Annotated in this window: 57 protein-coding genes; 6 read left to right on the forward strand and 51 right to left on the reverse strand. The window is 39.8% G+C overall.

Annotated features, from left to right (window positions below; translation table 11 throughout):
• Positions 1-134: 134 nt before the first annotated feature.
• Entirely contained in the window at positions 135-551 is a 417-nt protein-coding gene (locus L3V42_RS07270; RefSeq protein ID WP_235761473.1) for a CoA-binding protein, read from the reverse strand.
• A 222-nt stretch (positions 552-773) separates the two neighbouring features.
• Between L3V42_RS07270 and plsY the strand changes: the two genes are divergently transcribed.
• The 3 genes from plsY to yidD all read left to right on the forward strand — a co-directional run bounded on the left by plsY (position 774) and on the right by yidD (position 2,751).
• A complete protein-coding gene (gene plsY / locus L3V42_RS07275) occupies positions 774-1,355 on the forward strand; it encodes a glycerol-3-phosphate 1-O-acyltransferase PlsY (RefSeq protein ID WP_238471683.1) in 582 nt (193 codons plus the stop codon).
• Between the two features lie 218 nt (positions 1,356-1,573).
• Positions 1,574-2,503 carry a GTP cyclohydrolase FolE2 gene (gene folE2 / locus L3V42_RS07280; RefSeq protein ID WP_235761475.1) on the forward strand — a complete coding sequence of 310 codons (930 nt, stop codon included), beginning with the start codon at positions 1,574-1,576 and terminating at the stop codon, positions 2,501-2,503.
• Positions 2,504-2,511: 8 nt separating this feature from the next.
• Entirely contained in the window at positions 2,512-2,751 is a 240-nt protein-coding gene (gene yidD / locus L3V42_RS07285; protein WP_235761476.1) for a membrane protein insertion efficiency factor YidD, read from the forward strand.
• Between the two features lie 72 nt (positions 2,752-2,823).
• Here yidD and L3V42_RS07290 read toward each other — a convergent pair whose 3' ends face one another.
• From L3V42_RS07290 to L3V42_RS07315, 6 genes are all read right to left on the reverse strand, one after another.
• Complete coding sequence (locus tag L3V42_RS07290) at positions 2,824-3,123, reverse strand: hypothetical protein (protein WP_238471684.1); 300 nt, start codon at positions 3,121-3,123, stop codon at positions 2,824-2,826.
• Positions 3,124-3,125: 2 nt separating this feature from the next.
• Entirely contained in the window at positions 3,126-3,548 is a 423-nt protein-coding gene (locus tag L3V42_RS07295) for an acyl-CoA thioesterase (protein ID WP_238471685.1), read from the reverse strand.
• Between the two features lie 124 nt (positions 3,549-3,672).
• Positions 3,673-3,903, reverse strand: a complete 231-nt coding sequence (tlp, locus tag L3V42_RS07300) for a small acid-soluble spore protein Tlp (RefSeq protein ID WP_235761479.1) — start codon at positions 3,901-3,903, stop codon at positions 3,673-3,675.
• A gap of 61 nt (positions 3,904-3,964) precedes the next feature.
• Complete coding sequence (locus tag L3V42_RS07305; RefSeq protein WP_235761480.1) at positions 3,965-4,546, reverse strand: TlpA family protein disulfide reductase; 582 nt, start codon at positions 4,544-4,546, stop codon at positions 3,965-3,967.
• A gap of 144 nt (positions 4,547-4,690) precedes the next feature.
• Positions 4,691-7,396 carry an aconitate hydratase AcnA gene (gene acnA, locus L3V42_RS07310; RefSeq protein WP_238471686.1) on the reverse strand — a complete coding sequence of 902 codons (2,706 nt, stop codon included), beginning with the start codon at positions 7,394-7,396 and terminating at the stop codon, positions 4,691-4,693.
• Positions 7,397-7,629: 233 nt separating this feature from the next.
• The gene (locus tag L3V42_RS07315) at positions 7,630-8,724 is read right to left on the reverse strand and encodes an ATP-binding protein (protein WP_238471687.1); all 1,095 of its coding nucleotides are present in this window, start codon (positions 8,722-8,724) and stop codon (positions 7,630-7,632) included.
• 434 nt (positions 8,725-9,158) lie between these two features.
• Between L3V42_RS07315 and L3V42_RS07320 the strand changes: the two genes are divergently transcribed.
• Complete coding sequence (locus L3V42_RS07320) at positions 9,159-9,620, forward strand: DUF2621 family protein (RefSeq protein ID WP_255783439.1); 462 nt, start codon at positions 9,159-9,161, stop codon at positions 9,618-9,620.
• Between the two features lie 20 nt (positions 9,621-9,640).
• Here L3V42_RS07320 and L3V42_RS07325 read toward each other — a convergent pair whose 3' ends face one another.
• From L3V42_RS07325 to L3V42_RS07360, 8 genes are all read right to left on the reverse strand, one after another.
• On the reverse strand, positions 9,641-10,123 hold the full coding sequence (locus L3V42_RS07325; RefSeq protein WP_235761483.1) for a CcdC family protein: 483 nt from the start codon (positions 10,121-10,123) through the stop codon (positions 9,641-9,643).
• 55 nt (positions 10,124-10,178) lie between these two features.
• Complete coding sequence (locus L3V42_RS07330) at positions 10,179-10,883, reverse strand: cytochrome c biogenesis CcdA family protein (RefSeq protein WP_238471688.1); 705 nt, start codon at positions 10,881-10,883, stop codon at positions 10,179-10,181.
• Positions 10,884-11,053: 170 nt separating this feature from the next.
• The gene (locus L3V42_RS07335; RefSeq protein ID WP_238471689.1) at positions 11,054-11,653 is read right to left on the reverse strand and encodes a DNA-3-methyladenine glycosylase; all 600 of its coding nucleotides are present in this window, start codon (positions 11,651-11,653) and stop codon (positions 11,054-11,056) included.
• 99 nt (positions 11,654-11,752) lie between these two features.
• Positions 11,753-11,974 (reverse strand): YneF family protein, encoded by a 222-nt coding sequence (locus tag L3V42_RS07340; protein WP_235761486.1) that lies wholly within the window; start codon positions 11,972-11,974, stop codon positions 11,753-11,755.
• A gap of 44 nt (positions 11,975-12,018) precedes the next feature.
• Positions 12,019-12,468 carry a sporulation inhibitor of replication protein SirA gene (sirA, locus tag L3V42_RS07345; protein ID WP_238471690.1) on the reverse strand — a complete coding sequence of 150 codons (450 nt, stop codon included), beginning with the start codon at positions 12,466-12,468 and terminating at the stop codon, positions 12,019-12,021.
• Between the two features lie 155 nt (positions 12,469-12,623).
• On the reverse strand, positions 12,624-14,624 hold the full coding sequence (tkt, locus tag L3V42_RS07350; protein WP_255770526.1) for a transketolase: 2,001 nt from the start codon (positions 14,622-14,624) through the stop codon (positions 12,624-12,626).
• Positions 14,625-14,725: 101 nt separating this feature from the next.
• On the reverse strand, positions 14,726-14,959 hold the full coding sequence (locus L3V42_RS07355; protein ID WP_235761488.1) for a DUF896 domain-containing protein: 234 nt from the start codon (positions 14,957-14,959) through the stop codon (positions 14,726-14,728).
• Positions 14,960-15,136: 177 nt separating this feature from the next.
• Positions 15,137-15,793 (reverse strand): YneB family resolvase-like protein, encoded by a 657-nt coding sequence (locus L3V42_RS07360; RefSeq protein ID WP_235761489.1) that lies wholly within the window; start codon positions 15,791-15,793, stop codon positions 15,137-15,139.
• Between the two features lie 290 nt (positions 15,794-16,083).
• Between L3V42_RS07360 and lexA the strand changes: the two genes are divergently transcribed.
• The gene (gene lexA / locus L3V42_RS07365; protein WP_238471691.1) at positions 16,084-16,707 is read left to right on the forward strand and encodes a transcriptional repressor LexA; all 624 of its coding nucleotides are present in this window, start codon (positions 16,084-16,086) and stop codon (positions 16,705-16,707) included.
• A gap of 171 nt (positions 16,708-16,878) precedes the next feature.
• Here lexA and glnA read toward each other — a convergent pair whose 3' ends face one another.
• The 10 genes from glnA to mutS all read right to left on the reverse strand — a co-directional run bounded on the left by glnA (position 16,879) and on the right by mutS (position 28,421).
• Complete coding sequence (gene glnA / locus L3V42_RS07370; RefSeq protein WP_235761491.1) at positions 16,879-18,216, reverse strand: type I glutamate--ammonia ligase; 1,338 nt, start codon at positions 18,214-18,216, stop codon at positions 16,879-16,881.
• Between the two features lie 57 nt (positions 18,217-18,273).
• A complete protein-coding gene (locus L3V42_RS07375; RefSeq protein WP_238471692.1) occupies positions 18,274-19,518 on the reverse strand; it encodes a methionine gamma-lyase family protein in 1,245 nt (414 codons plus the stop codon).
• Positions 19,519-19,527: 9 nt separating this feature from the next.
• The gene (gene hflX / locus L3V42_RS07380) at positions 19,528-20,760 is read right to left on the reverse strand and encodes a GTPase HflX (RefSeq protein ID WP_235761493.1); all 1,233 of its coding nucleotides are present in this window, start codon (positions 20,758-20,760) and stop codon (positions 19,528-19,530) included.
• A gap of 14 nt (positions 20,761-20,774) precedes the next feature.
• On the reverse strand, positions 20,775-21,689 hold the full coding sequence (locus tag L3V42_RS07385; protein WP_238471693.1) for an AAA family ATPase: 915 nt from the start codon (positions 21,687-21,689) through the stop codon (positions 20,775-20,777).
• Between the two features lie 4 nt (positions 21,690-21,693).
• Complete coding sequence (locus tag L3V42_RS07390; protein ID WP_238471694.1) at positions 21,694-21,843, reverse strand: hypothetical protein; 150 nt, start codon at positions 21,841-21,843, stop codon at positions 21,694-21,696.
• A gap of 316 nt (positions 21,844-22,159) precedes the next feature.
• Positions 22,160-22,384 carry an RNA chaperone Hfq gene (gene hfq, locus L3V42_RS07395; RefSeq protein ID WP_235761495.1) on the reverse strand — a complete coding sequence of 75 codons (225 nt, stop codon included), beginning with the start codon at positions 22,382-22,384 and terminating at the stop codon, positions 22,160-22,162.
• A gap of 38 nt (positions 22,385-22,422) precedes the next feature.
• Complete coding sequence (gene miaA, locus L3V42_RS07400; RefSeq protein WP_238471695.1) at positions 22,423-23,358, reverse strand: tRNA (adenosine(37)-N6)-dimethylallyltransferase MiaA; 936 nt, start codon at positions 23,356-23,358, stop codon at positions 22,423-22,425.
• A gap of 18 nt (positions 23,359-23,376) precedes the next feature.
• A complete protein-coding gene (locus L3V42_RS07405; protein ID WP_238471696.1) occupies positions 23,377-23,826 on the reverse strand; it encodes a Dps family protein in 450 nt (149 codons plus the stop codon).
• A gap of 61 nt (positions 23,827-23,887) precedes the next feature.
• Entirely contained in the window at positions 23,888-25,714 is a 1,827-nt protein-coding gene (mutL, locus tag L3V42_RS07410) for a DNA mismatch repair endonuclease MutL (RefSeq protein WP_238471697.1), read from the reverse strand.
• A gap of 124 nt (positions 25,715-25,838) precedes the next feature.
• Positions 25,839-28,421 carry a DNA mismatch repair protein MutS gene (gene mutS, locus L3V42_RS07415; RefSeq protein WP_238471766.1) on the reverse strand — a complete coding sequence of 861 codons (2,583 nt, stop codon included), beginning with the start codon at positions 28,419-28,421 and terminating at the stop codon, positions 25,839-25,841.
• Between the two features lie 301 nt (positions 28,422-28,722).
• Between mutS and cotE the strand changes: the two genes are divergently transcribed.
• Positions 28,723-29,298, forward strand: a complete 576-nt coding sequence (gene cotE / locus L3V42_RS07420; protein ID WP_235761499.1) for an outer spore coat protein CotE — start codon at positions 28,723-28,725, stop codon at positions 29,296-29,298.
• Positions 29,299-29,359: 61 nt separating this feature from the next.
• Here cotE and L3V42_RS07425 read toward each other — a convergent pair whose 3' ends face one another.
• From L3V42_RS07425 to rpsO, 26 genes are all read right to left on the reverse strand, one after another.
• Positions 29,360-29,770, reverse strand: coding sequence for a YlbF/YmcA family competence regulator (locus L3V42_RS07425; protein ID WP_235761500.1), 411 nt, complete (start codon positions 29,768-29,770; stop codon positions 29,360-29,362).
• Position 29,771: 1 nt separating this feature from the next.
• The gene (gene miaB, locus L3V42_RS07430; protein ID WP_235761501.1) at positions 29,772-31,328 is read right to left on the reverse strand and encodes a tRNA (N6-isopentenyl adenosine(37)-C2)-methylthiotransferase MiaB; all 1,557 of its coding nucleotides are present in this window, start codon (positions 31,326-31,328) and stop codon (positions 29,772-29,774) included.
• Between the two features lie 147 nt (positions 31,329-31,475).
• Positions 31,476-31,736 carry a stage V sporulation protein S gene (locus L3V42_RS07435; RefSeq protein ID WP_156856452.1) on the reverse strand — a complete coding sequence of 87 codons (261 nt, stop codon included), beginning with the start codon at positions 31,734-31,736 and terminating at the stop codon, positions 31,476-31,478.
• 143 nt (positions 31,737-31,879) lie between these two features.
• Positions 31,880-32,677 carry a TIGR00282 family metallophosphoesterase gene (locus tag L3V42_RS07440; protein ID WP_235761502.1) on the reverse strand — a complete coding sequence of 266 codons (798 nt, stop codon included), beginning with the start codon at positions 32,675-32,677 and terminating at the stop codon, positions 31,880-31,882.
• Positions 32,678-33,322: 645 nt separating this feature from the next.
• The gene (gene rny, locus L3V42_RS07445; protein WP_235761503.1) at positions 33,323-34,888 is read right to left on the reverse strand and encodes a ribonuclease Y; all 1,566 of its coding nucleotides are present in this window, start codon (positions 34,886-34,888) and stop codon (positions 33,323-33,325) included.
• A gap of 298 nt (positions 34,889-35,186) precedes the next feature.
• The gene (gene recA, locus L3V42_RS07450; RefSeq protein ID WP_255770536.1) at positions 35,187-36,242 is read right to left on the reverse strand and encodes a recombinase RecA; all 1,056 of its coding nucleotides are present in this window, start codon (positions 36,240-36,242) and stop codon (positions 35,187-35,189) included.
• Between the two features lie 173 nt (positions 36,243-36,415).
• Positions 36,416-37,666 carry a competence/damage-inducible protein A gene (locus tag L3V42_RS07455; RefSeq protein ID WP_235761504.1) on the reverse strand — a complete coding sequence of 417 codons (1,251 nt, stop codon included), beginning with the start codon at positions 37,664-37,666 and terminating at the stop codon, positions 36,416-36,418.
• Positions 37,663-38,241 carry a CDP-diacylglycerol--glycerol-3-phosphate 3-phosphatidyltransferase gene (gene pgsA, locus L3V42_RS07460; RefSeq protein WP_235761505.1) on the reverse strand — a complete coding sequence of 193 codons (579 nt, stop codon included), beginning with the start codon at positions 38,239-38,241 and terminating at the stop codon, positions 37,663-37,665. Before pgsA ends, L3V42_RS07455 begins: the two co-directional genes overlap by 4 nt.
• A gap of 680 nt (positions 38,242-38,921) precedes the next feature.
• Entirely contained in the window at positions 38,922-39,812 is an 891-nt protein-coding gene (locus tag L3V42_RS07465) for a helix-turn-helix domain-containing protein (protein WP_235761506.1), read from the reverse strand.
• Between the two features lie 17 nt (positions 39,813-39,829).
• Positions 39,830-40,618, reverse strand: a complete 789-nt coding sequence (locus L3V42_RS07470; RefSeq protein WP_238471698.1) for a DUF3388 domain-containing protein — start codon at positions 40,616-40,618, stop codon at positions 39,830-39,832.
• A gap of 155 nt (positions 40,619-40,773) precedes the next feature.
• A complete protein-coding gene (locus L3V42_RS07475) occupies positions 40,774-41,037 on the reverse strand; it encodes a DUF3243 domain-containing protein (protein ID WP_235761508.1) in 264 nt (87 codons plus the stop codon).
• Between the two features lie 87 nt (positions 41,038-41,124).
• Positions 41,125-41,847: an elongation factor P 5-aminopentanone reductase gene (ymfI, locus tag L3V42_RS07480; protein WP_238471699.1), complete on the reverse strand. Its 723-nt coding sequence runs from the start codon at positions 41,845-41,847 to the stop codon at positions 41,125-41,127.
• Position 41,848: 1 nt separating this feature from the next.
• Complete coding sequence (gene yfmH / locus L3V42_RS07485; RefSeq protein WP_235761510.1) at positions 41,849-43,132, reverse strand: EF-P 5-aminopentanol modification-associated protein YfmH; 1,284 nt, start codon at positions 43,130-43,132, stop codon at positions 41,849-41,851.
• Positions 43,125-44,414, reverse strand: a complete 1,290-nt coding sequence (gene yfmF / locus L3V42_RS07490) for an EF-P 5-aminopentanol modification-associated protein YfmF (protein ID WP_235761511.1) — start codon at positions 44,412-44,414, stop codon at positions 43,125-43,127. The genes yfmH and yfmF overlap by 8 nt, the downstream gene beginning before the upstream one ends.
• A gap of 195 nt (positions 44,415-44,609) precedes the next feature.
• Positions 44,610-46,886: a DNA translocase FtsK gene (locus L3V42_RS07495; RefSeq protein ID WP_238471700.1), complete on the reverse strand. Its 2,277-nt coding sequence runs from the start codon at positions 46,884-46,886 to the stop codon at positions 44,610-44,612.
• A 266-nt stretch (positions 46,887-47,152) separates the two neighbouring features.
• The gene (locus L3V42_RS07500) at positions 47,153-47,359 is read right to left on the reverse strand and encodes a YlzJ-like family protein (RefSeq protein WP_235761513.1); all 207 of its coding nucleotides are present in this window, start codon (positions 47,357-47,359) and stop codon (positions 47,153-47,155) included.
• Positions 47,356-48,075: a ClpP family protease gene (locus L3V42_RS07505; RefSeq protein ID WP_238471701.1), complete on the reverse strand. Its 720-nt coding sequence runs from the start codon at positions 48,073-48,075 to the stop codon at positions 47,356-47,358. Before L3V42_RS07505 ends, L3V42_RS07500 begins: the two co-directional genes overlap by 4 nt.
• Before the next feature lie 119 nt (positions 48,076-48,194).
• A complete protein-coding gene (gene dapG / locus L3V42_RS07510) occupies positions 48,195-49,427 on the reverse strand; it encodes an aspartate kinase (RefSeq protein WP_235761515.1) in 1,233 nt (410 codons plus the stop codon).
• Positions 49,428-49,529: 102 nt separating this feature from the next.
• Positions 49,530-50,576 carry an aspartate-semialdehyde dehydrogenase gene (locus tag L3V42_RS07515; protein ID WP_235761516.1) on the reverse strand — a complete coding sequence of 349 codons (1,047 nt, stop codon included), beginning with the start codon at positions 50,574-50,576 and terminating at the stop codon, positions 49,530-49,532.
• Between the two features lie 66 nt (positions 50,577-50,642).
• On the reverse strand, positions 50,643-51,230 hold the full coding sequence (gene dpaB, locus L3V42_RS07520) for a dipicolinate synthase subunit B (RefSeq protein ID WP_235761517.1): 588 nt from the start codon (positions 51,228-51,230) through the stop codon (positions 50,643-50,645).
• Positions 51,231-51,232: 2 nt separating this feature from the next.
• The gene (gene dpaA, locus L3V42_RS07525) at positions 51,233-52,108 is read right to left on the reverse strand and encodes a dipicolinic acid synthetase subunit A (protein ID WP_235761518.1); all 876 of its coding nucleotides are present in this window, start codon (positions 52,106-52,108) and stop codon (positions 51,233-51,235) included.
• Between the two features lie 119 nt (positions 52,109-52,227).
• Positions 52,228-52,473, reverse strand: a complete 246-nt coding sequence (locus L3V42_RS07530; RefSeq protein WP_235761519.1) for a YlmC/YmxH family sporulation protein — start codon at positions 52,471-52,473, stop codon at positions 52,228-52,230.
• Positions 52,474-52,549: 76 nt separating this feature from the next.
• Complete coding sequence (locus L3V42_RS07535) at positions 52,550-53,767, reverse strand: M16 family metallopeptidase (RefSeq protein ID WP_235761520.1); 1,218 nt, start codon at positions 53,765-53,767, stop codon at positions 52,550-52,552.
• Between the two features lie 27 nt (positions 53,768-53,794).
• Positions 53,795-54,736 (reverse strand): polysaccharide deacetylase family protein, encoded by a 942-nt coding sequence (locus L3V42_RS07540; protein WP_235761521.1) that lies wholly within the window; start codon positions 54,734-54,736, stop codon positions 53,795-53,797.
• A 138-nt stretch (positions 54,737-54,874) separates the two neighbouring features.
• Positions 54,875-56,992, reverse strand: coding sequence for a polyribonucleotide nucleotidyltransferase (pnp, locus tag L3V42_RS07545; protein ID WP_238471702.1), 2,118 nt, complete (start codon positions 56,990-56,992; stop codon positions 54,875-54,877).
• Positions 56,993-57,200: 208 nt separating this feature from the next.
• A complete protein-coding gene (gene rpsO / locus L3V42_RS07550) occupies positions 57,201-57,470 on the reverse strand; it encodes a 30S ribosomal protein S15 (protein ID WP_235761523.1) in 270 nt (89 codons plus the stop codon).
• Positions 57,471-57,671 lie beyond the last annotated feature (201 nt).

Here is a 57,671-nt window from a genome sequence, read left to right on the forward strand (position 1 = left end):
TGTTGTGGTAACTTTAATTTTATCAAAAGGTGTCCTTTTTGTTGAGTAAAATAAGAGTAAATAGAAAATCGCTTCACGCTTTTTGCGCGAAGCGATTTTCTATTTACTGGGGTTTTGTCCCAGCCTCGATCTGTCTATTTAACTAATACAGCATGGACTACTTTAATGCAAAGATCCATAATGACGGTAAAGTCTCTTTCTTTCAAGTAGTGATAAGCTTCTTCATTGATAATTCCTTGCTGTGCCCAAAATATTTTGCAATCTGTTTCAGCTGCATCCTTTGCAACATCTGGCAAATGTTCAGGACGTCGGAAAACGTTGATAATATCAATTTTATCTGGTACATCTTTGAGCGTTGGATATGCCTTTTCCCCAAGAACTTCATCTACGGTCGGATTGACAGGAATGATACGGTAACCTTCTTCCTGCATAATTTTCGATATTTGATAGGCGGTCTTCTCTTCATTTTTTGATAATCCCACGACTGCTATTGTCTTGGCATCTTCTAAAGTCTCTTTCAATTTTTCTTTCGATGGATTTTCCCAGCTCATGTTTTTCATCCCTTCTTCAGAGTTTCATACATCAAGTCATTCTAGTCACATCATAAGTAGAATAAGCTGAATAGTCAACCGTATCACTTTCTTGCATGCTTTTTTACTTGGAATTTATTCTTACTGCAGAATAAATTCCAAGTAACGGTACTTTTTAATCGAAATTCATGCTAGAATAAGCATAGTACAGCTTCAAAAAGTTGATGGAAAGTAGGATGAATGATGGAATTTGTATTATTTGCAATTATCGCTTATTTATTAGGTTCGATTCCTTCTGCTTTATTAGTAGGTAAAATCGCTTTCAATAAAGATATCCGCGAGCACGGAAGCGGAAACCTTGGAGCTACAAATGCTTTCCGAGTACTCGGAATGAAAGCTGGAATTATCGTTACGTTATCTGATATCTTAAAAGGAACAGCAGCAACGGTAATCCCGATTCTATTCGATGCTTCTGTCCATCCGCTCATTATCGGCCTATTCGCGGTTATCGGGCACACTTATCCGATATTCGCTAAGTTTAAGGGTGGTAAAGCAGTCGCAACATCGGCGGGGATTATATTGGGGAGTTTCCCACTATTATTTGTCATTATGATTACGACCTTTCTACTCTCCCTATACTTATCCAAGTATGTTTCACTATCTTCTATCATAACTGGAGCAGTCACGATTCTTATCTCGTTGTTTTATAAGGACATTGTCTTAATTATCATTATTTCACTCCTTACTTTGTTTGTTATCTACCGTCATAAGGAGAACTTGAAACGAATTAAAAATGGTACCGAACCGAAAATTACTTGGATGTAAAAAAGAAGTGCTCTTATCAAGGAGTACTTCTTTTTAGTAGAGGAAACCTGCGACTTCCATCTAAGCACAGAAGCCCCCCACCGATAGCAAGAAGCATCGGTGGGGGGCTTCCAGTAGGATTTTTCGAATTCTATTCTCAGCGAAAAACGTTTAAATTGAATAAGATTAGGTGTTTCGTTATACTGAAATCTAGTCAATGATAGAAAGTAGGAACGATTATGACTCAAACAAAAATAAATGCATTCAAACAACTTCCTCAAAAGAAGGAAAGACATAAATTATTCGGCTCTGTGGAACCGATCGAAAAAACAAAACCAATAGAAAAAGATAAGATGCATGATATTCAGAATGAAAAGAAAGACTTTCTTTTTGAATTGGATGCGGTTGGGATTGCAAACGTCAAACATCCAATAATAATTGAAAGCAATATGAATCCTAAAACACAAACAACTATTGGAACGTTCAGTTTCAGCTCTTCCCTGCCCCAAACGAGCAAAGGAACGAATATGAGCCGCTTTACTGAACAACTAAATAACTATTATAAAGATGGCCTCATTATAAGTTTTTCTTCTCTAAAGACATTTGCAAAAGGGTTAAGTGAGCGCTTGGAGCAACAGGATGCTACAATTGAGATAAGCTTTCCATGGTTTTTTGAAAGAAAGGCTCCACACACAGAACTTAGCGGATTAAATCATGCGGACATTACAATGACAGTTACGTATGATAAGTTATCTGGTTACACCATGCGTGCAAGTCTTGGCGGTAAGGTGGCTACGCTTTGTCCGTGCTCGAAGGAAATTAGTGAATATAGTGCTCATAATCAAAGAGGCAATATTACAATGGAAATCGAGTTTACAGAAGATTTCACGGAGAATGATGCCGATTGGAAATTCCATCTATTAGAAGCAGCGGAAAGCAATGCTTCAAGCAGATTATATCCTGTTCTAAAACGTCCAGATGAAAAAGTTGTCACCGAAACTGCTTATGAAAATCCGCGTTTTGTAGAAGATATGGTGCGGCTTGTTGCAGCTGATCTTTATGAACTGGACTTTGTGTCTAAATTTAAAGTAAGCTGCAGAAATGAAGAATCCATTCATCTGCATGATGCCATTGCTTCTGTTAGTTTCGACAAATCTGCGAAAAAGTAGTGAGTAACATGAAATATATTTTTATTGGACTCGTAAGGTTCTACCAACTTGCAATAAGTCCGTATACGCCTGCGTCTTGCAGGTTTTATCCGACTTGTTCCAGTTACAGTCTGGAAGCATTCAAACGATTTGGTGCCATCAAAGGACTATATCTCAGCGTTAAACGGATAAGCAAATGCCATCCATTCCATCCAGGTGGTGTTGACTATGTACCTGAAAGGAAAGAAAAACAGAAGAAGACCCGATAATTGGATGCATCATCCAATCACCGGATCTTCTTTTATTACGATGCGATTATATGGAAAAAATCCTGCTTTCATTTACAGATTAAACCTTTTAATCTGTTCCCAAATTGCTTCTTTGCGGAGAATTTCTCGTTGATATTCCCCAAATAAATCGTAATGAGGATATTTGTCTTTATAATCAATCCAATATTCATCAAGCTCATGACTTCTTCCCCAAGTTTTCAGCTTTTCAATATCACTACATCCTACCTTTGTTACGGTATCACAGCCTGGGAACCGTTCATCAATCCAGTAATGCGTCAGAAACGCGATTTGACCGCTACTGACTTCTAGCTTCCAACGATGTAATTCTTGCCGATTAATTCCAAAAGCCATTTTTATTCACCTTTAATCTCCTTACTATAAATATCATGCCATTCTGGAAATTTCCTTCTCAGTGATAAAGGGCGAAACGTATCTTTATTGACGATGACATGTCTAGTCAAGCCTCTAACAGCAACTTCACCATCTTCTCCAACCACTTCATAACCATAAGCAGAACGAATTCCGTCATATTCTGCCAACCATGTATCAATATATACGGTTTCTCCGTAACGGGTCGGCTTAATAAAGGAAAGCTCTGCATCTATAACCGGCGAAACGACACCTTGTTTTTCCATTTCCACATAAGACAGTCCTAAAGCTTCAATGAATTTCGTTCTGCCAATTTCAAACCAGATCAAATAATTGCCATGATAAACAATACCCATTTGATCTGTTTCCTGGTAGCGTACTTCTATTGGTGTTCTTACTTTATTCAAAATAAATACCTCCATTATCCTGCTGTTTCATCAATAATATGTATAGTAATATCGTATCACGAATCCATCTGCCTGCAAAAAAACAAGACCTCAAAATTAGATGATTTTGAGGTCTTGTTTTTAATTATTTATCTTGATGATGTGATTCATCTTTAATTTCTTCACGAAAGCCTTCAATAGCTTCTTTGCGACGTTTATTTTTAGCTAAAATCTGCTCTTTCCCTATTTCATCAGAGAACTCCAGCGTACCTTCCGCTTCTTCGATATTTTCTAACGTATCATGGATCATATGCTGCAGTTTTTCCACGTTATCACTGCGATCATCCGGCTTTGGTTTGTTTTTATCTGGCGACATATAACTACTCCTTTCAACTGTAGTAGTTGTATGTTTTACAGGAACAAGTGAAAATATGCAATTAATTTAATGTGTTAAGCATTTCTTCCATAAATTCGTAATCCATTGGTCCGACATGGCGTTGTTCTTGGATAATACCCTCTGAGTTGATGAAATAGGTTGTCGGCAATGTGATTACACCATAATCCGTGCCAGTCGCCCCATCGCTGTCCAGTGGGCTTGGAAATGTATATCCAAATTCCTCGAGGTAGTCCTTTACCTTTTCATCTTTTTCATTAAAATTAACAGCAATTACCTTAACATCATCTTGATGAGCGTCATAAAACTTCTGCATTTCTGGCATCTCTTCGCGGCATGGCGGACACCAGGTTGCCCAAAAGTTGAGGATCACTTTTTCGCCTTTTAATTCGGACAGGCTGACTACTTCACCGTCTAATGTTTCCAGCGAGAAGTCAGGAGCAGCTTCTCCAGGTTGGATACCAACGCTTTCAACAGGTGCAATCATCCCGCCTGAAACCGATGTATCTCCTGTCACATCATATCGATTTGGCCCCGCTTCTTCATTTTTATCGGCAGCTATATCTCCAATCATGATTCCGACTAAAATAACAAGAAAACTGATTCCAAATATTATTTTTTTCACAATATCTCCCCCGACTTTCTTAACCTTACTTTAATAGTAATTTGCATAAGGAAAGAAGTAAAGATATTAGCGTCATTGTTCGGAAATTAGTCAAGAAAGAGCCGCTAAGCATTTGCTTAGCGGCTCTTATCTTTATAGTGATGTTTAAGCTAATTTTTCACGTAGAACCATTTGCAAAATTCCGCCGTGACGGTAGTAGTCGATTTCAACCGGGCTATCAAAACGAGCGATAGCTGTAAACTCGGTAACTTTATCGTCTTTTGCTACTGCAGTAACTTTTACCGGGCTATTTGGTTGTACATTTTCGTCGATATCAACATGGAATGTTTCTTTACCTGTCAAGCCAAGTTTCTCAGCACTATCGCCTTTTACAAATTGAAGTGGTAATACACCCATCATGACAAGGTTCGAACGGTGGATACGTTCATAACTTTCCACAATAACCGTCTTAATACCTAAAAGGTTCGTTCCTTTTGCAGCCCAGTCACGGGAAGACCCCATTCCGTAGTCTTTACCACCGATAACAACTAATCCGGTGTTATCTTCTTTATATTTCATTGCAGCGTCATAAATTGGCATTACTTCTTCCGTTGGCCAGTAGGTTGTGTAGCCGCCTTCTGTACCCGGAGCAAGTTTATTACGAATACGGATGTTCGCAAATGTACCACGCATCATAATCTCGTGGTTACCACGACGGGAACCATAAGAGTTGAAGTTTCTAGGTGATACACCTTTTTCTTGCAGATATTGACCAGCAGGCATATCTTTCGCAATTGCTCCTGCAGGTGAAATATGGTCTGTTGTAACAGAGTCACCGAAGTAACCAATTGCACGTAAATTACTTAATTTCTCAACCGTTCCTGCCTCTTTTCCTAAACCTTCAAAGAATGGCGGATTTTGAATATATGTCGAGTCCTCATCCCATTCGAATAATGGTTCGTCTGTTGTATCAATAGCGTTCCATTTTTCATTGGAATTAAAGACGTTCTCATACTCTTTACGGAAGATTTCCGGCGTTACAACTTTCGCAACTTCTTCTTTAATTTCTTGTGCTGTCGGCCAGATATCATTCATGTATACTGGTTTTCCATCTCTATCCGTTCCAAGTGGGTCTTCATTCAGATTAATATCCACTGTACCTGCTAGTGCGTATGCCACAACAAGTGGTGGGGATGCTAGGTAGTTCGCTTTAACAAGCGGGTGAATTCTCCCTTCAAAGTTCCGGTTACCGGATAATACGGAAGAAGCGATTAAATCGGAATCAACAATTGCTTTTTCGATTTCTTCCAGTAAAGGACCGGAGTTACCGATACATGTTGTACAGCCATAACCAACAAGGTTAAAGCCAAGTACATCCAAGAATTTTTGTAATCCGGCATCTTCCAGATAACGGGTTACAACTTTAGATCCTGGTGCCAACGAAGTCTTAACATAATCAGGTACTTTCAGTCCTTTTTCGACTGCATTTTTCGCAACTAAACCTGCACCTAACATTACATATGGGTTAGACGTGTTTGTACAAGAAGTGATTGCAGCGATTGCTAGGGAGCCTGTCTTCAGGACAGATTCCTTACCATTTTTATGGGTAACGGTCACTTCTTTATCGAATTCAGACTTATCTTTTCCAAATCCTTGGTTGCCCTCAGGAGCTGTAATGGCTTTATTGAATTCCTTTTGCATATTAGATAAAGAAATCAAGTCTTGCGGACGTTTTGGTCCGGATAAATTCGGCTCTAATTCAGACAGGTCGATAATGACAACGTCTGTATATTCTGGATCGCCGTCTTCCGGGTCGTACCATAGACTGTTTTCTTTACTGTATTTCTCAACAAGGTCAATTAGTTCTTGACTTCGCCCTGTCAAATGTAAGTAGCTTAATGTTTCTTCGTCTACAGGGAAGAAACCACAAGTTGCACCATACTCAGGAGCCATGTTAGAGATCGTTGCACGGTCAGCTAGCGGCATGTCTTTCAGGCCTGGACCGAAGTATTCTACAAATTTACCTACTACATTTTTCTCACGCAGCACTTGCGTAACTTTTAGGGCAAGGTCTGTTGCTGTAGTTCCATTCGGGAAACTTCCAACAAACTTAACCCCAATCACCTCTGGTGCCGGGAAATAGGACGGCTGACCGAGCATTCCAGCCTCAGCTTCAATACCACCAACACCCCAACCGAGGACACCAAGTCCGTTAATCATCGTCGTATGAGAGTCTGTTCCTACAAGTGTATCTGGAAATGCTTCGAACTCTTTCGCTTCATTTTCAAGGGCGTGCACAACATTCGCAATATATTCCAAGTTAACCTGGTGAACAATACCTGTTGCTGGAGGAACAGCACGATAGTTGTCAAACGCTTTTTGAGCCCAATTTAAGAATTCATAACGTTCAGCGTTTCTTTCAAATTCAATGTCCATGTTCGCTTGTAGGGCATTTGGTGTACCATATTGGTCTACTTGTACGGAGTGGTCGATAACTAAATCAACCGGTACTTCAGGATTAATCTTGTCTGGTTCGCCCCCCATATCCACCATTGCTTTTCTTAAAGAAGCTAGGTCAACAACGGCCGGAACCCCAGTGAAGTCTTGCAAGATAACACGCGAAGGTTTGAATGGTACATCGACACCTTTCGCATCTTTCTTACCCCATTTCGCAAGTGCTTTGACATGTTCATCTTTAATTTGATGGTCATCATGTTGACGAAGTACGGATTCTAAAAGAACTCGTACAGAGAATGGCAAGCGGCTAATTTTGCCGAGACCTTGTTCCTCTAAAGTTTTCAGATCATAGTAATTGTAGGTCTTGTCGTTTAATTCAAATTGCTTTCTCGCTTTAAATGCATCATTTGACATTCCATACTACCCCTTTCTAAGTTGCTACCAGTCTATGTTGTTTGTAAACTGGTACTTTATCATCCCATCACTCTTTAAAAAAGAAAGAATAATAAACCTTTACTTATATACTATCGGATTGTAAGCGATAAAACAAATCATTCGTCAATTAAGCTGTATATTAAATTATTATTCTAGTTGATAAGTTATACTTATACAAAAAAGAATGGACAGTTTGCCTGTATTGTCCATTCTTAATGATTAAACGTTTTTGGGAAAATTATTTGAAATGTGCTGCCTTTCGATTCATTTCTGAAGAATTTAAGAAGTCCGCCATGTTGTTCCATTATTTCTCTTGTAATATTCAATCCAAGACCTGTACCATTTTCCTTCGTAGTGAAAAATGCTTTCCCCAACTGATCCATTAGTTCCTGTGGTATACCGATCCCTTCATCCACTACGTTGATAATCGTTTGTTCTTTCATGAAATCGACGAAAATGCTAATGTCTCCTGGTTCTTCCATTGCCTCAATCGCATTCTTTACTAAATTGATCAATACTTGTTTGATCTGAGATGGATCACAGTAGATAACTCCGGAAATTGACTCATCATATTTGATTGTAACGTTTTTAAATTTTGCCTGGGATTGCAATAACACCACTACATCACTGATTAGTTTACCTATATGTTCTTTTTTCTTTTTATTTGAAGATGGTTTTGACATAAATAGAAGTTCTGATGTTATGGATTCAATCTTTTCAATCTCATCTTCCATAATCCTGTAGTATTCTTCTTTATGATTCACTCCTGCTTTAAGCAACTGCAGAAATCCTTTAATTGATGTTAATGGGTTTCTAATTTCATGGGCAATACTTGCAGCAAGCTGACCTACGACAGACATTCTTTTTGCTTGTACAATCATTTCCTTTGCTTCTTTATAAGCCGTCAAATCCTTCAACAACCCAGCAACATATTTGCGATTACTTGACTGATCTTCAATTCGAGCTAAGCAAACCTCCACGTAAACGGTGTGATTATTCTTATGGATAAGTTCAACATGTATGCCTTCTTTTCTTTCTGCGGCTAAATATTGTTCTACACACTTCGGCTCGAGGGGTTGAATTCGTTCATACCACGGGTTGCCAATAAGCTCTTCTTGCTTATAACCTAATAAATTTTTAATCGATTGACTGACAAAGCAAATCCGATCCTTTTCATCCCAGACAATAAAGGCATCATTTAAATGGCTTCCCATCCATTCCAATATATTCGTCGGCAATTTGAGAAAATTGGAAAATAATAGCTGTTGTTGATCAAACTTTAGTGAATAAACTTCCCCTATCTTCATTCAATTGTCCCCCTTTATAATTAGTTAAAAGCTAAGAACTTCCCCCTTTAAAGTAAAAACGATAAAACGCTATGTAATATTATGTTTATGATCTGTTACAGTTTTTATTCTAATAGAATCAATTGTCATGATTCTATCGATTATAATACTTGTTACTTAGACCGTTTATTCATATAATAATGTTACGTATATTTTCTATCTTACTATAAAATATTCTAAAAATAAATTATTCAATTGTCTATCATCCCATTATTAGTAATTTTGTCATAAAGTGAAACTTCATTCAGTGAGAATCACTGAATGTTAGTTGAACAGAATCAGGGATTTACGGACTGTTCATCCCCCACTTCACATTTTGGGCTTCCCTCATGTTTAGAGGTGGGGGGATTACAGACCGTTAATGCGTGATAAAGTAAAGAAATAGGTGAATATTATTGAGTATAATACTTGTGTTGTGGGGATTTCTTCTAATTTCGCTCATGGGAATTGGCGGTTTCTTCATGTTCCGTAAATTCTTAAAGAGTTTGCCGAAAGAAGATGGGAAATCTGTCTTGGATTGGCAAGAGCATTATGTCGATTTGACCAAAGATATGTGGGCGGATGAGGAAAAAGCATTATTGGAGGAACTTGTTTCCCCTGTTCCTGAATTATTCCGTGATGTCGCTCGTCAAACAATTGCCAGTAAGATTGGGGAAATTGCTCTGGATAAGAAGGAAGAAATGATAACGCAGGATACATTGATTGAAGGTTACATCGTCGCCACACCGAAACGTGACCATAAATTTCTGCGTAAAAAACTAAAAGAAAAAGGAATTCCTGTGGAACCTTATGAACATTTATTCCAGCTTTCTAAAAGCGACTATCGTGACAACTGGCAGGAGAGTTATAAAAAATAAAGACAAACAAGCACCTGGCTCTATGCAAGGTGCTTTTGTTCTGTCATTGACTTTCTAAGTTGCAAGAATTGATAGAGCATGGCAATCCGCCATGTAAGGATCATCCCGAACGCAAGCATAAAGAAGATTCCACCCGTCTCTCCAAGTGAAATATAGCCACTGATTAATACCTTTAGTGCTAAACGAACGACAAGAAGTCCAAATAGGATAAGTGGAAATGCTTTTGATGGATTTAAATAAATTTCACCGTCATGAATTTTAAATTTTGATGATTTAATCAGGATAATAGAGAAAACCATCCCAAGTGCAAAGGATTCAATGACTTGGAACCAGCTGATTTGAAATATCGGGAAGATATACATCAGAGCTCCGGTACTCATAAATAGAGGCGGTAAGATGATTTTTTTTAGAGATGCAGGTCTCTTCCCCATTTTCAATCGAACAAAAATCATAATGACAGCCATCATTGTGGCTCCGATTGTACTAGCAATACCCCAAAACATGTTTTAATCACTCTTTCAAAATTACTTACTCCCTATTATATCATTAATATCTTTATTAAAAACCGGAGAATCCAAACCAGTCAGCGAGATATGCTGTGACAACGGTCATCCAGTCAAAGAAAAGGGCCGCACCGAAGAAAATCATTACATAGCCACCAACTTTAACAATCTTCATGCTATGGTTTCTAATCCAGTTCATTCTGCCGATAAAGAATGCCATAACGAGGAATGGAATCGCAAACCCTAAAATATAGGCAATCATCATAATCATTCCTAGCTCTGGATTAGAGACTGCAAGTGAGAACACCACCGCTAGGATTGGCCCGGTACATGGTGTCCAGCCAAGAGAGAATGCAATACCAATCAATAATGTACCAAGATAACCACTTGGACGATTTTTAAACTGAATTTGTCTGTTTTTCATCAGGAATTTAAAGTTTAAAATACCAACAATGACCAATCCAAAGAATATAATTAAGATGGCCCCGACTTGTCTAATGATATCTTGATAAGTCAAGAGAAATTCAGAGATAACCGAAGTTGAAAAACCGATTGCAATAAAAATACTCGAAAAACCGATTAGGAAAAAAATCGTATGAAGTAATGCTTGCCGATTCATTTTTTTATTATCTTCTTTCATTTCATTAATGCTCATGCCAGTAATATAGGATAAAAATACCGGGTACACAGGTAAGACACAGGGTGAAACAAAAGAAAGAAATCCAGCACCAAAGGCTAGAAATATATTGATTTCTGACATATAATCTCCCCTACATTTTTATTATGTGCATCTATTTTATCAGAAAGGACATGTGGTAACACCCTTGTTTTTGACAATTAGACAACACTTACATCGTTTTGCGATGTTCTCGAAATAAGTATATAAGAAACGTAAATCCGTGCCGACGGATTTACCCTGTAAACGTATACTTATCTCGAAACATAGGAGTTACCGGCCATCCAAAAACGGTAAGGATAGTCACGGGCTTCTTCTGTATTTGATATTCCAATACGCAGTCCTGTCATGATTTCATCAATCCGGGCACCTTCTGTGATATATAATGGTTGTTTATATATTGGTTTGCCATACATTTGCATCGTTATCCCTAGCGCTTTCGTCAGTTTCCCCGGTCCGCTCGTCAAATTTTGTATATTTTTGACTGGACGTTTTTGCATCATTAAGTCTACTCCACTATACGGTTCAATCGCGCGGATAAGGACTGCTTCCGGCTCACCAACTTCTCCGCTCACGATATTCAGGAGGCAATGGGTATGCATTTGATACGTATAAATAAGGCCAGCTTGATGATACATAATTTCCGTTCGCTTCGTTCGCCTGTATCCATAACTATGAGCTGCGCGGTCCAGAGCACCGAGATAAGCTTCTGTTTCAACAATCACCCCAGAACTTAATCCTTCTTCTGTTTCATGGACAAGTATTTTACCGATAAGTTGTTTGGCAAGCGTGAGCGTCGGCTGCTTATAGAAACTTTCGGGTAGTAATTGAAAACTATTTTCATTGGTTATCATTCGGCATTTCCTTTCTGGTGATTATACGATATATAAAAACCACTCTGTTCTGTTCCATTTTAACAGAAAAAGTGGTTTTGGATTTGTATGATGATATTTTTACTTATCTACCTGGTTATTCATTGCGCGCATCATTTGATTAATCTTCTTTTGTGATGGCTTTTGGCCCATTTGCATCATTAATGTACGAAGCATTTGCTCATTGATTGGCGGATTCTTTTTCAAGTAGTTCATCATATATTTTCTTGCGATAAAAAACCCAAGAGCAACACCTGCTACTAAAGCTGCAATAGCAATTAATACTACCCAAATTGTGCTCATGTCTGTCTTCCTCCTTCGTTACTCTCTTCATCAAGTATATATAATCATGGGTAAGAATACAATATTTGATTATTGATCAATTTATGATTTTTAACAGATAACCAACCATAATCATTCAAACGATTATTTATGACAAAATAAAATCCTGGTGATTGACGAAGGATTGGAAAAAAGAATTCTTCTGCCTCTTGAATGGATGAACAAGTTAGTTCAATATGGTGACCATCCTCATAGATCGTCAAACTTTTACCTTCCCAAAAAAGCTGTATGTATTGATCTTTCTTTTCTACGTTCACGTCATCGGTTAAGGTTCGCAGATAAGCTGCAATGAGCGATAACTGGAGTGGTTCAATGACATAATTATATTGTAACTGCAAATAAGTTAGCTTCGGACAATCCTTAAACTCTTTAAAGAACCGGAACAGTACCCCCGTCTTATAGAAATAATGTACGGCTATCTCAGCTTTAACAGAAAAAATAGAATACGTATACATGGAAAGCACTCCTTTTCATCCCATTATACGTATTCCGCGACACGATTACTGTCATATTCTGTTGTAAACTTCCACTAGTTTTGTCGATTAAGAGACCGGATCTCTAAAACAGCTGGTGTTTAGAGATCCGTTCTTCTTAATTGAATCTAGTTAACTTAGTTGTTAACAAGTTTTTCAGTAAGTTGAACGACATTTTGGACAGTAAAGCCATATTCTGCTACAACGGTATCTCCAGGAGCAGATGCACCGAAGCGGTCAATCGCTAGGATATCGCCTTCTGCTCCTGTGTAACGGTCCCATCCAAAAGATGCGCCCATTTCTATACCAAGTCGTTTTGTAACATTCTTAGGAAGTACACTTTCTTTATATGCTTCGTCTTGTTTGTTAAAGCGATCCCATGATGGCATGCTTACAACGGAGACGTCAATTCCTTTTTCTTTTAGCGCTTTTTGTGCTTCTACAGCAAGCTGTACTTCAGAACCTGTTGCTAGAAGTAACGCATCTGCTGTTTCTTTCTCAGCTGCACTTACAACGTATGCACCCTTCTTCACGCCTTCATAAGCGTTCTTGTCTGTGCCAGGAAGAGTCGGTAAGTTTTGTCTTGTAAGGACAAGCGCTGTCGGCTCATCTTTAGACTCTAAAGCAAGTCTCCATGCTGCAGCAGTTTCATTTGCATCTGCCGGACGGATTAAGGAAAGGCCTGGCATTGCACGTAATGCTGCAAGATGTTCAACCGGCTCGTGAGTTGGTCCATCTTCTCCTACTGCAATCGAGTCATGGGTAAACACATATGTTACTGGTGTCTTCATGATTGATGCAAGACGGATGGATGGGCGCAGGTAATCACTGAACACAAAGAACGTTCCACCGTAGACTTTCAGACCGCCGTGAAGTGCCATACCGTTTAAGGCAGCACCCATTGCGTGTTCACGAACACCAAACCAGATGTTGCGTCCAGCATAATTTGCTTTCGTAAAGTCACCTTCATCGTCCATCATTGTTTTGTTTGAACCTGCTAAGTCTGCACTACCTCCGAAGAATGTAGGAACTGCTTTAGCAATAGCATTTAACACTTCACCAGAGGAAGCACGAGTTGCAAGGGAGCTTCCTTCTTCAAATACAGGAATAGCTTCTTCCCAATTAACTGGAAGTTCGCCGTTCATAGCTTGTTCCAACTGTGCTGCTTCTTCCGGATATTTTTCCTTATACGCAGCGAATTGGTCATTCCAAGCATCTTCAGCTTTCTTACCATCATCTTGGATCTTCTCTTTGAAATCAGCGTACACTTCTTCCGGTACGTTGAATTCTTCGTGAGCCCATTTGTAATACTCTTTCGTAAGTGTTACCTCATCTTTACCTAGTGGCGCTCCGTGGGATGCGGCAGAGTTTGATTTGTTCGGAGAGCCGTATCCGATAATCGTTTTCACTTCAATTAAAGTAGGCTGATCCGTGTTTGCTTGCGCTTCCTTAATTGCTGCTCGGAGCGCATCCACATCATTACCATCTTCAACACGGATTACTTGCCAGCCATATGCTTTGAAACGGCTTTCTGTATCCTCTGAGAAGGATCGGTCAAGTTCACCATCTAAAGAAATATCGTTTGAGTCATATAAAACAATTAATTTATCTAAGCCAAGGTGGCCAGCTAGAGAAGCCGCCTCATGCGAGATACCTTCCATCAAGTCACCGTCGCTTACAAGTGCGTACGTATAATGATCGACGATGGATGCATCTTCTTTATTAAATCTAGCAGCAAGATGTTCTTCTGCCATCGCCATACCAACGGACATCGCAATACCTTGTCCAAGTGGGCCAGTTGTTGCTTCTACACCATCTGTGTCGAGAACTTCCGGGTGACCTGGTGTACGGGAATTCCACTGACGAAAGTTTTTCAAGTCATCAATTGTAACATCATAGCCTGAAAGATGTAAAAGACTGTATAAAAGCATCGATCCGTGTCCAGCAGATAAAACGAAACGGTCACGGTTAAACCATTTTGAGTTTTTCGGATTATGATTCATAAAATCAGTCCATAGCGTGTAAGCCATAGGCGCAGCACCCATTGGCAAGCCCGGGTGACCGGAATTAGCTTTTTCAATCGCATCGATGGAAAGCGTGCGGATCGTGTTAATTGATAGTTGTTCAATATTAGACATAATTATCTCCTTTCAAAATTCCACTATAGTATGTATCTATTTACTATTCTATAATGAATGTGCAAACTTCACAAGCAAATTAAGTCGATTGCCTAAACAAATTAATGTTTTTCATTCCTTTTTTGCATATCTTTCACTTTGAGCGGGGTAACGTCATTACCTGCCGGATCAATAATTTTAACGGTTTTCAACTGATTTGTGAATGAACCGCGGATGTTTTGCAAATATTCTTCCCGGAGCTGTTTTTGCTCCGATTTCTCTTTTTCAGTTAGACCGGATGTTTTGGATTTCTTTGCAAGCTCGTTAATTCGTGCAAGTTTTTCTTTCGTTAACATCAATAAACCTCCTTTATCGTTTCCTTTAAGAGGGTATTTAAAGTATTATCTAGATTATAATACTACCCTACTTCGCAACATAATAACAGAATTTATATTGTATTTTTGTGATTTTCCCCTTCCTTTATAATGCATACAACAAAAAAAGACAAGTATTACAACTTGTCATTTGTGAGGTTATTTATTTTGAGGGTCGCTCTCTTGTTCGTACTCCTGATAACGACGATGAACCGTTGCTTTTGAGATAGTATAACCCAAGCCATTTAATGTACTTGTAATTTCCCCGAAAGTGAGTTTTTTCTCGCGAAGACGTACAATTTCCTCAAGTGGTACTTCCAATCTTTCTCTCCCTGGCGCTTTGCTGATGTTTTTTAAATTATTTCTTGGATTATATCCTTCTTTTACCGCTCGCTGCATGCCTCTTTTGATTTTTAAATTATGAATTTTCCTTTGGTATTCTTCGACGATACCGACAATCTGTAAAACCATAGAATCTGATTCTGATAGTTCCAGCTCCCCGTCATGAATTGCGGTGTAGATTAATATATGCAACTTTTGCAATTGATGAAACAAAGCAATTTTCGTATTCCCTCTTCCTAGTCTCGTTTCATCTTGAATTAATAGACATTCCGCTTTCTTATTTGAAAAATATTCAAGCATCTCGAAAATCCCATCTCTATTAATTTCATAACCGCTCACCTGCTCTTCAATACAAGTAACAACTTCTAATCCTTGCCGGACAGCTAGTTCATACAATTCTTCCTTCTGTCTAGCTAATGATGATTCCTGTTCTTTTTTCTCTGTGCTCACTCTGCAATAGATGACTGCTTTCACGATTCAATTTCCCCTTCTTAGTCGATTAGGCATTGGCAATGAGAGAGAAATACAAGAATACCAAAGTTAAGATGAAACCGATAGTAAAAAATATATCTTCTTTGGAAAACTTAGCAAATAGTCTATTTAGCATTACAGAATCCTCCTGTTTTTTCGAACCTTTGTTCTTAGAACATATTATCGCACGAACAAATGGTCCTGTCAATGTTTTTTTCGAACGAATGTTTGCATAAACTTTCCTCAAGTGATAAACTAGTAATAATAAATCCTATGTAAGAGGTGATAAATAGATGACAAAAGTTTCTAAAAGACAACAGATGATTTTAGATTTTATAAAAGACGAAGTTCATGCAAAAGGTTATCCACCATCCGTTCGGGAGATTGCTGTTGCAGTCGGTCTTGCATCCAGTTCGACCGTACATGGACATTTGGAAAGGTTAGAAGCGAAAGGGTTTATCCGTCGTGACCCGACTAAACCAAGAGCCATTGAAATATTAGATCAAGACGGTGAAGGTAATATCCCGAAAAATCAAGCCCGTTATGCTCCAGTAATCGGAAAAGTTACTGCTGGAATCCCGATTACCGCTGTTGAAAATATTGAAGAATATGTTCCAGTTCCTAGCTCCCATGCGAGTCCGGACGATAATTTATTTGTTCTAGTCATTGAAGGCGAAAGTATGATTGAAGCAGGGATTCTTGAAGGTGATATGGTGATTGTAAAACAGCAAAACATGGCTGATAATGGAGATATCGTTGTAGCAATGACAGATGATGACGAGGCAACCGTCAAACGTTTCTTTAAAGAAGAAAAAATGATTCGCTTGCAGCCGGAAAATGCTACGATGGAACCATTATTTTATGAAAAGGTTAGTATTTTAGGTAAAGTCATTGGATTGTACAGAGATATACATTAAAATAACATCTGATCTTCGCATTCAGTGCAAAGATCAGATGTTTTGTTTACTAGATTAGGAAACGATGTGCTAGTGCAAACGCTCTTCGGTGGAACGAGTAATCGCAGTCCCAAATATTGCGAAAAGAATCGCGTTTTAACCTGCAAGGGCGCTTGCGCCCTTGTTCATTGATTAATAGGATGTTAGGTACTGTTCGCGTTCCCATGGATGCACCGTATTATTAAACATGCGCCATTCAAATTCTTTTGCTTCTACATAATTTTCATAGAGATGTTCTCCCAACGCCTGAATGATGACAGAGTCCTTCTCCATCTCATCTAATGCTTCTTTCAATGTAGCTGGTAAATCTTTCACGCCACTTTCTATTCTTTCTTTTTTCGTCATTGCATAAATGTTTTGGTCAACTGCTTGAGGCGGTTGCTTTTTATGTTCAATTCCATCCAGTCCTGAAGCAAGTAGGACAGAGAGTGCCAAATATGGATTGGATGCCGGGTCAACACTGCGCACCTCAACTCTCGTACCCATCCCTCTTGAACTTGGTATTCGTAGTAATGGACTCCGATTCGAACTGGACCAAGCTACATAACAAGGTGCTTGGTAACCTGGCACGAGCCGTTTATATGAGTTTACAATTGGGTTTGTTACTGCGGTGAAGTTCGTCGCATGTTCCAAAAGTCCTGCGATAAATTGATATGCCACATCTGTTAATTGGCGTTCGCTCGCTTCATCAAAAAATTTATTTTCACCATCTTTAAACAGAGACATATTGACGTGCATTCCTGAGCCATCTACACCAAATAATGGTTTTGGCATAAATGTCGCATGGAGATTATGTCTTCTTGCGACCGTTTTAACGACGAGTTTAAATGTTTGGATATCGTCTGCATGGCGTACGGCTTCTGAATATTCAAAGTCGATTTCATGCTGCCCTGGTGCCCCTTCATGGTGCGATGCTTCAATTTTAAAACCCATTTCTTCCAGCTCCAGTACGATATCTCTTCTGCAGCTTTCCCCGAGATCCGTCGGTGCAAGGTCAAAATAACCTCCATGGTCATTCAATTCAAGAATTGGTTCACCTTTTTCATTTAGCTTGAATAAGAAAAATTCCGGTTCTGTACCAATATTAAATGTATCATAGCCTAGCTCTTCCATACGTTTCAAGTTTCTTTTTAAAATATAACGGGGACATCCAGAAAACGGTGTTCCATCAGCATTGTAAATATCACAAATGAAACGGGCGACTTTTCCTTTATCAGATGTCCACGGAAAAACAACAAAGGAATCTAAGTCCGGATATAAATACATGTCTGATTCTTCAATTCGCACAAAACCTTCAATTGAAGAACCATCAAACATCATCTTATTGTTTAACGCTTTATCCAATTGACTAAGTGGTATTTCCACATTTTTAATCGTTCCAAGAATATCGGTAAATTGCAGTCTTATAAAGCGGACATTTTCTTCCTTTATCTTTTCTTTGATCGCTTCCTTTGTAATTACGGTTCCCAACTAAATCTCCTCCAGCTATTAGTTTGGATGTTAAAGCCATCCAAATATTACTATACCCTATTCGACAAGGAGAAAACCTTTTTTCTCAAGTGCAGTGACGGCACGCGTTAAGGCAAGTTTAACATGGGAATAAGTAAGCCCTCCTTGAACGTAAGCCGTGTAAGGTGCACGGATCGGTCCATCTGCAGAAAGTTCGATACTCGAACCTTGAATAAATGTTCCGCCTGCCATAATGACTTTATCTTCATAGCCTGGCATTTCGCTAGGATAAGGTGTCACGTAAGCATTTACCGGAGAGTTCTCCTGGATTGCCTGACAAAATGCAATCATCTGATCTGCGGTATCAAATGTGACGGATTGAATTAGATCAGTACGTTTGCTTTGATACGCCGGGGTCGTCGTAAATCCAGCCAATTCCAAAAATCGCGACGTGAATATCGCTCCTTTTAAAGCTTCACCGACAACATGAGGTGCAAGGAAAAAACCTTGAAAGAGCTCTTGCAGCATGTTTAATGTTGCTCCACTTTCTTTTCCTAATCCGGGTGCTGTTAAACGGTTGGCACATTGTTCGACCAAATGTTCATCTCCTACGATATATCCCCCGGAACGAACAATGCCTCCTCCTGGATTTTTAATAAGGGATCCAGCCATCAAGTTTACCCCTACATGTGTCGGTTCCAGTTCTTCCACAAATTCACCGTAACAATTATCAACAAATACGATGACGTCTTCTTTTATTTCTTTTACAAAATCGACCATTTCTTTAATCTCTGCTACAGTAAAAGAAGGACGATCATCATAACCTTTGGAACGCTGGATACCAATTACTTTTGTATTTGCCTGGATTTTTTGACTGACAGCAGCAAAGTCAACAGACCCGTCTTCCCGTAAAGCGACTTCTCCATAATCGATTGCGTACTCTTTTAATGACCCAGGTGTATTCCCTCTTTTACCGACTACTTCCTCAAGCGTATCATACGGTTTTCCCGTAATATATAAAAGTTCATCTCCTGGCCGGAGCACGCCAAATAAGGCGGTCGAAATCGCATGTGTACCGGAAACAAGCTGAGGACGGACGAGCGCATCTTCTGTCCCGAACACATCACGATATACTGCCTCAAGTGCTTCTCTTCCCATATCATCATACCCATAGCCCGTTGTTGAATTAAAATGACTGTCACTCACCCGATTTTCAATAAAAGCATCAAGCACACGTTGCTGATTGTTTTCCACTATTGTATTTACTTGTTCTTTTAAAACTTTAATGTCTTGTTCTGTCTGATTGATTAAGTCCATAAGCATGTTCCTTCATTACTCCTTTAATCTGTTTATTAATGCATGATTCTCCCGGATGTACCCTTTAATATGGTAACGATTATCTGTTTCATCAAAGGATTTATCAGTAAGGATTGCTTCCTGCTCCAACTGAACCATCAACCTGCCTTCATTTGGCTCAAGCGCAATATGAAAAGGCAGCCACACTTTTTCAAGCATCTCTTCCATTTTTCTTAAAGTGGATTGCATATCCTCTTCCTCATAAGCTGAAACGATAGCGTATGGGCGTTCATGGGCAATAAAATCGTCCTCAAGCAAATCTTTCTTATTATAAATATATAGCATTGGCAGCTGGTCTGCATCCAACTCGCGTAGCAATTCCCCCACTGTTTCAATATGTTGCTCATAATCCACGTGCGATGCATCGATTACATGCAAAAGAAAGTCTGCTTCTGCAACTTCCTCCAACGTGGAACGGAATGCAGCAATGAGCGACGTAGGGAGATCCTGAAGGAAACCGACTGTGTCCGTTATTAATGCCTGGAAGCCGGATGGCAATACAATTTTACGTGTTAATGGATCAAGTGTTGCAAATAACTTATCTTCCTGAAGCGTATGACTATCCGTTAATTTATTGAATAAAGTTGATTTTCCGGCATTCGTATATCCAACAATTGCAATTTGAAAGATAGCATTATCCCTTCTGCGCTTCCGGTATTGTTCACGTTGCTTCACAACGAGCTTTAGGCGATTTTTAATATCACCGATTCTGCGCCGTATGTGCCGGCGATCTGTTTCTAATTGTGTTTCTCCAGGGCCTCTTGTCCCAATTCCACCACCAAGACGGGACAATTCAATGCCCTGTCCCCGTAATCTTGGTAATAAATATTCCAATTGAGCAAGCTCAACTTGCAGCTTCCCTTCCTTTGTCTGAGCTCGTTGTGCAAAGATGTCTAAAATCAGCTGGCTCCTATCAATGATCCGTACTCCTAAATAATTATTTAAATTTCTTAATTGGCCGCTTGACAATTCATCATTGGAGATGACAAGATCGATTTCCTTCGCTTCAACCTCAGCTTTAATTTCTCGCAATTTGCCTTCTCCAAGGTAGGTTGCCGGGTGGATATGGTTACGATTTTGCGTGAATATCCCCTCCACTTCCCCGCCCGCTGTATTACTTAATGAGATTAATTCATCCAACGAAGACTGGAAACGTTCCTGTAATTGTTCCGGTTTTCTTACTGCAATAACAATAATTTTTTCTGCCATACGTTACCTCTCTTTTACTCCTGCTCAAATTTAATATCTGAAGCGGTAATCTCCATTAGCCGTTCTGGCTGATAATTTTCCGTTTGAACGAGGCGGTATGCCTGTAACCGGATTGCCTGCTCCATCAAGTTCCGTACCGAACGGGCATTGGCAAAATGTCTGCCTTTTGCTGCTAATTGATGATATAAATAATCCCTTAGCTTCCGGTCCGCTTCTATTGTTAATTGATATTCCCTTATTCTAACCATTTGATGTGCTATTTCCATTAATTCATCCAATTTATAATCTGGAAAATCCAGGATAAATGGAAACCGCGATTCAAGTCCTGGATTCGTTGAGAGAAACCGTCCCATTTCATAAGGATATCCTGCAAGTATAAGAATAAAATCCTTATGACCATCTTCCATATGTTTTACAAGCGTGTCAATCGCTTCTTTACCAAAGTCCTTTTCCCCGCCACGTGCAAGGGAATAGGCTTCATCGATAAAAAGTATGCCACCCATCGCCTTTTCAATTAGCGCTCTTGTTTTTTGCGCTGTCTGTCCGATGTATTCTCCAACAAGGTCAGCTCGTTCCGCTTCGATAAAATGCCCTTTCGAAAGTATCCCGAGTTCAACATATAATTTAGCAAGTCTGCGGGCAAGTGTCGTCTTTCCCGTTCCTGGATTACCTTTGAATAACATATGCAGTACTTGCTCATTGGAAGAAAGCCCTGCTTCCTTTCTCTTTTCATTAATAAGTACCGTTGCATAAACTTGCTTAATAGTTTTTTTAATTTGTTTAATCCCGACAAACGAAGCAAAAGCTTCCTCTATTTCTTGGAACTGTTTATTAAAACCGACTGAGCGCTTTCTTTCAATCTGAGGTAGAGTATCCTGCAAAACAATATTGATCCGGCCATTCCGGCTCGCTCTCATTTCCGTTTCCATATACTCACTCCTTCGTCATCCCAGTATACGTAATGATACATAAAAGGGTGACAAACGCCCAAAATTCAAAGGCGGAAGCGCCCTTACGGGGTAAGTACACAATCGTCTTCGCAACACCTGTACTAGCACATCCACTAGTCGCAGCAACGTACAAACTGTGCCTCCCAGGAAGGGGCCCACTTAATCGAACCTCCCTTTTTACCGGAAGGGAGATAAAGGAAACTCAGGCGACGATAGTGAGTTGATGTCGGCTTTCACCACAAGGGTATAAGTGCGACTAAGCCTCTGGCTGAAGCCAATCGGCAAGTCTTCTTTATCGATCGGAGGAGGGTGAAGTTTGATAGTTGCTGGGCGCAGAGCGGACGTGGCTAGTGCTAGGAACTATAGTTAGCCACAGCATTTTTTAAATTTTCCAAGCTATAAAGGAAGTCTCATTAGAAAACGGATGCCGGTAGCAGCATCCGTTGTGATTACTCATTTTCTAAATTAACATTTTTTACAGGCGCAAAAGTTGATATTGCGTGTTTAAAAATTAACTGCTGCTTTCCGTCGGTTTCCAGTAAAACCGTAAAATTATCAAATGCTTTGATAATCCCCCTTAATTGAAACCCATTTGTTAGAAAGACAGTAACCGAAGTGTGGTTCTTTCTCAATTGATTTAAATAATGTTCTTGAATGTTGACATTTTGTGCCATGGTACTTCCTCCCTTTTTCTATCTATACACTCTTAATTCTACTTCATTTTCAATATTCCTGCTATCTTTTGCAAAATCATTGTAAATTTTTCACTTTTTTGTTCTGGGGTGATGGGAAACCACTTCACCGGCAATTGATTTCTAAACCAGGTAAATTGCCTTTTCGCATAACGTCTTGAGTTTTGCTTCAGCTTCTCGATTGCTTTATGGAGATCTTCTTTCCCCTCTAAATAGGGGATGAATTCTTTATAGCCAATTGCCTTCATTGCTTGTGTGTCTTGATAACCTGCCCGGTAAAGCGTTGTAACTTCTTCCAGCAGGCCTTCTTCCATCATCATATCCACACGCTTATTAATTTGTTCATATAGTGCTGTTCTTTCCATTTCAAGACCGATAAACAACGTATTATATTTCGGTTCTTTTTTCTGTTCTCTCTCCCAAGCTGTTTTCGTTTTCCCGGTAGTTTCATATATTTCGAGTGCACGAATTACACGGCGATGATTATTCGGATGAATCTTTTTTGCCTGCTCCGGGTCGACCTCTTCAAGACGGCGGTAAATTCTGCTGATTCCTTCTTCTTTTGCTTCTTGTTCCAACTCCCGGGTTCTATACTCATCCCGAGGGATGTCAGGGAAGTTATAATCGAATAACGCAGCTTGTATGTATAAACCGCTGCCGCCTACGAGGATTGGCAGGCGGTTCCTTGCGGTGATTTCTTCGATTGTTTTTTCCACATCTGCTTTATAGGAAGCTGCCGAATATTCTTCAGCTGGATTTTTCATATCAAGCAGATGGTGCGGAATGCCTTCCATTTCTTCTTTACGAATTTTAGCCGTACCGATATCCATCCCTTTATACACCTGCATCGAGTCACCACTTATAATCTCACCTTGCAAATGTTTAGCAAGGAAAATACTGAGTGATGTCTTCCCGACAGCAGTTGGACCAACAACCGCTATGACTGTTTTCTTCATCGTATTACCCCTAGATTGTTATTTTTCTTCTTGGTAGCTCCGGAGCATCCACAGCTCTTCCTCGAATATCGCCAATTGTTCAATCAGCAAATCATTCGTCGGCTCATCAGCAAATTCGGTTGTTAGTGCAAGGCCGATTTCTCTTATTTCATTTGCGACTTTTTCAAAATCATGAATGAGCTGGGCTATTATTTCCTCTTCTGTATCATCCGCATTCGCTTCTTCAAGCGTACCTTGCTTTAAGTACATACTCATTGTTGCCAGCGGCTGGCCACCGATCATCATGATTCGTTCTGCAACTTCATCAAACTGGTTTGCTGAACGATTATAGAGCTCTTCAAAATGTTCATGGAGACGGAAGAAGTTCTTTCCTCTAATGTACCAATGGTAGCGATGGAGCTTCACATACAAAATAAAATGATTGGATAGCATTTGGTTCAAAAAATTAATTAACGATTGATTATCCAATGCTGTTCACCTCATGCATTTTTTCTTACTAGTTTACTCCAATCACGTGCTTGTTATACCTTTACATGCTTCTTTTGAACATTTTCTCAAGTTCATAGCTCGAAAAGTGAATAATAATTGGTCTTCCATGAGGACAAGTAAATGGATCTGTTGTCGTCCTTAAGTCTTCAATTAAACGGAACATATCATCTTTTGTTAAGTGATGATTTGCTTTTATGGATCGTTTACAAGCCATCATAATCGCAGCTTCTTCACGGATACGACCAATATTGATTTTTTCATCTTTCATAATTTGCTCAATGATATCACGTATGACTTCTTCTTCAAACCCTTTCGGAAACCAGTTCGGGCAGGAACGAATAATATATGTTTTCTCGCCAAATGGTTCAAAATAAAGTCCAACCTTTTCCAAATCCTCTTTATAAGCTTCGATAAACAATGCTTCTTGATTCGAAAACTCAAAGGTTAACGGGATGAGCAGTTGCTGTGAATTATTAGCTGGTTGACCTAGTTTATCCCTGAAGAATTCATATTTGATTCGTTCCTGGGCAGCATGCTGGTCAATCATATAAAAACCTTCCTCATTCTGCCCGAGAATGTATGTACCGTGTAATTGGCCAATTGGGTAAATCAATGGAATCCGCATTTTTCTTGGCGCTTCCATTTCCTCTTTCTGTATCGGCTCGAAATAGTCTGATTCAGAAGGTTGTCGCCGCGGTAATGCTTCTTCCTGTTGCTCGACCGATTCCATAGGAAATGGTTCTATTTCTCTTGTTGTTTCCTTAATAATTGTTTCTTTCTGCACCGGCTGCTTATTATCTTCCTTAGGTGTTGAAAATATAAACTGCTCTTGAGTCAAATGCTGTTTTTCTTGTGGTTGTTTATATTCGATTTCCGGTATTAATGTCTCTTGTCTTAATGCAGTTCGTATCGTTTGTTTCACAGATTCATAAAGTTCTTTATCCTTGCTGAATCTGACTTCCAGTTTCGTCGGGTGAACGTTCACGTCAACTAAAATGGGATCCATATTTATTTTCAAGACAACAAGTGGGAACTTTCCAATTGTAAGCATCGTATGGTAGCCGTCGATAACCGCTTTTGCCAGTGGATAATTTTTAATATAGCGGCCATTAATGATGGTCGATATGAAATTACGGGATGCCCTTGTCACTTCCGGTCGGGCGATATACCCTGTGATTTCATAATCAAGAGACTCATGATGGACTGGAAGCATTTTCCGTGCTACTGACATGCCGTATACTTGAGCGATAACCTGTAATAAATCCCCGCTGCCGGAAGTTTTAAATAATGTTCTTCCATTATGGATCGCCTCGAAGCGAATTTCCGGATAAGATAATGCAAGCCGGTTTAGTAAATCCGTAATATGACCTAATTCCGTATGGAGACTTTTCATATATTTCAGCCGGGCCGGTGTATTATAAAATAATTGTTCGACTGTTATTTCAGTTCCTTTTCTTGCATCACTCTTATTCCGTTCGACGACCTCGCCGCCTTCAAGAGCTAAGATTGTTCCTGCTTCTTCTCCAGTTGATGTTTTTAAGGTTAGTTTGCTGACAGCGGCAATACTCGCAAGTGCTTCTCCTCGGAATCCAAGGGTCCGCACATGAAATAAGTCCATTTCATTATTGATTTTGCTTGTCGCGTGGGCCAGAAAAGCCCGTTCGCTATCAGCAGCCGTCATTCCATCCCCATTATCCGTCACTTTAATACGGGTAATTCCAGCTTCATCCAGATCAATTTTTATAAACGTACTACCCGCGTCAATACTATTTTCCACCAACTCCTTTACAACAGATGCAGGACGTTCGACTACTTCACCTGCTGCAATTTTATTCGCCAGTTCGGTTGGCATCTGTTTTATTTTCATAGAAACATCCTTTCCAACATTAAGCCTTCCGTTATTTTATCACGTATTAACGGTTCGTAATCGCGGATTCCGTTCCACTAACAGTCAATGGGGGGAGGCAAGGAACCACCCACTGACTGAAGTTTCACTTTATCTTTTTTTGGAGGTGATACAATGCATTCATCGCTTCCATCGGTGTCATTTCAAATAAGTTTAGTTCTTCTAATTCATCAATTACTTGCTTATCTTTTTTGGAAAACTTACTTTCCTTTTCAGGTTCAGGCGATTTTTCTTCTATAAAAAAGGAAAGTTGGCCAGCTTCCATCTTCTCTGTTACCGGTTCGTAATGAGCACCCTTTTCCAATTCCGTAAGAATCGTTGTCGCCCGCTCAATCAATGCTTCTGGAAGTCCAGCAAGCTTGGCAACTTGAATTCCGTAACTCTGGTCTGCTGAACCTTCTTTAATCTGATGGAGAAATACAACATTTCCTTCATATTCTTCAGCTCGCACATGAATATTCTTTAACTGGGGAAGTGTCTCTTCCATCGCGGTCAGCTCATGATAATGCGTAGAAAATAATGTCTTCGCTTCAATATTATGATGAATGTACTCTACAATCGCTTGAGCAAGCGCCATTCCATCATATGTACTCGTCCCCCGCCCAATCTCATCGAGCAGGATTAAACTGCGATCGGTCGCTTTGGCGAGCGCATGATTTGCTTCAAGCATCTCCACCATAAATGTACTTTGCCCGGAAACAAGGTCATCAGCTGCGCCAATTCTTGTAAATATCTGATCAAAAATAATTAGATCGGCTTCATCGCACGGAACAAAACAACCGATTTGCGCCATGATAACCGTCAGTGCCAGCTGCCGCATATACGTACTCTTCCCGGACATGTTCGGACCGGTAATTAATAGAATACTATTTTCCTTATCCAAATGAACGTCATTCGGAACAAAGGTCCCTTCTGTCATCACTTGCTCTACTACTGGGTGACGGCCATTTTTAATCGATAACTCTTCTTTAACAAAGCGCGGTCTTGTATAGTTGTTTGCTTCACTAACCGCTGCAAAGGATTGTAGCACATCGATCTGACTAATATGCTCCGCAAGTTCCTGGAAAAGTGGGATATGACTTTTCATCTTATCCCGAATTTCAACAAATAAATTATGTTCCAGCTCAATACTTTTATCTTCTGCTTCAAGGATAATTGTTTCTTTTTCCTTTAATTCTGGTGTGATAAACCGTTCTGCATTCGCTAAAGTTTGCTTTCGCTCATACCGTCCTTTTGGTAAAAGATGCAGATTCGCTTTCGTAACTTCAATATAATAGCCAAATACTCGATTATAGCCGATTTTTAGCGATCGGATATTGGTTTTTTCCTTTTCTTTTTGCTCTAATTCAGCAATCCATTGTTTGCCATTTCGTGATGCATCCCGGTACTCATCTAGTTGGGCATTATACCCATCTTTAATAATATCCCCTTCTGTAATCGATGCAGGCGGGTCATTTATAATACTTTGCTCAAGCAGAGCAACTATCTTCTCTGGATAGAAGAGTTCATCCGCTAATTCTTTCATCTCTTCATTTGGGAATTGATAGAGAATTTTTTTGATTTCAGGGATATTTTGTAAAGATCGTTTCAACTGAATAAAGTCGCGTGCATTCACATTTCCATAAGCAATTCTTGCGGCCAATCTTTCCATATCATAAACGGATTTTAAGGCTTCTCTTAGCATATCCCTTTCCATAAACCCATCGTAAAATGCTTCAACAATATTCAAGCGTCTTTCGATGAGTGTTTGTGTTAACAATGGCCGCTCCAACCACTTTTTCAATGTACGGGATCCCATCGCCGTGATCGTTTGGTCAAGCACCCATAACAAGCTGCCGTGTTTTCCTTTTTTGATAATCGTTTCTGTTAATTCAAGATTACGTTTGGAAAACATATCGAGAGATAAATAATTCTTTAACTCGATAACAGTAGCCTGTTGTAAATGGTCGAGCGAACGTTTCTGAGTCTGCTGAATATAGTTAAGCAACCGGCTAAAGGCAGTCATCAGACGTTCATCATTTAAGTTTTCTGCTAAATCACGATACTCTCCGTTGAATGTAATCTCATCCTGAAAAGATAAGGTAATCTGTAACTTTTCCTTTAACTGAGCTTGTAAATCCTCTTCCAAGGAAGATGATATAACAATTTCCTTAATTGGCTGATTATATAATTCATGTAGAACTGCTTCCCAGCCTGCTTCAATAAGCGTTAAGCGGTTTTCACCAGTAGATAAGTCATTATAAACGACGACATAAGAGCCATCATTGAAATGCGAAAGGCTACAGAGATAATTATTCTCTCCTTCTTCAAGCATTGATTGGGACATAACCGTTCCTGGAGTAATAATCTGAACGACTTCTCTTTTTACAACGCCTTTTGCTGTTTTCGGGTCTTCTACTTGTTCACAGATTGCTACTTTATAGCCTTTATCAATTAAATTTTTTATATAATTTTCTGCAGAATGATAAGGAACGCCGCACATCGGTATTCCTTCACTTTCACTTTGCGATCCTCTTTTGGTTAATGTTATTTCGAGTTCTCTTGCCGCTTTTATTGCATCATCATAAAATAATTCATAGAAATCACCTAAGCGGTAAAATAAAAATGAATCTTGGTGAGCCGCTTTTATTCTTAAGTATTGTTCCATCATTGGTGTGTTCTTCGCCATCATTAATCCTCCAACATATCCGAAATCTTCTCTAGCCATTATAGCATAGATTAATAACTTCACTCTAACCCGCTGACTTTTATTTCTTATGAGCGACTGATAGAAAACCATCGTACTTCTCCAGCTCCGCAGCCCCCCATACACCTTCGCTTTACGCGAGCACCTGATGATCCTCCAGCAGAACGGTTTTGATTTAATTCATTTTTAATGCTAGGTTATTATTTAATGATTTTGGAAGTATGCACTTTAGGTGTTTGCCATGCATAAAATGACTATGAAAAAAGAGGAGGTAAATACAGCTATGTCTTTTCTAAAAAAAGATTATAGAGAAATCATCACGAAGGCAGTTATCGGGAAAGGACGTAAGTTTACAAAGGAATCCCATACGGTTACTCCCCCTAATCGTCCCTCGAGTATTCTTGGGTGCTGGGTGATTAATCATTTATACCATGCAAAAATGAAATCTACGGACAGTGTAGAAATAAATGGCAGCTATGAGATAAATATCTGGTATTCCTTTAATGATAATACGAAGACACAGGTCGTTACAGAAAAGGTAACATATCGGGATATTGTGCCCTTATCCATTAAAGATGAAAATTGCCTAAATGATGATTTCGATGTCATTGCTAAAGTGTTGCAGCAGCCAAATTGCCTGGAATGTAAAATTGAGAAGAAAGGGAATAAAATTGTTGTTGAGGTGGAAAGAGAATTCATTGTGCAAGTAATCGGCGAAACGAAGCTACTTGTAAAAGTGGATCCGACTTGGGATGCGGAGAAGTTAGAAGATGAAGACGACGATGAAGTATGGGGTCATGACGTGACGGATGATGAATTAGAAGATGTCCAAACAGATTTCATGCATACTAAAGATTAAGCAATTTCCCAAGCGGAGAGATAAAAAAACCAAGCAATCTATTTATGCTTGGTTTTTTTAGCTATTCCGTTAATGTTGATCCCGTTTTCCCCTCTAGTACATTGCCGCCTGTTCCTTCAATAATGCGGTTTGTTACTTCCCGGGAAATCGTTGTAGATACAAGTTGTAAGACATCGTTTACTGTCACTTGAAGTTCCTTGAATTCTGATACGACCGGGATACCGTCCAACTCACTTTGTAAACGATCCAGTTGTTCCTCCACACGAGCTAATGCTTCTTTTTTATCGTAAGCCTGTAGATTCACAGCCTGTTTTTGTAAAGCTTTAATTTTTGTAATGAGTGTTTGGATTTTTGTACTTGCATTTATTTTAGCTTCCAGTTCTTTAAAACGGTCGATTTCTTCCGTATTTGCCAGCATTTCAGCTAGGTTTTTTGCCGCATCAAGTACTTCTTTCCTTGAATATTGTGCCATGTTACTTCACCTCAATTTTACTTTCTGCCATGATACCATCTAAAGACCAGGTTTTTGCTTCGGTAATTTCCACTTCCACAATCTGACCGATTGTTGACCTCGGTCCTTTGAAGTTCACAAGCTTATTTTTCTCTGTATATCCTGCGAGAATATCAGGATTTTTCTTACTTTCACCCTCAACGAGTACTTTTACTGTTTTTCCTTCATATTTCCTCATTGATTCTGCAGATTGTTTATTCACAAGTTCATTTAAACGATATAGACGTTGTTTTTTCACATCTTCTGGTACATCATCTTTTTTCCTTGCAGCTGGAGTTCCTTCGCGTGGAGAGTAGATGAACGTGTATGCAGCTTCAAAACCGACTTCTTCCATCAATGTCATTGTCTCTTCAAACTGTTCATCTGTTTCGTTCGGGAATCCAACAATGATGTCAGTCGTCAAGGTTACATTTGGAATCGCTTTTTTAATTTTGCGTACAAGCTCCAAATACGCTTCCCGTGTATATTTACGGTTCATTTTCTTCAGTATTTCTGAACTGCCGGATTGGACCGGTAAATGAATGTGATCGAGCAAGTTGCCGCCCTGGGCTAATACGTCGATTAGATGATCATCAAAATCTCTTGGATGAGATGTTGTGAACCGGACCCTCGGGATATCGATTTTATGAATGTCATTCATTAAATCGCCAAACGTATAATCCAAGTCATCGAAATCTTTACCGTAGGCGTTCACATTTTGACCGAGCAAGGTAACTTCTTTATACCCTTGGGCTACAAGATGCCTCACTTCCTGAATAATATCTTCAGGTCTTCTGCTGCGCTCTTTTCCTCTTGTCATCGGGACGATACAATACGTACAGAACTTATCACAGCCATACATGATGTTAACCCAGGCCTTGATTTTCCCTTTACGGGCTTTCGGAAGGTTTTCAATGATATCGCCTTCGGTAGACCAAACTTCGACGACCATTTCTTTTCCGAACATCGCTTCTTTAATCAAGTGGGGTAATCGGTGAATATTATGTGTTCCAAAGATGAGATCAATATGCTGATGTTTCTTTAAAATACGATCAACAACCGATTCTTCTTGAGACATACATCCACACACACCGATAATAAGGTCCGGATTTTCAAGTTTTAATGGTTTTAAGTGACCAATTTCCCCGAACACTTTATTTTCCGCATTTTCCCGGATCGCACATGTATTTAATAAGATGATATCTGCTTCATTTACATCTTCTGTTGCAGTATAACCCATTTCCATAAATATTCCAGCCATTACTTCTGTATCATGTTCATTCATTTGACAGCCATAGGTGCGAATTAAAAATTTACGACCCTCACCCGCCGTTTGCATATCCTCAGGAATGGAAAAATCATATTTAAATTGAACTTCTTCTTTCCTTCTCTTTCTAGCCTTTTTAATGTCAGGGGTCTGCGGGGTGTAATTGGTATGGAAATACTTTGTGATCATCTCTTCACTGGACGTTTGTTTAATCCGTTCGAAATTGTCTTCTGCATTAATTTGTGCCTGCTGCTTTCGCTCTTGTTCGTTCATCTCGACTCTCCTTTCAATGAGTACTTCTATGTATAAGTTTACAACATAATAAGTATAAGGGTTCTCCATAAATTTAACAATATATACTGCGAAACTGCAAATAAAAACCTTCCTTGATTAGAAGGAAGGCGTATGAGTTCTGTTTAATTACCTTGGTTCTACGATTAATTTAATTGCAGTTCTTTCTTCTTCATCAATTTTGATATCGGTGAATGCCGGTATACAGATGAGATCTACTCCGCTCGGCGCGACGAATCCTCTTGCAATGGCTACAGCTTTTATTGATTGATTCAATGCTCCTGCACCAATCGCCTGAATTTCTGCAGTTCCTCTTTCACGGAGCACATTTGCGAGGGCCCCTGCTACTGAATTTGGATTAGATTTTGATGAAACCTTCAATACTTCCATTAGTAGTACCTCCCTTACCTCAGTTTTATAGTTCTATTTCTACTATATTCCTTGAGTTGTAAGCTTATTCCCTAAACCTGCTATAAGAAGCCGGGAACAACAAACTCGTATTACCTCAGCACAAGGGATGTGATAATTGACAATCATTCAAAGAAGGGATGGTCATCATTTATTAAAATTCTTTCGATGTCTTCTGCTTTCCCTGTTTTTGGATTGATGGAAACCAATACTCCATTTAACTGTTTTCTACCCTTTTTTGTAATTTCAAAACGTACTGGCAAGGATGTTAGAAAACGTTTTAATACAGCTTCCCGTTCTACTCCAAGTATTCCATCATAAGGTCCTGTCATGCCAACATCGGTAATATAAGCGGTACCTTCCGGAAAAATTCTTTCATCTGCTGTTTGTGTGTGTGTATGTGTTCCGACGACGGCACTAACCCTTCCATCAACATACCAGGCAAACGCCTGCTTTTCACTCGTCGCCTCCCCGTGGAAGTCAACGAAAATAATGTTCGTCTGCTTTTTCGCTTCTTGAATCAGATTATCTATCGTTGTAAACGGGTCCTCAATTGCTGGTAAGAAGGTTCTGCCTTGCATGTTGATAATAGCTACCTTTACATCATTTACATTTAAATAAACGATCCCTTTACCTGGGTTATTTTCCGGAAAGTTTGCTGGGCGGATAAGGTATTTTGCATCATCAATAAAGTCAAAGATTTCTTTTTTATCCCATGTGTGGTTTCCCATTGTAATTGCTTGAGCGCCCCATTCGAGAAAATCTCGATAAATTGATTCTGTAATTCCTTTACCGGCTGCAGCATTTTCGCCGTTAAGAATCGTAATCGTTGGGCGGTATCTCTCTTTTAATCTTGGCAGATATTCCTTAACCATGTCCCGTCCTGGTGAACCAACAACGTCACCAATAAATAAAATTTTCATCTTCACATCATCCTTCTAATCTAATTCCTAATTTTTAAAAGTTTGTTCAGCGTTTCCATTTACTGTTCCAAAAGTAGCCAAGAGAAACTATCGATTGCTTTCATTCAGCATAAGTGTTCTGCACGTTCCTAATTTTAGAGCTCTAATCACCGTTCAGTTGCCCGGAAGACGGATGCTTTCCGTGGGCACGGCCTCAGCCTCCTCGGAAGAAGGGCACTTCCTGCGGGGTCTTCGAACTCGTGCTTTTCCCGCAGGAGTCACCGTCCTCCGGGCAACTGAACTGGTAAGCATTATTATTATGAATGGAAATCATCCCATCTTTCCAAAAAAAATAAGGTTCCAAATAAGGTTTTAACTCGGAGCAGTTCGATACCTCGAGACTCCTGTGGGAGGACAGGCCTAGGTGAGACCCCACAGGGCTTTAGCCCGAGGAGGCTCACCAGCCGCCCACGGAAAGCGAGAGGTATCGGGACTGCGGACTGCCAGAAGAAAGTTGTACTTACGCTGAATGAAAAGAATTATCAGCTCAATTTTCTAGGTAGATACTTTTCTTATTTTCAGGGCTGTGAAAGTTGAGTTATTATTTTACCCTGTTGGGATTTTTTAAAACGGCGGCAAAAAATAAAAGCAGTCGGATGACTGCTTTTATTTGGCATATTCAACTGCTCTTGTTTCCCTGATTACTGTTACTTTAATATGACCTGGGTAATTGAGCTCACTTTCAATACGATTACGAATTTCTCTCGCTACTCTTAATGATTCAAGATCATCAATTTCATCTGGTTTTACCATTATGCGAATCTCTCGACCAGCCTGAATGGCATAAGATTTCTCTACTCCCTCAAAGGATTCAGAAATTTCCTCCAGTTTTTCCAGACGTTTAATGTAGTTCTCAAGTGTCTCGCTTCTTGCACCTGGTCGTGCAGCGGATAAGGCATCGGCTGCTGCGACTAATACGGATATAATTGAAGTTGGTTCTTCATCACCGTGGTGAGAAGCAATCGCATTAATGACGACTTCGTGCTCTTTATATTTCATCGCAAGTTCTTTTCCAATTTCTACGTGACTACCTTCTACTTCATGGTCAATCGCTTTTCCGATATCATGAAGTAAACCAGCTCTTCTTGCTAATATTACATCTTCACCTAGTTCTGCAGCAAGCAAACCAGATAAGTAAGCAACTTCTGCTGAATGTTTTAATACATTTTGACCATAGCTTGTACGATATTTTAGACGACCAAGTATTTTTACAAGATCCGGGTGCAGTCCATGCACACCAACCTCAAATGTCGTTTCTTCACCGACTTCACGAATATATTCATCAACTTCACGTCTTGCTTTATCTACCATTTCTTCAATACGCGCCGGATGGATTCTTCCATCTTGGACAAGTTTTTCCAATGCGATACGAGCAATTTCCCGGCGTATTGGATCAAATCCAGATAGGATAACGGCTTCTGGCGTGTCATCGATAATAAGATCAATACCAGTCAACGTTTCTAATGTTCGTATATTTCGTCCTTCTCGACCAATGATGCGACCTTTCATCTCATCATTAGGAAGGGTGACGACAGATACAGTTGTCTCTGCAACATGGTCTGCAGCACAGCGTTGTAGTGCTAACGAGAGAATGCTTTTCGCTTTTTTATCAGCTTCTTCTTTCGCTTGATTCTCCGTTTCTTTAATCATGATAGCCGCTTCATGCTTCACTTCTTTTTCAATTCGTTCTAAAATAATTTGTTTTGCCTGGTCCGTTGTATAGCCTGAAATGCGTTCAAGCTCAGCTTGCTGCTCCTCTTTCATAGCTTGCACTTTGTTTTCCATTTCTTCAGTTTGCTGTTGTCTCTCTGTTAAAGCTTCTTCCCGCTTCTCCAGTGATAATTCACGGTTATCTAGAGAGACACTTTTTTGATCAAGAATATCTTCTTTTTGCGTCAAACGATTTTCTTGTTTCTGGAGTTCAGCACGGCGTTCACGCAGCTCATCCTCTGCTTGCTGACGAATTTTATGGTTCTCATCTCTTGCTTCAAGGAGTGCTTCCTTTTTAGCTGCCTCTGCGTTCCGGTGGGCCTCTTCGACTATTTGTTTTGCCAAGTCTTCCGCACTGGAAATCTTTGCTTCAGCAATCGACTTACGAATCAGATAACCAACAAACAGACCTATGATAAGGATGAATACTAGCAAAAGGGAGATGATCAAAGGGTGGTCCATATTTTTCACCTCCTATTGCTATAAAGTTGTTGTACAATTCATTATCTTCGTCATGTACTCATTATCAATACAAGGATTAATAATTACCGTATAATTGAATAAAATTATACAATGTTAATTTTAATTGTCAATTTACTTATTGTCAAGGAAACTTCAGAACTATTTCAGAAGTATTTCAAGTAAAAGTCATATTGTAAGAAAGCAAGTACAAGTTTCGCTTCCCATCGTCTCATATCTAGGATCAAAAGTTCAAATAAAAAAGCTGCCCTTCGATAAAAACCGAATAGACAGCTTCGTATTATAGATCGAGACTTTTTTGTTCATCGGATGACGAAGTATTCTCTGCATCTTCTTCCGATCCTTCAACTTCCTCAAGTTCATAATGACTGCGAATCTCATTATTCACTTCTTCAAAAATTGCAGGGTTCTCTTTCATAAATTGCTTTGCATTCTCTCTACCTTGTCCTAAGCGCTCTCCTTTATAAGAATACCAAGCACCGCTTTTTTGAACAATATCAAGATCTGCACCAACATCAATGATCTCGCCTTCTTTAGAGATTCCCTCACCATACATAATATCTACTTCGGCTTGTTTGAACGGAGGCGCTACTTTGTTTTTCACGACTTTTACCCTTGTCCGGTTACCGATCATTTCATTTCCCTGCTTCAATGTTTCTGCCCGGCGGACTTCTAAGCGCACGGAAGAATAGAACTTAAGTGCCCGTCCACCTGGAGTTGTTTCCGGGTTACCGAACATAACGCCAATTTTTTCGCGGACCTGGTTAATGAAGATGGCGGTAGCATTTGATTTATTGATTGCACCTGATAGTTTACGCAAAGCTTGGGACATTAACCTTGCCTGCAGTCCCATATGGGAGTCACCCATTTCCCCTTCAATTTCCGCTTTCGGAACAAGGGCGGCAACGGAGTCAACAACAATAATATCAACAGCGCCACTGCGTACAAGTGCTTCTGTAATTTCAAGTGCTTGTTCTCCGGTATCAGGCTGGGAGAGTAACAGTTCGTCTGTGTTTACTCCAAGTGCACGTGCGTATGTCGGGTCGAGCGCGTGCTCCGCATCGATAAACGCTGCTTGTCCACCTTGCTTCTGAGCTTCAGCGATTGCGTGGAGGGCAAATGTTGTTTTACCCGAAGATTCAGGGCCATAAATTTCTATTACCCTTCCTCTAGGATACCCGCCAATCCCAAGTGCCACATCCAAAGCTAATGAACCGCTTGGGATCGTTGCAATCTTTTGATTCTGTTCTTCTCCAAGTTTCATAATAGAACCTTTACCAAATTGTTTCTCTATCTGTCTTAAAGCCATATCTAATGCTTGTTTTCTCTCACTCAATGAAAATACCTCCTCAAATTATCTATCTCTATCATACGCTTTTTTTTCCTGTTTGACAAGCAAAAAACGAATAGATGTTCGATAATTATCACACCCGTTCGACCTGTCTTTTCTTAATTTTCAAGTAAATATGGAGGCTGGTTTTTCAAAACGTAGCATGATTTTAGTGCAATTTACACTTTTACATATTTAAAAATTAATTCAAGGCCTTTCATAACGGCACGATTTCGGATCCTGTTCCTGTCTCCTTGCAACTGGAATCCGAACGCTGTATCCTCTTCTCCAGCAACGGATATACCGATATATACTGTTCCAACTTGCTTTCCTTCCACTTCATTTGGACCAGCAATTCCCGTAAAGCTAATACCGACTGTAGATTGTAGTTTCTCTCTAACATTTCTTGCTAAGGATAATGCGCAAGCTTCACTTACAGTACCTTTTTCCGCTATTACTTGCTCCGAAACGCCCAACACTTCCATTTTTACTGCTGGACTATAGCAAACGACACCTCCCTGGACGACTTCACTTGCTCCTGGTACAGAAATGAGCCGATCCGTGAATTTGCCACCTGTGAGGCTTTCTGCGGCTGCAATCGTTAGCTGCTGCTTTTTAAATTGTTCAATAATAACTTGTTCGATCGTTTCGTCATTCTCAGCGACAAAGTAATCCCCTACTTTCAGAAGTACAGCTGATTTTGCTTCAGCAAGTAAAGTGTCCAGCCCTTCTTCTGAATCAGCTTTTGCTGTTAAACGGATAATAATCCCATCGTCAGTTGCAAGCGGGGCGATTGTTGGATTCGTTTGCTCGCGAATAACATCTTGTAATTCATGTTCCAGTGCCGACTCACCGATTCCGAGAAACTTTAAAATGGTCGAACGGATCATTTGTTCTTTACCCGTTAACTTATATAGATACGGTAAAATATCTTCCTTAAACATTGCTTTCATTTCGCGCGGGACTCCTGGGAGGAAAATCCATGTCCGCTCTTCATATTGGACAATCATTCCCGGTGCCATCCCTTGTTTGTTCAATAAAACGGTAGCTGTTTCAAACACCCGTGCTTGTCTCCGGTTATTCGGTGTCATTTGCCAACCTGACTGCTTAAACCAATCTTCAATTTTTTTCATGGATGGCTCATGTTCGACGATTGGAATATTACAGATTGCTTGGAAAGCCTCACGGGTCAAATCATCTTCTGTTGGTCCTAATCCGCCTGTAACAATAATAATATCTGAACGTTCATGAGCCTGTTTAAACGTATCCGCAACTCTGTTCAAATTGTCACCTACAACGACATGGTTATAAACATTAATACCGTATAAAGCTAACTGCTCGGATATCCATTGTGCGTTTGTATTCGCTATTTGCCCTAATAGCAACTCTGTTCCTACTGCAAGAATCTCTGCCTTATATTGTTTTTTCATTTCGAATCCCTCATTACATGCCAATTTTTGTAAAAGTAATCAACACCTGAAATCACAGTAAAGATTAAAGCTAAGTAAAGCAAGATTGTTCCCAATGGGAAATTCAAGTAAGAAAAAGGAAAATTATGAAGGAGCAGAATAATTATCGCAATCATTTGTGTTGCTGTCTTCAACTTACCCATACTCCCAGCAGCAAGGACAGTGCCTTCTCCTGCAGCTACTAAGCGCAGCCCGGTTACAGCGAACTCCCTGCTAATAATGATAATTACGATCCATCCGGCTGCAAGTTCCATCTCCACGAGCATAATAAGTGCAGCGGAAACGAGCAGTTTATCAGCTAATGGATCAAGAAACTTCCCAAGGTTTGTAATCAGATTATGTTTCCGGGCGTAATATCCATCGACCCAGTCGGTTACTGAGCCAATAATGAATATAAGTGCCGCAATGAAATGGTGGACTGGTAATGTCGTATTACCGATATTCCACTCTCCAAAGTCAAGCGGTAATGATAATAACAAAATGAAAATCGGGATGAGAAAAATACGAGATAGGGTGAGTTTATTTGGTAAATTCATCAGCTTTCCTCCTTTGCGCTAATACTTTCGTTTTATATTATTTCACTTTCACACCTAAAAAATCAACATAATCCAACCTTATCAAATATAAAAGAACCATAAATTGCTTTCATACAGCGTAAGTGATTTGCACGTTCTCATGGTTCGCTCTCTAATCGCCGTTCAGTTGCCCGGTGGACGGATGCGCATCCTTAGGCACTGCTAGAGCTCCTCGGGCTAAGCACTAAGGGGTCTCCAGGCTCGTGCTATTCCCGCAGGAGTCACCGTCCACCGGGCAACTGAACTGGTGAAGATGATTATGATAAATAGAAATTATCCCATCATTACAGCAGTGTGAAGATTGCATTTATAGAATAATAAATAGTGTTCTAAATTAGGCTTTTCCTGGTAGCAGTCCAGACACCTCGAGACTCCTGCGGGAGGTTAGGCCTGGCGAGACCCCTTAGTGCTCAGCGCGAGGAGGCTTGCCGGCCGCTCAGCAGGTGCGAGAGGTGTCTGGACTGCGGACCTCCAGTAGAAAGTTTCTAAGTTTGGCACACTTACGCTGTATGAAAGCATTAGTTGTTTTTTTATCACGCATTAGCGGTCTTAATCCTCCACTGATTGAGGCTGCACTTTATGAGCTGGAAAATGATAAAACCCTTCCGCATTCGGTAGGAAGGGTTAATGCTTACGATTACTTAATTAATATTGAACAATAAGCGTTGGTGGTCTCTTTCACTTGGATCGATCGGATATTCAAATGGCACGTCATTAACCGTTATATCCAAATTAGGCGTACTGCCGATGTTTAAATGAACTGTTTCTTCACCAGTGACATCTACTTCTATCGGTGAATTTTCAGGAGTAACAAAGCTTCCGTACAATGATTCTCCGTTCCCGGTCTCCACATCGAGCCAAACGTTTGTCTCGGATTCAAACTGGAGAATGAGCGCTTCTTCTGGATTTGTTATCGAAATTGTTGATTCAGGAGGAGAGCCGCTACCAACCTCTTCCACTTCGAAAGTTAGTTCTCCTGTTTCATCTTCAGGGGTCTCATCTTCCTCAGCAGTGTCGTTTGTTTTCTCTTCTTCATCTTTATTTTCCTCCTCAGATCCAGACGTGTCCTGATTATTATCATTAGAATTTTGGATAATCACTTCGCCCGAATCTTCAATCTCCTCCGGGTCATTAGGTGAATACGATTGATTGTAAAACCATATCCCTGCCCCGATAATACCTATAATGAGCAGAGCGACAATAATTTTAGGCAACACGGAAAAGAATGTGCCGGATCGTTCAGCTGCATTTTCTTTTGAGCGTTCAACCCGTGTATATTGGATTTCGCTCTCTGATTCAGATTTTGGAATTTCTTCCTTATGTTCCTTTAATAATTCATCGGAATCAAGACCGACTGCTGTTGCGTATTCTTTAATAAATGCTCGAGCATAAAATTTACCGGGAAGCAGATGGAAATTTCCTTCTTCAATTGCAACTAAATATCTTTTCTGTATCTTCGTCGTTTCCTGTAAACTTTCTAATGAAAAGCCTTTTGCGATTCTCGCTTCTTTCAGCCTAGCACCTACGTCCATAATTTACACCTTCCATCTTAGAAATCAAACATGTTAAAGCCGCCACCTGAACCAAATGTTGGATTTTCAATTGATTCATATGTGATTTCTTCTCCTTCGTGGCTTCTTAATTCAATTATATAATCAAAATCATCTAACGTATATTCCGTAGCCTGAACAAATATGTCAGGATGTTCCACAACTTTTACAGCCGGTAGCTGCATCACTTCCCGAATGAGCCGCCAATGCTCTTCATTTGCCCTCTTTTTCGAAACAACACCATCTATGATAAATATATTATCTTCATCATATTCTCCGGCAATCAGTTTATTCCGTACCGTCTGTTTTATCATCGTGCTCGAGACAAATAACCAGCGTTTATTCGAACTAACGCTTGCTGCAACAATCGATTCTGTTTTCCCGACCCGCGGCATTCCCCTGACGCCAATCAGCTTATGGCCATCCTGTTTAAATAGCTCCGCCATGAAGTCAACAAGAATACCGAGCTCTGTTCTTACAAAGCGCACTGTTTTCCGGTCATTATCCGTATGAATATATTTACCGTGGCGCACAGCCATCCGGTCTTTCAGTTTTGGTTTTCGGATTTTAAGAACTTTTATAATATCAACTGTTTCTAGAATCGATGCTAACCTTTTAATATTCTCATCCCGTTCAGAAAGCAATAATAAGCATCTTCTCGAATTCTCAAGACCATTAATCGTAATAATATTAATTGAAAGCATCCCTAATAAAGATGAAATGTCCCCTAATAAACCAGGACGATTGATTTGATTCTCGTATTCAAGATACCATTCTGTCCTTTCCATCTTCCGGTCTCCTTTACCAAACGAATAATGGCGTTCGAATAAATTGGTGAATAATCTATTTATACTATAAATGATTTTTTAACGAGTGAAAAGGGAAATAGCGAACAAATTGAAAAAGAAGCTATATAGATTAACTATACAGCTTCTTCAACGAATTATCCATTATTATTTCCCTGTTCTTCAACCAACCTTACCATGGAACTTGCGATTGCCTGCTGCTCCTCTTCAGAAGCAGCATTCCACAGCTCCTTTAAGATAGCTTCTTCCTTATTTTTTGCATCAACATTCGATGCGAGATAATCTCCTACTTCATGAGCGACGTTCGTAATGGTTTCATGATTCATACCACTAGATTTTGCCTGCTGTAGGCGATTAGCAAGAAATCCTTTCCATGAATCAAAATTATCGAGAATGGACATTGATTTAGCCTCCTTTTTATTGCCCCCTATACGCACCTATAGTATTCAACATCTCCTCATGATTTATGCATCGAAATAAAAAGTTGGCTAAATCATCCATCCTCCGGTTACAGGAAGAATGTGACCGTTTAAGAATGATGTCTGCCGGTCTAAAAGAAAGCTTACAGCCTCTGCGACTTCATGCGGAAAGCCTGCTCGTTTTAAAGGAATTGTTTCGTAAATCTCAGATCTTTCTGCTGTTAATAAAGAACCATTCATTTTCGTATCAATGAATCCCGGACTAACTGCATTTACCGTTACGTTACTTGCTCCTACCTCCTTGGCCAATGCTTTCACGAAACTGTTCTGCGCCCCTTTTACTGTAGAATAAAGCACTTCATTACTCGCTCCTACCTCCCCCCAGATAGAAGTGATAAAAATTAATCTGCCAAATTGGTTTCTAATCATGCTTGGAAGCAGCTGTTTCGTTATTTTAAGCGGTGCATGTACATGAAGTGTAAGCAATTCGGTAAAACTCTTTTCTTCCACATCCTGGAATAAGCCGAATTCTGTTTTCCCGCTTGCAAAAATAACACTATCGACCTGAAAAACAAGACTCGAAAGCAGCTTATTTATCCCTTCTTCCATTGACAGATCAGCTTGGATAATTTGTAAAACCTGCTCACTTGCAATTTCCTCCGCTAACTCGGTAATAACAGAATGATTAGAATGGAAGTGGAGGATTAGTTGGTCCCCCTTTTTCACGCGCTGTCTAGCAATCGCTATTCCAATATCACCACTTGCACCAATAATCAATACATTTTGTGCCATGTTAGGCTTGCTTGACCGTGCATACTGCAAGCTGGTCTTCGTTAATCCATTTTTTTAGAAATTCGTTAACATCAGCCGTAGTCAACGCTTCAATTTGCGGGATGACATCAAAGAAATTAATACCGTGACGGTGGTAATCAACGAAATTGTTGGCAATATACTCGAGCGAATTCATGGCGCGGAGTATTCGACCGATTTTCTTTTTCTTCATCCGGCGAAAAGCTTCATCCGTAATTTCTGCCTCATTTGTTGAGCGTAGTAAATCTTTCACTTTAGCAGCGAAGTCTTCTGGTCTTTCCGTGTTACCGCCAATCAATGTATACCCGAAGCTCGAATCTAAATTCGTTTCAAAGGAGAAACTTCCGTCAATTAATTCCTCTTTATACAACTCTTGGTAGAACTCGCCGCCCTTAGCAAAGTAATGGTCAAGAATCATCGTTGTAAGCAGTTCTTTTTTCAAAAACGCTTCTTTATCTAAATGACTGCTCGATTCTTTAATTCCAACTGTACATTTCGGAATCGAAACTGGCATATTGATTTCCAAGTATTTTTCCGCAACTTCTTTCGGTTCATCCGGAAATTCCCGTTTGATTTCTCCCATATCCGCAAAACTTTTTCCGGCCTGATTTTCTTCAATTAGCTGGGACAATGATTCTGCATTAATATTTCCAATGATGAATAATGTCATGTTCTCAGGATGGTAAAAGGTGTTATAACATGTGTATAAATCATCTTTTGTAATTTTCATGATGGAATCAACCGTTCCTGCAATATCAACATTTACCGGATGATTTTTAAACAATGCTTTGATTGTGCCCATGAAAGATTGCCAATCAGGCTGATCATCGTACATATTGATTTCTTGAGCGATAATCCCCTTTTCCTTTTCCACTGTTTGTTCGGTGAAATATGGGTCTTGAACAAAATTCAGCAATATCTCCACATTTTTCTCAATATGATTCGTTGCAGAGAATAAATAGGCGGTCTTCGTAAATGAAGTGAATGCATTAGCTGAAGCACCTAGCTTACCAAAGTCAGCAAATACATCTCCATCTTCTTTTTCAAATAATTTATGCTCAAGAAAATGGGCGACCCCATCCGGTACGGTCACTGCTTCCGATTCTCCAATCGGAACAAACTTCTGGTCGATGGAGCCGTAATTTGTAGTAAAAATTGCATACGCCTTCTCCATTTCCGGTCGTGGCATAAGAAAAACGGATAAACCGTTATCTAATCTTTTCGAGTAAATAACTTCATCAATATCTGTATATGTCTTCTTATTCATTTATTTCTCCTCCTTGTGCAGTGAGAAGGTATAACGTATCTTCCTCGATTCGCTCACCAACACGAATTACATCCTCTTTCGTGACTGCGGAAATCCGATCAACAACTTCTTCCAGTGATCGATTCATTCCTGCAAGCTGTTGCTGGTAAAACAATTCAACAAGTCCATGATTATGATCCATTGTTTCCCGCAGTGAGTGGATAATCATATCTTTTGCTTCATTCATCTCTTGTTCAGAGAAATTACCTGCTTTCATTTCCGTCATTTGCTCGCGGATAATGTCTCGTGCTTGTTCATAATCTTCTGGAGCAATTCCACTAAAGACGAAAAGCAATCCCTTGTGACTCTCGACCTGGGAAGAGGCATAATAAGCTAAACTATTCTTCTCTCGAACATTCATGAATAATTTCGAGCTCGGAAAACCGCCAAATAAGCCATTAAAAACTTGTAAAGCAGGGTAATCATCGTCAGCATATACCGTGTTCGTACGGTAACCGATATGGAGCTTTGCTTGCTGAATCGGTTCTTGTTCTATTATTTCTTTCGGTTCATCTATTTGTTTTGATTCTTTACGGTCACTCGATTTAGTTGATGCCCTTTCTTCCTGTTTAAATGCAGAAGCAATTGATTTCTCCATCGATTCGATATCCATATCGCCCACGACATATATGTCGAGTTGATCCTTTTGGAGCATTTGAAGATAATAATCATATAAATTTTCGGCAGTAAGCGCATCAAGATCTTCTTCATAGCCATTCACATGAATGGAAAAAGCTTCATCTTTACACATTTCATCGATTAAACGACGATTGGCATAGCGAATCTTATCATCACGGATCGCTTGAATTCTTTGTTTCAATGTAGCCTTTTCTCTTTTAACAATTGCTTCAGAAAAATGATTATCCTCAACATATGGCTCATAAATCATTTCGGCGAGAAGTTGCAGCGCTTCTTCTGTTACAGCTTCTTTGTCGGGTAGATAGCGCTCATTTGCCACTTCAAGCCGGAAACTCACCACATGCTCCTCTCCCCGTTTCGCTCCGTCAACAAAGAGAACAGATCCATATAGTTCATCAAGTTTTAATTGGAGCGCGGTCCGGCCCGGGTAATTCTTGGTCGCTTCCCGCAGCACGTTTTGCAATAATGCTCTTTTCGTTATCGTCTCCCTTTTTAAGGGTGCCTTTAATTTGACGACAAAGGTTAATGTTTTAAATTTTTTCGTAGGTATAAAATGAATATTGTAGCCATTTTTGTTAACGGTCTGTTCTACAATCAAATTCATGAAACAGCCTCCTATGCTCAGTGTTTTACTCTTAATAAATATTCTACACATCTTTCAAACGTTCATCCATTAAAACATACTAAACTTTTACATAATCTGATTCTACGTTGCGCGAATTAAATTCTTTCCGACCTCCAGTAGAGCAATTTTCATAAGAAAAAAACTGACTTATGTGTTTACAAGTCAGTTTGTTGATTAGACGGATGGTGCTTCTTCTTCGGCTTCTGTTTTGGAGACGAGGACGGTTCGTGGTTTGCTGCCTTCGTATGGGCCGACGATTCCTCTTGCTTCCATTGCGTCGATTAGACGTGCCGCTCGCGTATAACCAATGCGGAAGCGTCGCTGGAGCATGGAAACACTTGCGCTTTGCAATTCAACGATAAGCTCCACTGCCTCTTCATATAGCTCATCATCCACTTCCTCCACCACTTCATTTGTATCTTCTGGAATCATCTCTTCCTGATAAGATGCTTTCTGTTGATCAATACAATGATCAACAACGCGCTCCACTTCGTCATCAGAGAGAAATGCGCCTTGAACACGGACTGGTTTAGACGAACCGACAGGCATAAATAGCATATCTCCGCGACCTAACAGCTTCTCTGCCCCACCGGAATCGAGAATCGTCCGGGAATCGGTTTGTGAGGAGACGCTAAATGCAATTCGAGATGGAATATTTGCTTTAATGACTCCGGTAATGACGTCAACAGAAGGACGCTGCGTTGCAATAATAAGGTGGATTCCTGCTGCACGAGCCATTTGAGCAAGCCTTGTAATTGCGTCTTCCACATCATTTGAGGCAACCATCATTAAGTCTGCTAGCTCATCGACAATAACAACAATATACGGCAGCTCTGCTTCCGCTTCCTCTTCCGAAACTGTTTGATTATATTTTCTTATATATTCGTTATACCCTTGAATATTTCTTGTCCCCGAATCAGAGAATAGATCATATCTCCGCTCCATTTCTGCGACAACTTTCTTTAAAGCACGGGATGCTTTCTTCGGATCCGTGACGACAGGTGCGAGTAAATGCGGTATCCCGTTATATACATTCAATTCGACTTTTTTGGGATCGATCATCATCATTTTTACTTCATGGGGCTTCGTACGCATCAGAAGTGTTGTAATGATTCCGTTCACGCAAACACTCTTTCCGCTTCCAGTCGCTCCAGCAATCAGTAAATGCGGCATTTTATTAAGTTCTGTCATGATTGCTTCTCCTGAAATATCCCTTCCAAGCCCGACTAACAGTTTGGAAGACTTATCCGCGAGTGTATCATCCATCACTTCACGTAAGGAAACCATCGCTATTTCTTTATTCGGGACCTCAATCCCTACTGCAGATTTACCTGGAATTGGTGCTTCAATCCGAATATCTTTAGCTGCGAGAGCTAAAGCAATATCGTCATGCAAACTAACAATCCTGCTTACTTTCACGCCAGCTTCCGGAGATATTTCATATTTGGTTACGGCTGGACCAACATTTACTTTGGTAACCTTCGCCTTTACACCGAAGCTTTGGAATGTTTTTTCCAGCTTCCTTACCGTTGCTTGCACTTGTGACTTTTCGTATTGTTGACTCGTTTTGACTGGTTCACTCAAAAGGTCAATAGAAGGAAGGAGATATTCAGGATTTTCACTTTCCGCCTGGGAAAGCTCTGGATCATATATGTCCTCTTCCTCTTCATCATTGTTATCTGCTGCAATCGTCGCAACTTTAGGCTTCTCTTCCCGGTAACTGATCTCAGTAAAATCATTAATAAGGGGTTCTTCCGGGGCAGGTGCTGTATCTTCCACTTGCGCTTCGGAGGCATAGACCGGTTCTTCCTTCTCCTTCCGATTTTCTTTGTAGGTACGCAGTCTTTCACTCATGTTCTTACCAAGCTTTTTCAAATAGGTGAAAAACTTAGCAACCAAGTCACCGATAGAAACTTCTGTAATGAATAATACTCCGATAATAATGGAGAAGACAGAGACAATGATTGCACCAGCATAGGAAAATAGATAATAAGTAAAAGCAAAAAGAATAGCTCCAATCATTCCTCCACCAGTACGGCTTGATGGTACTTGCCCGCTAATATATGATATAAAGTTATCCCAAGTTGCAGCAAGAACAGAAACATTCTGCCCACCTTGTATAAGTGGCTCATAGGTCTGGACATGTGTTAGCAAAAGGACGCCGGCAAATAAAATATAAAAACCGGCCATTTTTCTCGTTAGATAATTTGGGTATTTTCGTTTAATTAATAATACAATACCTGTAACTAATAAAAAGATGGACGCAACAAAATACCAGATCCCTAAGAAAAAATGAAAGAAATATTCTAACCAGCCTGGGATAGCTCCTTCACTAATGGCACTTGCACCACTTCCAAAAATAGCTAGAAAAATAAATAATAAACCTAACAATTCATATTTTAATAGATTTGATTTTTTTGTGGACTTCCTTTTTCGTTTTCTCTTCGCCATTTCTTCACCTCGCAATCGAAAATCGATTGATAAAACCCTCACCTGTTTATTGGCAAGGGTTTGTTCGTTTAACTCATCTAATTATAGCATACTTTCATTCGTTTTTTCCTATTTCTGCCGTTAATGCGGGATAATTTTAATAGGTGAATGAATTTCATAATTACCAAAGTCGGCTTTTCCATCACCATATGTAGTTGGGAACGAGCCAACTCAACTACATATGGTGATGCTGAAGCATTAAATACGTATTATGAAATTCATTAAGGTTAATGCAGATAGGAACCTGGTCGGTAATGATCATTCAAATAATCATTCGGGTTCGTTGATACTAATTGGGTTAACATATATTCTCCGTTAGGGAACTTGTCAACATAGAGCATTTTCCCACCGTGAGAAACATAAGCTCGTTCCGCTTGTTCCTCCTCTGGATTTGCAAATACTTCTTCCAATTGTAATGGGGTATAGAAAATCATTGTAATACCTCTCCTTCCTCATCCTTTTCTCCGATAAATTCATTTATTTTTTCTATTGCTTCTTTTATTCCGCCGACTTCATCAATCAATCCATGGGCCACGGCTTCATTGCCGACTACATTCGTACCGATATCCCTCGTCAAATTCCCTTTCGCAAACATAAACTCTTTAAATGTTTCTTCCTTTATTTTAGAATGGTTAATTACAAATTGGATCACCCGGTCTTGCATTTTATCCAAGTATTCAAATGTTTGGGGCACTCCAATAACAAGTCCGGTTAATCGCACAGGGTGGATTGTCATCGTCGCGGTTGGTACGATAAAGGAATAATCTGTCGCAACGGCAATTGGTACACCAATGGAATGGCCGCCACCAAGGACAACTGAAACAGTCGGCTTTGACAAGGATGCAATCATTTCAGATAATGCAAGTCCTGCTTCCACGTCGCCGCCTACCGTGTTTAGCAAAACAATAAGCCCTTCAATTTTTGGATTCTGTTCGATCGCTACAAGTTGCGGGAGCAGGTGTTCATATTTTGTCGTTTTATTCTGAGGCGGCAGCTGCATATGTCCCTCTACTTGACCGATGATTGTTAGGACATGGATATTTGATTCCCCGGTCTCGGCGACATTTGTTTGTCCTAGTGCTTGTATTTTTTCGACGATACTGTCTGCTGGATTTTTTTTCAATTCATCAGGATTTGAATCTTTAATCATAAACAAATAACCTCCACCAATTTCATCATTAGATATAGTATGTTCATTGGTGGAGAGTTCCATGTATTCAGGCACTCCAATTAAAAAAAGACGGGACAATCAATGATTGTCAGCCGTCCTTAAAGCAAGCTTGATACTTTTTCACTTAATCTGAAGGTTTCATGTAGAGCATTCACTGCTTGTTTTAATTTTTCTTCAGGAACCAACACCCAAATGGTCGTGTGGCTGTCTGCTGCTTGCAGAATTTGAATATCTTGCTCTACTAATGCGGAAACGATTTTCGACGCTACTCCCGGGATACCGGTCATTCCTGCTCCGACTGCAGCAATTTTTGCACAATGTTCGGCCATTGTTACATGGAGATCTAATTGCTTGAAGATTTGTTTTGCGTATGGAAGAGTTACGTTCGGCAAGGTGAATGCCAGTTGATTTGGAGAGATATTAATAAAATCAATAGAAATCCCAGCAGCAGCTAATGCCTTAAATATAGCCGTCATGGAATAATCTGGGTTTTCTTTGCGCTTAATTTTCACTTGTGCAATTCCGGCTTGATGGGCGATTCCAGTTATTAGTTTCTTTTTGTTCCTTGGTTGTTTACCGTCTTCTTGCATGTTTGAGATAATGGTTCCATGATTCCGTTTATAGGTGGAACGTACATGAAGTGGTAGTTTCGCTTGCATTGCGATTTCAACAGCTTGCGGATGAATGACTTTAGCTCCTTGGTACGCAAGATTACAGGTTTCCGAATACGTGCAATTCGTTAGTACTTGAGCAGAGGTGACAAGTTTTGGATCAGCGGTCATGACTCCGTCAACATCCGTAAAAATTTCTGCCCGAACTGCTTCCGTCGCTACAGCAAGAGCAGCAGCTGTCGTATCGCTTCCTCCCCTGCCAATCGTTGTTATGTCACCATTCTTTGTCTCACCTTGGAAGCCAGCTACTACAACACAATCGTAAGTATCAAAGGCATGTAGCAACCGTTTTGGATTCACATGTTGAATCCTTGCATTCATGTGATTTTCCGTCGTCATTATTCCCGCTTGTGCCCCTGTAAAAGCTGTCGCACGCACTCCTGCTCGCTTTAGTTCATTCGCTACAACAACTGCTGAAATAATTTCCCCGCAAGATAACAGGAGATCAAGTTCTCTATCTGCAGCGTTTGTTTCGGGGTAATTCACTAATTGCAGCAAGGAATCAGTTGCATAAGGTGCAGGAACTTTACCGAGGGCGGAAACGACAACTACCACCTTATAATTTTCTTCAATTGCTTCTTTCACATGATAAAGCACGTGTTTGCGGGAGCTTGGCGTTTGTAATGAAGTACCACCAAATTTCTGCACGAGAAGTTGCATTTCTTCACCTCTCTTTTAAATAAAACAGCTACCATTACTTCTATATTTGTTTAAAGAATGTAATTAGTAGCTGCTTTGTTTATCATTTTAACGTTTTATAGTTTATAACCAATCATTCTCTACTACAGATTGGGCAATTTGAACCGTGTTTAATGCTGCACCCTTCACTAAATTATCGGAAACAATCCATAAGTGGAAGCCATTTGCTTTATCCGGGTCTTTCCTTACACGGCCAACAAACACTTCATCTTTATCGGCAGATGATAATGGAGTCGGATAGACTTGTGCAGCCGGTTCATCTTGTAATACGATTCCTGGAGCTGTTTCAAGTACTTTCCAGAGATCTTCTACAGTCACATCATCTTTATCAATTTCAATATATACACTTTCCGCATGAGATGTGAAAACCGGTAACCGAACACAGGTTGCCGCGACTGATAACGCCTGATCATGAAGTATTTTCTTCGATTCATTAATCATCTTCCACTCTTCCTGTGTGTATCCTCCATCTGAAAATACATCAATCTGTGGCAGGGCGTTAAAAGCAATTGGATAATGCTTCTCTTCTCCACCTACAGGTAAGACGTTCGCTTCCATTTCCTTGCCATTAATATATTGCTCCGTTTGCTTATTTAGCTCATTAATCGCATTATCACCAGCACCAGAAACTGCTTGGTAAGTGGAGACAATTATTCTTGAAAGACCAAACGCATCTTTAATCGGATTTAATGCGGCAACCATTTGAATTGTTGAACAATTTGGGTTAGCGATAATCCCTTTATGATCTTTAATATCTTCTTTGTTTACTTCTGGAACGACTAGGGGTACACCTTCTGTCATACGGAAGGCACTTGTATTATCAATAACGACTGCACCGCGTTCTACTGCTTCATTTGCTAATGCTTTCGTTACAGATCCGCCTGCTGAGAAGAGGGCAATATCGACCCCTGCAAAACTTTCCGGTGTTGCTTCTTCAATCGTTTTCTCTTCCCCTTTGAATTCGACTGTTTTACCTGCAGAACGTTTTGAGGCTAATACCTTTAACTCGTTAATGGGAAATTCTTTTTCCTCTAAAATTTGTAATATTTTCTTTCCTACAGCCCCTGTTGCACCGACTACGGCTATATTGTAAGCATTTTTTTCTGCCATTTCTCGTTACTCCCTTCAATTGCTCTAAATATTTGTACTGTTAGCGTCATATTATAACATAAAATTCTAATTATAAGAAATGATAATTGGTTGAAACTGATTTTTAGTTAGTGCAAATTTAATTGTGTCATGAAGAGACGGCCAATCCGCAACGAGCGAATTGGGTTTATCAAACGGTGCATCCTGACCGAATGGAATAAAGAATATATTTTTCGTCGCGATTAAACGCATTAAGTTCATTCCGTTCAAACCGAGGGCATCATTCGTCGAAACGCCCAAAACAACAGGAGAATCATTACGAAGGGTTGCCTTTGCAGCCATTAAGACAGCATTATCTGTGACTGCATTTGCTAATTTACTCAAAGAATTCCCTGTTAACGGCGCTATAACCATACAATCCAACGGAATTTTCGGACCAAATGGTTCAGCTTCGACAATGGTTGAAACTACTGGCTTACCAGTAATTTCCTCTATTTCTTTAATTTTATCTACTGCTTTACCATGGACCGTATCCGTATTCTTCACCGCATTTGTAATAAATGGGTATACATCTGCCCCTTCCTTTACAAGACGGGTAAGCTCTTTAAATACGAAAACATGGGAATGATGGGAACCTGTAATACCGAAACCAATTTTCTTTCCAGAGAGTGACATGTTTATCTCCTTCCCTCTATAACTTGCGTAATGACATTCGCTAAAATCTTCCCAGATGTCTTCGGAGCAACAATGCCGGGGAGACTTTTTGCAAGAATGGCTTTAATCCCGCGTTTTTCAGCAAAATCAAAATCTGTTCCACCCGGATTAGAAGCGAGATCAATAATAACCGTGTGTGCCGGTAATTTCTCAATAGCTGTACGCTTAATAACAAGTGCAGGTATCGTATTAATCAATAAGTCACATTGATCAAGATGATCCGGCAGCTGTTCAATTGGTATCGCTTGAAGGTTCATCTCTGTAATCCGGGCCAGGTCACTTAAGCTTTTTGCAGCTACGCTTACGTTCGCCCCAAGACTAGAGAATTTATTAGCAATCGTATGACCGACACGACCAAATCCAGTTACAACGACATTGGATGAATGAATCGTATAATCCGTGTGCTCAATCGCCATCATGATTGCACCTTCAGCGGTAGGTATCGAGTTATAAATTGCAACGTCATCCCGGTTAAGAAGTGGTACAAGTTCAATTCCATTCATTTCAGTCTGTTCCTTTAAAAAATTATTTGCTATTCCAGTAAACATAATGGCTGATTTCTTTAAGTTTTTAAACCATTCTTTTGTTAGTTGCAGCGGCTGATCGGAAAAAACAGTTTCTATATTACCGGATTCGTCCGTACCGGTAATCGGCAATATTAAACCATCTAGATCAGCAGGCTGAATCTCTGATAAATCGCTTTGCTTTAACCCTGTAAAGCTTTGGTCTAATTTATCAAAACCAATTAGAACAATTGATATACCTGGTAATGCTTGCAGCTGGCGTATCAACTCCAGGTAGCGAGCATCACCGCCAATTACAGCAATGAGTTGCTCCATTATTGCCACTAACCTCCAAACATCATTTTCTCTCTATAGAATATGATGATTGCGCCTTAGAGTGATTGCAGATGGGATAATAAATGAAAAAAGGCTGATATCTCAAGATATCAGCCTTTTCATTCCATAAAATCCTCGGATTCCACAACGATCATGTCTTCTCCGATTACTTTAATGTTTCGCCAGCGGATTAATGATTCGTCATCTTCCTTTTTTAAGCCGAACCATTTATAGGACGGGATAATAAATGCTTCAATTTGTCCTGTCTGTTCATTAATTTCCAAATCCGTCTGGCCGAGCACACCCAATTTAATCCCTTGCTTCACATCAATAATCTCTTTTCCACTAATATCCCTGAACCTCATGCTTATCCCTCCATAATCCAGCTTATGCAAGGCGATAGAAAGTCATGAAGGAAATGAAAGAAAAACCGGGCATCCTTTATTCATTGGATGAAATGATTGCTGTCGCTGGTTTTGATTTAAATATTTGATCAATGACATTACGAACGGAATGATGAGAAATCCAATCGATTTCTTTAATCATTTCATCTAATGAGCGATGTCTCTTCAATAACAATTCATTTCTTCCATTCCTGCTCATCCTGCTGCTTGTGCTTTCCAAACTCAGCACAAGATTTCCTTTTAATTGTTCTTTACTATTATGTAGCTCTTTATCTGTTATGCTTTGTTCAACAAGCTGCTCAATCGTGTCATCAATTGTTTGCTGGAGTTTAGCTAATTGATTATTGCCAGTACCAGCATAAATCGTGAGTAAACCGTCTTCTAGAAACGATGCATGATAGGAAAAAACAGAATAGGCAAGTCCTTGATTCTCGCGGACATCCTGGAAAAGTCGAGAACTCATGCTCCCACCGAGCACATTGTTTAATAAAATCAAGCTATATGTAGATGTATCATTAATCGGTAACCCTCGATAACCAAGGCATAGATGAGCCTGCTCTGTATCTTTTTTCTTTATGATCGATCCTCCAACGAAAAGAGGTGTTATTTCCTCAGCTTTTTTACTAGAGTGCGTGAACGTACCGAATTGTTCATCAATCTTTTTAACAAACGCCTCATCCGCGTTCCCAGCTATGGAAATAACAATGTTTTCCGGAGTGTACTGCTCATCCATATAGTCCTTTAGCATGGCCGGATGGAATGACTCCAATTGCTTCTCAGATCCTATAATAGGATATCCAAGCGGATGACTGCCAAAAGCTGCTTGAGCGAGGAAGTCATGTACAATATCGTCTGGTGTATCCTCATACATTTTTATCTCTTCATAAACTACTTTCTTCTCTCGCTCCATCTCTTCTTCATCGAAAGTCGAATTGAAAAACATATCCGCAAGAATTTCTAAAGCGAGTTCTTTATGGGTATCAAGAACTTTTGCATAAAAACAAGTGTACTCCTTAGAGGTGAAGGCATTGATCTGACCTCCAATGGAATCGAATGCTTCTGCTATGTCACGAGCTGTTCGTGTCTTTGTCCCCTTAAACAGCATATGTTCAATAAAATGGGATATGCCGTTGTTCTCAACCGTTTCATTTCGTGAACCTGTCAAAATCCAAATTCCGATTGTGACGGAACGAACAGCTGGGATTGTTTCAAGTACAATACGCAGTCCGTTTTTACTCTGGTGCTTCTGAATCAAGGTTGCTCCCCCCTAAAAATGTTCAAATTATCGTTCTGTACTTAAAAGGGTATCTAGTCTGCCTAATCGAAAATCCTTATTTTTAAGGAGCATGATTAATTCATCTAGCCCTTCTTCGATGACTGGTGTCGGGTGCATTAAAATAATTGCACCTGGATGAACTTTTTCATTTACGCGATTTATCATAACAGAAACAGATGGTTTCTTCCAATCTACAGTATCTGTCGTCCATAAAACCGTTTCCATTCCTTGTGCACTAGCAACTTCAATAACTTCATCTGTAAAACTTCCACTCGGTGGTGTGAAGTAATTTGGAGTTTCCCCTGTAATTGCGGTAAGGATCTCATTCGTCTGCTTGATTTGGGTTTCAATCTCTTGCGTATTTAACCGTGCCATATCTGGATGATTATAGGCATGGTTCCCAATGAGATGTCCCTTTTCCATAATCATTTTAACGATTTCAGGATTTTCCCTCGCCCATTTCCCTTCAATGAAAAAGTTTGCTTTCACTTGATGTTCCTGTAACGTGTTTAGGATTGCTGGGATATGCTCATTACCCCAAGAAACATTAATCATAAATGATACCATTTGTTTTTCCGGATGTCCACGATAAATTGGCGCTGGTTCAAGATCACTTAAATTTACTTTAGGACGTACTTCGTCAAAGATAAGTAAATCTTCTTGAAAAACGCCAGCTTCCTTCATCTTCTCATAGGATTTTTCAACATTTATATCTCTGCCATTTCGTCCGGGTGTTTTTTTGTAGACGCGGTCGATATAAGCATTTTGTGGTGCCTCCTTATATTCTTCATTTGCTGCTTTTTGCTCGATTTCGGTATATAATTTATCATTTCCCGGATTCAGAACGGGTGCTGCCCCGTCCATAAATGGATTATGATTCAAACGAAATGCAGCAAATAGTATGAGTATGAATACTAGTACGTTCACATATTTTTTATACGCTCGCATGTCACCGCCCCCTACAATCAATGTATGCGGCGGTAGGACAAGGTATGTAGAAATGAGCAATTAAAAAAAGAAACTGAAATTATTCCTCAGCTTCTTTTTGTGATTGAAGTGATTCGATCTCTTTTGCAATCAAATCACTTATTTATTTGCTTTTTCTTCCCGTTCTTTTTCTTCTACCAAGACTGCTTTTCTTGACAGATTAATTCGGCCTTGTCTATCAATTTCTTTTACTTTGACAAGGATTTCATCTCCGATTGTAACGACGTCTTCTACTTTATTCGTACGCTCAATTTGCAATTCGGAAATATGAACAAGACCGTCTTTTCCTTTGAATAGTTCAACGAATGCACCAAACTTCTCAATACGTTTAACAGTACCAAGATACATTTGACCGACTTCTACTTCACGAACAATATCTTCAATTATCTTCTTCGCTTTTTCATTCATTTGCTGATCAGTTGAAGAGATATAGACACTGCCATCTTGTTCAATATCGATTTTCACGCCAGTTTCATCAATGATTTGGTTAATCTGTTTTCCACTTGGTCCAATGACATCACGGATTTTATCCGGATTAATGTCCATGGTCATGATTTTAGGTGCAAATGGCGATAATTCTGTTTTAGGCTCTGCAATTGTTGCAAGCATGGATTCAAGAATCTGCATCCGGCCTGTTTTTGCTTGTTCCATTGCTTCTTCTAAAATCTCACGGGAAAGTCCGTCAATTTTAATATCCATTTGAAGTGCAGTGATTCCATTTTCAGTACCAGCAACTTTAAAATCCATGTCACCTAGTGCATCTTCCATACCTTGGATATCTGTCAGGATTGTATAATCTTCTCCAGACTTAACAAGACCCATCGCAATCCCGGCAACCGGCGCTTTTATCGGAACACCTGCATCCATCAATGCTAAAGTACTCGCACAAATACTCGCTTGTGAACTTGAACCGTTTGATTCCAATACTTCAGAAACGAGACGGATCGTATACGGGAAATCATTTTCGGATGGAATCACTTTTTCAAGGGCGCGTTCACCTAAAGCACCGTGACCAATTTCCCTTCTTCCTGGACCGCGAATCGGACCTGTTTCCCCGACACTATACTGCGGGAAGTTATAGTGGTGCATGAAACGTTTTGATTCTTCTAAATCAAGCCCGTCCAAAATCTGAACGTCCCCAAGGGCTCCTAATGTACAAATGCTTAAAGCTTGAGTTTGCCCACGTGTGAAGAGACCTGAACCATGGGTACGCGGTAAAAGATGGGTACGACTTGATAATGGTCTAACTTCATCCGGCTTTCTTCCGTCTGGGCGAATTTTTTCCTTCGTGATGAGCCGACGTACTTCCTCTTTCACCATGTTTTCAAGGATGTTCTTCACTTGTTTAAGGGTATCCGCTTCTGTTTCCTCATCATAAACAGCAAGCACTTCTTCTTTTACAGCTGCAATCGCATCTTCACGCTCATGCTTTTCCTTCACTTGAATAGCTGCAGTAAGCTTGTCTTTTGCTTCATGTTCAATTTTTGCCGTAAGTTCCTCGTCAAGTTCAAATAAGCTCACTTCAGATTTTTCGATATTTACTTGAGAAATGATTTCTTCCTGGAATGCAACTAATCGTTTAATTTCATCATGGCCGAACATGATCGCTTCAAGCATCACTTCTTCCGGAACTTCCTCCGCCCCGGCTTCCACCATGTTGACTGCATCCTTCGTTCCTGCTACGGTAAGCTCGATATCACTTTTCTCTTGCTGTTCAATTGTTGGATTAATAATGAATTCTCCATCCACTCTTCCAACTTGAACACCTGCGATTGGCTCCTGGAACGGAATATTGGAAATGGATAGTGCAATGGAAGAGCCGATCATTGCTGCAATCTCCGAGGAACAATCTTGGTCCACACTCATGACGGTACTGATAACTTGTACTTCATTACGGTAGCCATCAGGGAAGAGTGGGCGAATTGGGCGGTCAATAAGACGTGAAGCTAGAATTGCCTTTTCACTTGGTCTTCCTTCCCGCTTAATGAATCCACCTGGAATTTTACCGACGGCGTATAACCGTTCCTCATAATTTACCGTCAATGGAAAGAATGGTAAATCTTTCGGTTCCTTTGAACCTGTGGCAACTGCCAGTACAGATGTATCACCGTAATGGATCATTGCTGCACCGCCAGCTTGTTTAGCAAGCTCACCTATTTCCACTGTAAACGTGGAGCCTGAAATCTCTGTCGAAAAAACTTGTTTTTCTTCTATCATCTAGTTTGGTACTCCTTTCAATACAACATCCTCATCATTAGTATAAACAATTCTCACTTAAAGCTTTCAAGTAGTTCTTTCTTCTAGAATATACGATAGCAGTAGGAGAATCAAACGGTACGTCTAATCAGGAGCGTAATATCAATTATATCTATAAATATAAAATGCTTAAAAGAAAAAGCAGGATTTCTCCTGCTTTTCTTTAAGCTTATCGACGTAAGCCGAGTTTTTGAATTAGATCGCGGTAACGTATAATATCTTTATTACGTAGATAGTTTAATAGGTTACGGCGTTTACCGACCATTTTAAACAGACCGCGGCGAGAATGATGGTCTTTCTTATGAGCGCGAAGGTGCTCATTCAGTAGGTTAATCTCTTCTGTAAGTACAGCAATTTGTACTTCAGGAGAGCCTGTGTCCGTATCATGGACTTTAAATTCATTAATAATCTCATTCTTACGTTCTTGTGAAATCGCCATTTGGTCCACCTCCTATAAAAATTGTATAGCCCCAATCCCCTAGCAATCGTCGGAGATACGATTTGCCAAGCGATGGTTTATCTACATTAGTATAGCTTGAGCTACAGATAAAATCAAGTTTTTAATCGATATTTCTTTATAAAGAAATACTTTCACCTTCATTCAGCGTAAGCGCAACTTTCTTCCGAGGGTCCGCAGTCC

Origin of the sequence: Oceanobacillus alkalisoli (assembly GCF_022213125.1) — a bacterium.
GTDB lineage: Bacteria > Bacillota > Bacilli > Bacillales > Amphibacillaceae > Oceanobacillus > Oceanobacillus alkalisoli.

Coding starts and splice junctions, on each gene's coding strand:
- L3V42_RS07270 (WP_235761473.1), bottom strand. CDS start 551: ATGAGCTGGGAAAATCCATCGAAAGAAAAATTGAAAGAGACTTTAGAA.
- plsY (WP_238471683.1), top strand. CDS start 774: ATGGAATTTGTATTATTTGCAATTATCGCTTATTTATTAGGTTCGATT.
- folE2 (WP_235761475.1), top strand. CDS start 1,574: ATGACTCAAACAAAAATAAATGCATTCAAACAACTTCCTCAAAAGAAG.
- yidD (WP_235761476.1), top strand. CDS start 2,512: ATGAAATATATTTTTATTGGACTCGTAAGGTTCTACCAACTTGCAATA.
- L3V42_RS07290 (WP_238471684.1), bottom strand. CDS start 3,123: ATGGCTTTTGGAATTAATCGGCAAGAATTACATCGTTGGAAGCTAGAA.
- tlp (WP_235761479.1), bottom strand. CDS start 3,903: ATGTCGCCAGATAAAAACAAACCAAAGCCGGATGATCGCAGTGATAAC.
- acnA (WP_238471686.1), bottom strand. CDS start 7,396: ATGTCAAATGATGCATTTAAAGCGAGAAAGCAATTTGAATTAAACGAC.
- L3V42_RS07315 (WP_238471687.1), bottom strand. CDS start 8,724: ATGAAGATAGGGGAAGTTTATTCACTAAAGTTTGATCAACAACAGCTA.
- L3V42_RS07325 (WP_235761483.1), bottom strand. CDS start 10,123: ATGTTTTGGGGTATTGCTAGTACAATCGGAGCCACAATGATGGCTGTC.
- L3V42_RS07330 (WP_238471688.1), bottom strand. CDS start 10,883: ATGTCAGAAATCAATATATTTCTAGCCTTTGGTGCTGGATTTCTTTCT.
- L3V42_RS07335 (WP_238471689.1), bottom strand. CDS start 11,653: ATGATAACCAATGAAAATAGTTTTCAATTACTACCCGAAAGTTTCTAT.
- L3V42_RS07340 (WP_235761486.1), bottom strand. CDS start 11,974: ATGAGCACAATTTGGGTAGTATTAATTGCTATTGCAGCTTTAGTAGCA.
- sirA (WP_238471690.1), bottom strand. CDS start 12,468: ATGTATACGTATTCTATTTTTTCTGTTAAAGCTGAGATAGCCGTACAT.
- tkt (WP_255770526.1), bottom strand. CDS start 14,624: ATGTCTAATATTGAACAACTATCAATTAACACGATCCGCACGCTTTCC.
- L3V42_RS07355 (WP_235761488.1), bottom strand. CDS start 14,959: ATGTTAACGAAAGAAAAACTTGCACGAATTAACGAGCTTGCAAAGAAA.
- lexA (WP_238471691.1), top strand. CDS start 16,084: ATGACAAAAGTTTCTAAAAGACAACAGATGATTTTAGATTTTATAAAA.
- L3V42_RS07375 (WP_238471692.1), bottom strand. CDS start 19,518: ATGCTTATGGACTTAATCAATCAGACAGAACAAGACATTAAAGTTTTA.
- hflX (WP_235761493.1), bottom strand. CDS start 20,760: ATGGCAGAAAAAATTATTGTTATTGCAGTAAGAAAACCGGAACAATTA.
- L3V42_RS07385 (WP_238471693.1), bottom strand. CDS start 21,689: ATGGAAACGGAAATGAGAGCGAGCCGGAATGGCCGGATCAATATTGTT.
- hfq (WP_235761495.1), bottom strand. CDS start 22,384: ATGGCACAAAATGTCAACATTCAAGAACATTATTTAAATCAATTGAGA.
- miaA (WP_238471695.1), bottom strand. CDS start 23,358: ATGAAGAAAACAGTCATAGCGGTTGTTGGTCCAACTGCTGTCGGGAAG.
- mutL (WP_238471697.1), bottom strand. CDS start 25,714: ATGAAAATAAAACAGATGCCAACCGAACTGGCGAATAAAATTGCAGCA.
- mutS (WP_238471766.1), bottom strand. CDS start 28,421: ATGGCGAAGAACACACCAATGATGGAACAATACTTAAGAATAAAAGCG.
- cotE (WP_235761499.1), top strand. CDS start 28,723: ATGTCTTTTCTAAAAAAAGATTATAGAGAAATCATCACGAAGGCAGTT.
- L3V42_RS07425 (WP_235761500.1), bottom strand. CDS start 29,770: ATGGCACAATATTCAAGGAAAGAAGTACTTGATGCGGCAAAAAACCTA.
- miaB (WP_235761501.1), bottom strand. CDS start 31,328: ATGAACGAACAAGAGCGAAAGCAGCAGGCACAAATTAATGCAGAAGAC.
- L3V42_RS07435 (WP_156856452.1), bottom strand. CDS start 31,736: ATGGAAGTATTGAAGGTTTCATCAAAATCTAATCCAAATTCAGTAGCA.
- L3V42_RS07440 (WP_235761502.1), bottom strand. CDS start 32,677: ATGAAAATTTTATTTATTGGTGACGTTGTTGGTTCACCAGGACGGGAC.
- rny (WP_235761503.1), bottom strand. CDS start 34,888: ATGGACCACCCTTTGATCATCTCCCTTTTGCTAGTATTCATCCTTATC.
- L3V42_RS07455 (WP_235761504.1), bottom strand. CDS start 37,666: ATGAAAAAACAATATAAGGCAGAGATTCTTGCAGTAGGAACAGAGTTG.
- pgsA (WP_235761505.1), bottom strand. CDS start 38,241: ATGAATTTACCAAATAAACTCACCCTATCTCGTATTTTTCTCATCCCG.
- L3V42_RS07465 (WP_235761506.1), bottom strand. CDS start 39,812: ATGGACGTAGGTGCTAGGCTGAAAGAAGCGAGAATCGCAAAAGGCTTT.
- L3V42_RS07470 (WP_238471698.1), bottom strand. CDS start 40,618: ATGGAAAGGACAGAATGGTATCTTGAATACGAGAATCAAATCAATCGT.
- L3V42_RS07475 (WP_235761508.1), bottom strand. CDS start 41,037: ATGTCCATTCTCGATAATTTTGATTCATGGAAAGGATTTCTTGCTAAT.
- ymfI (WP_238471699.1), bottom strand. CDS start 41,847: ATGGCACAAAATGTATTGATTATTGGTGCAAGTGGTGATATTGGAATA.
- yfmH (WP_235761510.1), bottom strand. CDS start 43,132: ATGAATAAGAAGACATATACAGATATTGATGAAGTTATTTACTCGAAA.
- yfmF (WP_235761511.1), bottom strand. CDS start 44,414: ATGAATTTGATTGTAGAACAGACCGTTAACAAAAATGGCTACAATATT.
- L3V42_RS07495 (WP_238471700.1), bottom strand. CDS start 46,886: ATGGCGAAGAGAAAACGAAAAAGGAAGTCCACAAAAAAATCAAATCTA.
- L3V42_RS07500 (WP_235761513.1), bottom strand. CDS start 47,359: ATGATTTTCTATACCCCATTACAATTGGAAGAAGTATTTGCAAATCCA.
- L3V42_RS07505 (WP_238471701.1), bottom strand. CDS start 48,075: ATGATTAAAGATTCAAATCCTGATGAATTGAAAAAAAATCCAGCAGAC.
- dapG (WP_235761515.1), bottom strand. CDS start 49,427: ATGCAACTTCTCGTGCAGAAATTTGGTGGTACTTCATTACAAACGCCA.
- L3V42_RS07515 (WP_235761516.1), bottom strand. CDS start 50,576: ATGGCAGAAAAAAATGCTTACAATATAGCCGTAGTCGGTGCAACAGGG.
- dpaB (WP_235761517.1), bottom strand. CDS start 51,230: ATGTCACTCTCTGGAAAGAAAATTGGTTTCGGTATTACAGGTTCCCAT.
- dpaA (WP_235761518.1), bottom strand. CDS start 52,108: ATGGAGCAACTCATTGCTGTAATTGGCGGTGATGCTCGCTACCTGGAG.
- L3V42_RS07530 (WP_235761519.1), bottom strand. CDS start 52,473: ATGAGGTTCAGGGATATTAGTGGAAAAGAGATTATTGATGTGAAGCAA.
- L3V42_RS07540 (WP_235761521.1), bottom strand. CDS start 54,736: ATGCGAGCGTATAAAAAATATGTGAACGTACTAGTATTCATACTCATA.
- pnp (WP_238471702.1), bottom strand. CDS start 56,992: ATGATAGAAGAAAAACAAGTTTTTTCGACAGAGATTTCAGGCTCCACG.
- rpsO (WP_235761523.1), bottom strand. CDS start 57,470: ATGGCGATTTCACAAGAACGTAAGAATGAGATTATTAATGAATTTAAA.